The sequence below is a fragment of the Peribacillus sp. NPDC058075 genome, from assembly GCF_042885195.1.
Classification (GTDB): domain Bacteria; phylum Bacillota; class Bacilli; order Bacillales; family DSM-1321; genus Peribacillus.
Genome location: NZ_JBHVSL010000002.1, coordinates 114,671 through 171,420, shown reverse-complemented (window position 1 = coordinate 171,420; position 56,750 = coordinate 114,671). Strand labels below are relative to the sequence as shown.

General features: G+C 42.2%; 64 protein-coding genes and 2 riboswitches (2 of these 66 running past the window's edge). Of the genes, 47 read left to right on the top strand and 17 right to left on the bottom strand.

Translation table 11 applies throughout. From position 1 onward, the window contains the following. The 5 genes from ACFVS1_RS18585 to ACFVS1_RS18565 all read left to right on the top strand — a co-directional run. Positions 1-446, top strand: the end of a protein-coding gene (locus tag ACFVS1_RS18585) for a metal ABC transporter solute-binding protein, Zn/Mn family (protein WP_387549645.1). It extends 478 nt beyond the left edge of the window; the window shows 446 of its 924 coding nt (coding positions 479-924); its start codon lies off the left edge, out of view; it ends in the stop codon at positions 444-446. 12 nt (positions 447-458) lie between these two features. After that, positions 459-1,214: a metal ABC transporter ATP-binding protein gene (locus ACFVS1_RS18580; RefSeq protein ID WP_101223669.1), complete on the top strand. Its 756-nt coding sequence runs from the start codon at positions 459-461 to the stop codon at positions 1,212-1,214. Between the two features lie 10 nt (positions 1,215-1,224). After that, positions 1,225-2,148, top strand: coding sequence for a metal ABC transporter permease (locus ACFVS1_RS18575; RefSeq protein WP_101223668.1), 924 nt, complete (start codon positions 1,225-1,227; stop codon positions 2,146-2,148). Further along, positions 2,145-3,026 (top strand): metal ABC transporter permease, encoded by an 882-nt coding sequence (locus ACFVS1_RS18570; RefSeq protein ID WP_387549642.1) that lies wholly within the window; start codon positions 2,145-2,147, stop codon positions 3,024-3,026. The genes ACFVS1_RS18575 and ACFVS1_RS18570 overlap by 4 nt, the downstream gene beginning before the upstream one ends. 147 nt (positions 3,027-3,173) lie before the next feature. Then, the gene (locus ACFVS1_RS18565; RefSeq protein ID WP_387549640.1) at positions 3,174-4,346 is read left to right on the top strand and encodes an FtsW/RodA/SpoVE family cell cycle protein; all 1,173 of its coding nucleotides are present in this window, start codon (positions 3,174-3,176) and stop codon (positions 4,344-4,346) included. Positions 4,347-4,430: 84 nt separating this feature from the next. Here the strand turns inward: ACFVS1_RS18565 and ACFVS1_RS18560 are convergent, their stop codons facing one another. After that, positions 4,431-4,766 (bottom strand): spore coat protein, encoded by a 336-nt coding sequence (locus ACFVS1_RS18560; protein WP_352923818.1) that lies wholly within the window; start codon positions 4,764-4,766, stop codon positions 4,431-4,433. Positions 4,767-4,778: 12 nt separating this feature from the next. Further along, complete coding sequence (locus ACFVS1_RS18555; RefSeq protein WP_387549638.1) at positions 4,779-5,060, bottom strand: hypothetical protein; 282 nt, start codon at positions 5,058-5,060, stop codon at positions 4,779-4,781. A gap of 145 nt (positions 5,061-5,205) precedes the next feature. Between ACFVS1_RS18555 and ACFVS1_RS18550 the strand changes: the two genes are divergently transcribed. After that, positions 5,206-6,123 (top strand): proline dehydrogenase family protein, encoded by a 918-nt coding sequence (locus ACFVS1_RS18550; protein ID WP_352923816.1) that lies wholly within the window; start codon positions 5,206-5,208, stop codon positions 6,121-6,123. A 49-nt stretch (positions 6,124-6,172) separates the two neighbouring features. Here ACFVS1_RS18550 and ACFVS1_RS18545 read toward each other — a convergent pair whose 3' ends face one another. Next, the gene (locus ACFVS1_RS18545; protein WP_072273724.1) at positions 6,173-6,307 is read right to left on the bottom strand and encodes a YuzL family protein; all 135 of its coding nucleotides are present in this window, start codon (positions 6,305-6,307) and stop codon (positions 6,173-6,175) included. 208 nt (positions 6,308-6,515) lie between these two features. On the opposite strand from ACFVS1_RS18545, the gene ACFVS1_RS18540 reads away from it, so the two are divergent. From ACFVS1_RS18540 to ACFVS1_RS18435, 23 genes are all read left to right on the top strand, one after another. After that, a complete protein-coding gene (locus tag ACFVS1_RS18540) occupies positions 6,516-8,900 on the top strand; it encodes a 3-hydroxyacyl-CoA dehydrogenase/enoyl-CoA hydratase family protein (protein WP_387549636.1) in 2,385 nt (794 codons plus the stop codon). A 69-nt stretch (positions 8,901-8,969) separates the two neighbouring features. Further along, complete coding sequence (locus tag ACFVS1_RS18535) at positions 8,970-10,148, top strand: acetyl-CoA C-acetyltransferase (RefSeq protein WP_352923812.1); 1,179 nt, start codon at positions 8,970-8,972, stop codon at positions 10,146-10,148. Positions 10,149-10,216: 68 nt separating this feature from the next. After that, positions 10,217-12,004 carry an acyl-CoA dehydrogenase family protein gene (locus ACFVS1_RS18530; protein ID WP_387549633.1) on the top strand — a complete coding sequence of 596 codons (1,788 nt, stop codon included), beginning with the start codon at positions 10,217-10,219 and terminating at the stop codon, positions 12,002-12,004. Positions 12,005-12,145: 141 nt separating this feature from the next. Continuing rightward, on the top strand, positions 12,146-12,502 hold the full coding sequence (locus ACFVS1_RS18525) for an arsenate reductase family protein (protein ID WP_241592704.1): 357 nt from the start codon (positions 12,146-12,148) through the stop codon (positions 12,500-12,502). Positions 12,503-12,598: 96 nt separating this feature from the next. Continuing rightward, positions 12,599-12,982, top strand: a complete 384-nt coding sequence (gcvH, locus tag ACFVS1_RS18520) for a glycine cleavage system protein GcvH (RefSeq protein WP_034310122.1) — start codon at positions 12,599-12,601, stop codon at positions 12,980-12,982. A 92-nt stretch (positions 12,983-13,074) separates the two neighbouring features. Further along, on the top strand, positions 13,075-13,440 hold the full coding sequence (locus tag ACFVS1_RS18515) for a toprim domain-containing protein (protein WP_048688210.1): 366 nt from the start codon (positions 13,075-13,077) through the stop codon (positions 13,438-13,440). 3 nt (positions 13,441-13,443) lie between these two features. Next, the gene (locus tag ACFVS1_RS18510) at positions 13,444-13,752 is read left to right on the top strand and encodes a thioredoxin family protein (RefSeq protein WP_387550125.1); all 309 of its coding nucleotides are present in this window, start codon (positions 13,444-13,446) and stop codon (positions 13,750-13,752) included. A 144-nt stretch (positions 13,753-13,896) separates the two neighbouring features. After that, a riboswitch (SAM riboswitch) is annotated at positions 13,897-14,003 on the top strand. A 102-nt stretch (positions 14,004-14,105) separates the two neighbouring features. Continuing rightward, positions 14,106-15,416, top strand: a complete 1,311-nt coding sequence (locus ACFVS1_RS18505; protein ID WP_387549630.1) for an O-acetylhomoserine aminocarboxypropyltransferase/cysteine synthase family protein — start codon at positions 14,106-14,108, stop codon at positions 15,414-15,416. 117 nt (positions 15,417-15,533) lie between these two features. Then, positions 15,534-15,646, top strand: a riboswitch (SAM riboswitch). Between the two features lie 154 nt (positions 15,647-15,800). Further along, a complete protein-coding gene (locus ACFVS1_RS18500; RefSeq protein WP_352923805.1) occupies positions 15,801-16,835 on the top strand; it encodes a methionine ABC transporter ATP-binding protein in 1,035 nt (344 codons plus the stop codon). Next, the gene (locus ACFVS1_RS18495) at positions 16,828-17,496 is read left to right on the top strand and encodes a methionine ABC transporter permease (RefSeq protein WP_387549627.1); all 669 of its coding nucleotides are present in this window, start codon (positions 16,828-16,830) and stop codon (positions 17,494-17,496) included. Before ACFVS1_RS18500 ends, ACFVS1_RS18495 begins: the two co-directional genes overlap by 8 nt. A gap of 15 nt (positions 17,497-17,511) precedes the next feature. Next, positions 17,512-18,348 (top strand): MetQ/NlpA family ABC transporter substrate-binding protein, encoded by an 837-nt coding sequence (locus ACFVS1_RS18490; RefSeq protein WP_352923801.1) that lies wholly within the window; start codon positions 17,512-17,514, stop codon positions 18,346-18,348. Positions 18,349-18,845: 497 nt separating this feature from the next. After that, positions 18,846-18,995, top strand: a complete 150-nt coding sequence (locus tag ACFVS1_RS18485; protein WP_387549624.1) for a hypothetical protein — start codon at positions 18,846-18,848, stop codon at positions 18,993-18,995. A gap of 219 nt (positions 18,996-19,214) precedes the next feature. Then, entirely contained in the window at positions 19,215-19,367 is a 153-nt protein-coding gene (locus ACFVS1_RS26915) for a YuzK family famiily protein (protein ID WP_471802854.1), read from the top strand. A 452-nt stretch (positions 19,368-19,819) separates the two neighbouring features. Next, on the top strand, positions 19,820-20,605 hold the full coding sequence (gene sufC, locus ACFVS1_RS18480) for a Fe-S cluster assembly ATPase SufC (protein ID WP_034310141.1): 786 nt from the start codon (positions 19,820-19,822) through the stop codon (positions 20,603-20,605). Between the two features lie 15 nt (positions 20,606-20,620). Then, complete coding sequence (gene sufD / locus ACFVS1_RS18475) at positions 20,621-21,922, top strand: Fe-S cluster assembly protein SufD (RefSeq protein WP_207438845.1); 1,302 nt, start codon at positions 20,621-20,623, stop codon at positions 21,920-21,922. Beyond that, a complete protein-coding gene (locus tag ACFVS1_RS18470) occupies positions 21,922-23,151 on the top strand; it encodes a cysteine desulfurase (RefSeq protein ID WP_101223652.1) in 1,230 nt (409 codons plus the stop codon). The genes sufD and ACFVS1_RS18470 overlap by 1 nt, the downstream gene beginning before the upstream one ends. Continuing rightward, positions 23,141-23,569 carry a Fe-S cluster assembly sulfur transfer protein SufU gene (sufU, locus tag ACFVS1_RS18465; protein ID WP_352923798.1) on the top strand — a complete coding sequence of 143 codons (429 nt, stop codon included), beginning with the start codon at positions 23,141-23,143 and terminating at the stop codon, positions 23,567-23,569. Before ACFVS1_RS18470 ends, sufU begins: the two co-directional genes overlap by 11 nt. 55 nt (positions 23,570-23,624) lie before the next feature. Beyond that, complete coding sequence (gene sufB, locus ACFVS1_RS18460) at positions 23,625-25,022, top strand: Fe-S cluster assembly protein SufB (protein ID WP_133351228.1); 1,398 nt, start codon at positions 23,625-23,627, stop codon at positions 25,020-25,022. A gap of 185 nt (positions 25,023-25,207) precedes the next feature. Then, on the top strand, positions 25,208-26,056 hold the full coding sequence (locus tag ACFVS1_RS18455; RefSeq protein WP_387549620.1) for a DUF72 domain-containing protein: 849 nt from the start codon (positions 25,208-25,210) through the stop codon (positions 26,054-26,056). An 84-nt stretch (positions 26,057-26,140) separates the two neighbouring features. Beyond that, positions 26,141-26,968, top strand: a complete 828-nt coding sequence (locus ACFVS1_RS18450; protein WP_387549618.1) for a sulfite exporter TauE/SafE family protein — start codon at positions 26,141-26,143, stop codon at positions 26,966-26,968. Positions 26,969-26,984: 16 nt separating this feature from the next. Beyond that, positions 26,985-28,370 carry a bifunctional metallophosphatase/5'-nucleotidase gene (locus ACFVS1_RS18445; protein ID WP_387549616.1) on the top strand — a complete coding sequence of 462 codons (1,386 nt, stop codon included), beginning with the start codon at positions 26,985-26,987 and terminating at the stop codon, positions 28,368-28,370. A 61-nt stretch (positions 28,371-28,431) separates the two neighbouring features. Beyond that, positions 28,432-28,734: a YunC family protein gene (locus tag ACFVS1_RS18440; RefSeq protein WP_352923790.1), complete on the top strand. Its 303-nt coding sequence runs from the start codon at positions 28,432-28,434 to the stop codon at positions 28,732-28,734. Between the two features lie 176 nt (positions 28,735-28,910). Beyond that, positions 28,911-30,008: an HD-GYP domain-containing protein gene (locus ACFVS1_RS18435; protein ID WP_352923788.1), complete on the top strand. Its 1,098-nt coding sequence runs from the start codon at positions 28,911-28,913 to the stop codon at positions 30,006-30,008. A gap of 22 nt (positions 30,009-30,030) precedes the next feature. Here the strand turns inward: ACFVS1_RS18435 and yunB are convergent, their stop codons facing one another. Continuing rightward, positions 30,031-30,780: a sporulation protein YunB gene (gene yunB / locus ACFVS1_RS18430; RefSeq protein WP_101223646.1), complete on the bottom strand. Its 750-nt coding sequence runs from the start codon at positions 30,778-30,780 to the stop codon at positions 30,031-30,033. Between the two features lie 87 nt (positions 30,781-30,867). Next, a complete protein-coding gene (locus ACFVS1_RS18425) occupies positions 30,868-31,857 on the bottom strand; it encodes a M23 family metallopeptidase (protein WP_387549612.1) in 990 nt (329 codons plus the stop codon). A 187-nt stretch (positions 31,858-32,044) separates the two neighbouring features. Between ACFVS1_RS18425 and lipA the strand changes: the two genes are divergently transcribed. Continuing rightward, positions 32,045-32,959 (top strand): lipoyl synthase, encoded by a 915-nt coding sequence (gene lipA / locus ACFVS1_RS18420; protein WP_241592722.1) that lies wholly within the window; start codon positions 32,045-32,047, stop codon positions 32,957-32,959. Between the two features lie 38 nt (positions 32,960-32,997). Here lipA and ACFVS1_RS18415 read toward each other — a convergent pair whose 3' ends face one another. Continuing rightward, positions 32,998-33,660 (bottom strand): YhcN/YlaJ family sporulation lipoprotein, encoded by a 663-nt coding sequence (locus ACFVS1_RS18415; protein WP_387549610.1) that lies wholly within the window; start codon positions 33,658-33,660, stop codon positions 32,998-33,000. 112 nt (positions 33,661-33,772) lie between these two features. Between ACFVS1_RS18415 and ACFVS1_RS18410 the strand changes: the two genes are divergently transcribed. Next, entirely contained in the window at positions 33,773-34,048 is a 276-nt protein-coding gene (locus tag ACFVS1_RS18410; RefSeq protein ID WP_101223644.1) for a YutD family protein, read from the top strand. Positions 34,049-34,078: 30 nt separating this feature from the next. Here ACFVS1_RS18410 and ACFVS1_RS18405 read toward each other — a convergent pair whose 3' ends face one another. Further along, a complete protein-coding gene (locus ACFVS1_RS18405; RefSeq protein WP_387549607.1) occupies positions 34,079-34,366 on the bottom strand; it encodes a cytosolic protein in 288 nt (95 codons plus the stop codon). 71 nt (positions 34,367-34,437) lie between these two features. After that, on the bottom strand, positions 34,438-34,704 hold the full coding sequence (locus ACFVS1_RS18400) for a DUF3055 domain-containing protein (RefSeq protein WP_098371475.1): 267 nt from the start codon (positions 34,702-34,704) through the stop codon (positions 34,438-34,440). 426 nt (positions 34,705-35,130) lie between these two features. On the opposite strand from ACFVS1_RS18400, the gene ACFVS1_RS18395 reads away from it, so the two are divergent. Both ACFVS1_RS18395 and ACFVS1_RS18390 read left to right on the top strand, forming a co-directional pair. Further along, on the top strand, positions 35,131-35,568 hold the full coding sequence (locus ACFVS1_RS18395) for a DUF86 domain-containing protein (RefSeq protein WP_352923784.1): 438 nt from the start codon (positions 35,131-35,133) through the stop codon (positions 35,566-35,568). 23 nt (positions 35,569-35,591) lie between these two features. Further along, positions 35,592-36,359, top strand: a complete 768-nt coding sequence (locus tag ACFVS1_RS18390) for a TIGR01457 family HAD-type hydrolase (RefSeq protein ID WP_101223641.1) — start codon at positions 35,592-35,594, stop codon at positions 36,357-36,359. A 45-nt stretch (positions 36,360-36,404) separates the two neighbouring features. Here the strand turns inward: ACFVS1_RS18390 and ACFVS1_RS18385 are convergent, their stop codons facing one another. Then, the gene (locus ACFVS1_RS18385; RefSeq protein ID WP_063234039.1) at positions 36,405-36,902 is read right to left on the bottom strand and encodes a phosphatidylglycerophosphatase A family protein; all 498 of its coding nucleotides are present in this window, start codon (positions 36,900-36,902) and stop codon (positions 36,405-36,407) included. Between the two features lie 206 nt (positions 36,903-37,108). On the opposite strand from ACFVS1_RS18385, the gene yutH reads away from it, so the two are divergent. From yutH to thrB, 5 genes are all read left to right on the top strand, one after another. Next, positions 37,109-38,110 (top strand): spore coat putative kinase YutH, encoded by a 1,002-nt coding sequence (gene yutH / locus ACFVS1_RS18380; protein WP_352923780.1) that lies wholly within the window; start codon positions 37,109-37,111, stop codon positions 38,108-38,110. A gap of 105 nt (positions 38,111-38,215) precedes the next feature. Continuing rightward, a complete protein-coding gene (locus ACFVS1_RS18375) occupies positions 38,216-39,130 on the top strand; it encodes a L,D-transpeptidase family protein (RefSeq protein ID WP_387549603.1) in 915 nt (304 codons plus the stop codon). Positions 39,131-39,322: 192 nt separating this feature from the next. Next, entirely contained in the window at positions 39,323-40,621 is a 1,299-nt protein-coding gene (locus ACFVS1_RS18370; RefSeq protein ID WP_387549601.1) for a homoserine dehydrogenase, read from the top strand. After that, complete coding sequence (gene thrC, locus ACFVS1_RS18365; protein ID WP_241592738.1) at positions 40,618-41,679, top strand: threonine synthase; 1,062 nt, start codon at positions 40,618-40,620, stop codon at positions 41,677-41,679. The genes ACFVS1_RS18370 and thrC overlap by 4 nt, the downstream gene beginning before the upstream one ends. Next, positions 41,676-42,620, top strand: coding sequence for a homoserine kinase (gene thrB / locus ACFVS1_RS18360; protein ID WP_387549599.1), 945 nt, complete (start codon positions 41,676-41,678; stop codon positions 42,618-42,620). The genes thrC and thrB overlap by 4 nt, the downstream gene beginning before the upstream one ends. Positions 42,621-42,809: 189 nt before the next feature. On the opposite strand, the gene ACFVS1_RS18355 is transcribed toward thrB, so the two are convergent. Next, positions 42,810-43,046, bottom strand: coding sequence for a NifU family protein (locus ACFVS1_RS18355; RefSeq protein ID WP_034310199.1), 237 nt, complete (start codon positions 43,044-43,046; stop codon positions 42,810-42,812). A 147-nt stretch (positions 43,047-43,193) separates the two neighbouring features. Here ACFVS1_RS18355 and ACFVS1_RS18350 point away from each other — a divergent pair, with 147 nt between their 5' ends. Further along, entirely contained in the window at positions 43,194-43,523 is a 330-nt protein-coding gene (locus ACFVS1_RS18350) for a YuzD family protein (RefSeq protein ID WP_241592741.1), read from the top strand. A gap of 94 nt (positions 43,524-43,617) precedes the next feature. Here the strand turns inward: ACFVS1_RS18350 and ACFVS1_RS18345 are convergent, their stop codons facing one another. After that, complete coding sequence (locus tag ACFVS1_RS18345) at positions 43,618-44,685, bottom strand: NAD(P)/FAD-dependent oxidoreductase (RefSeq protein ID WP_387549596.1); 1,068 nt, start codon at positions 44,683-44,685, stop codon at positions 43,618-43,620. A gap of 288 nt (positions 44,686-44,973) precedes the next feature. Here ACFVS1_RS18345 and ACFVS1_RS18340 point away from each other — a divergent pair, with 288 nt between their 5' ends. Next, positions 44,974-45,210, top strand: coding sequence for a YuzB family protein (locus ACFVS1_RS18340; protein WP_352923776.1), 237 nt, complete (start codon positions 44,974-44,976; stop codon positions 45,208-45,210). A gap of 50 nt (positions 45,211-45,260) precedes the next feature. On the opposite strand, the gene ACFVS1_RS18335 is transcribed toward ACFVS1_RS18340, so the two are convergent. Next, on the bottom strand, positions 45,261-46,004 hold the full coding sequence (locus ACFVS1_RS18335; protein WP_387549594.1) for a DUF2225 domain-containing protein: 744 nt from the start codon (positions 46,002-46,004) through the stop codon (positions 45,261-45,263). Between the two features lie 172 nt (positions 46,005-46,176). Between ACFVS1_RS18335 and ACFVS1_RS18330 the strand changes: the two genes are divergently transcribed. Next, positions 46,177-46,539, top strand: coding sequence for a HesB/IscA family protein (locus ACFVS1_RS18330; protein ID WP_352923775.1), 363 nt, complete (start codon positions 46,177-46,179; stop codon positions 46,537-46,539). A gap of 575 nt (positions 46,540-47,114) precedes the next feature. On the opposite strand, the gene ACFVS1_RS18325 is transcribed toward ACFVS1_RS18330, so the two are convergent. Both ACFVS1_RS18325 and ACFVS1_RS18320 read right to left on the bottom strand, forming a co-directional pair. Beyond that, a complete protein-coding gene (locus ACFVS1_RS18325; RefSeq protein ID WP_387549591.1) occupies positions 47,115-47,687 on the bottom strand; it encodes an SDR family oxidoreductase in 573 nt (190 codons plus the stop codon). A 176-nt stretch (positions 47,688-47,863) separates the two neighbouring features. Beyond that, positions 47,864-48,856, bottom strand: coding sequence for an NAD(P)/FAD-dependent oxidoreductase (locus ACFVS1_RS18320; protein ID WP_352923772.1), 993 nt, complete (start codon positions 48,854-48,856; stop codon positions 47,864-47,866). A 475-nt stretch (positions 48,857-49,331) separates the two neighbouring features. Here ACFVS1_RS18320 and ACFVS1_RS18315 point away from each other — a divergent pair, with 475 nt between their 5' ends. From ACFVS1_RS18315 to ACFVS1_RS18300, 4 genes are all read left to right on the top strand, one after another. Next, positions 49,332-50,546, top strand: a complete 1,215-nt coding sequence (locus tag ACFVS1_RS18315) for an NAD(P)/FAD-dependent oxidoreductase (RefSeq protein WP_352923771.1) — start codon at positions 49,332-49,334, stop codon at positions 50,544-50,546. Positions 50,547-50,762: 216 nt separating this feature from the next. Next, positions 50,763-51,242 carry an NUDIX domain-containing protein gene (locus ACFVS1_RS18310; protein WP_352924362.1) on the top strand — a complete coding sequence of 160 codons (480 nt, stop codon included), beginning with the start codon at positions 50,763-50,765 and terminating at the stop codon, positions 51,240-51,242. Positions 51,243-51,350: 108 nt separating this feature from the next. After that, a complete protein-coding gene (locus tag ACFVS1_RS18305; RefSeq protein ID WP_098371461.1) occupies positions 51,351-51,668 on the top strand; it encodes a YuiB family protein in 318 nt (105 codons plus the stop codon). Between the two features lie 368 nt (positions 51,669-52,036). Beyond that, entirely contained in the window at positions 52,037-52,729 is a 693-nt protein-coding gene (locus tag ACFVS1_RS18300) for a 3D domain-containing protein (RefSeq protein ID WP_352928024.1), read from the top strand. Between the two features lie 77 nt (positions 52,730-52,806). On the opposite strand, the gene ACFVS1_RS18295 is transcribed toward ACFVS1_RS18300, so the two are convergent. Further along, a complete protein-coding gene (locus ACFVS1_RS18295) occupies positions 52,807-53,595 on the bottom strand; it encodes a cobalamin-binding protein (protein WP_352928022.1) in 789 nt (262 codons plus the stop codon). A 9-nt stretch (positions 53,596-53,604) separates the two neighbouring features. Further along, positions 53,605-54,087 carry a divergent PAP2 family protein gene (locus tag ACFVS1_RS18290; RefSeq protein WP_034310222.1) on the bottom strand — a complete coding sequence of 161 codons (483 nt, stop codon included), beginning with the start codon at positions 54,085-54,087 and terminating at the stop codon, positions 53,605-53,607. Positions 54,088-54,357: 270 nt separating this feature from the next. On the opposite strand from ACFVS1_RS18290, the gene ACFVS1_RS18285 reads away from it, so the two are divergent. Next, positions 54,358-55,863 carry a leucyl aminopeptidase gene (locus ACFVS1_RS18285; protein ID WP_387549587.1) on the top strand — a complete coding sequence of 502 codons (1,506 nt, stop codon included), beginning with the start codon at positions 54,358-54,360 and terminating at the stop codon, positions 55,861-55,863. 63 nt (positions 55,864-55,926) lie between these two features. Here ACFVS1_RS18285 and ACFVS1_RS18280 read toward each other — a convergent pair whose 3' ends face one another. Continuing rightward, positions 55,927-56,316 carry a YuzC family spore coat inner layer protein gene (locus tag ACFVS1_RS18280; RefSeq protein WP_352928017.1) on the bottom strand — a complete coding sequence of 130 codons (390 nt, stop codon included), beginning with the start codon at positions 56,314-56,316 and terminating at the stop codon, positions 55,927-55,929. 254 nt (positions 56,317-56,570) lie between these two features. On the opposite strand from ACFVS1_RS18280, the gene ACFVS1_RS18275 reads away from it, so the two are divergent. Next, positions 56,571-56,750 carry the start of a GTP cyclohydrolase II gene (locus ACFVS1_RS18275; protein ID WP_387549585.1) on the top strand. It continues 570 nt past the right edge of the window, so the window shows 180 of its 750 coding nt (coding positions 1-180); it begins with the start codon at positions 56,571-56,573; its stop codon lies off the right edge, out of view.

The window sequence follows — 56,750 nt, the reverse complement described above, 5'->3', positions numbered from 1 at the left end:
AAGCAGAGTATCGTGAAAATTATGAGGAGTACGTTCTGCATTTGGAGGAACTTGATAAATATGTTCAAGAGGAAATTAATAAAATACCGGAAGATCAACGGGTTCTCGTAACAGCACATGATGCTTTTGGATACTACGGGCAGTCATATGGCCTGGATGTAAGAGGTCTCCAAGGGATCAATACTTTATCGGAATATGGATCAAAAGATGTGACGGATATGAGGAATTATCTCGTTGAGAACAAAATAAAAGCGATTTTCATTGAGTCAAGCGTACCAAGGAAGGCTATCGAGGCTGTCATTCAAGGAGCGGGGAAGCAGGGTCACAAAGTGGAAATCGGCGGGGAATTGTTCTCGGATGCAATGGGTGAAAAAGGGACGGAAGAAGGAACGTATATCGGAATGGTCCGTCATAATACTGACACCATCGTCCGTGCATTGAAATAGGGGGAAGAAACTATGAATCAAGCAGCTTTGAAGGTCGAAAATTTAACGATTGCTTATCATAAGAAGCCGGTTGTCGAAGATGTCTCGTTTGAGGTGCCGGAAGGAAATTTAATTGGTATCATAGGCCCCAATGGAGCAGGGAAGTCCACTTTGATAAAGGGAATACTCGAATTGATTCCGAAAATATCGGGGCAAATCACAATAAAGGGTTCTACTTATAAATCGATGAGGAAGAGTATCGGGTATGTACCACAGCGGGAGTCAGTGGATTGGGATTTTCCGACCAATGCACTCGATGTCGTGATGATGGGCAGATATGGTCATCTCGGATGGCTGAAGCGGCCAGGTAAGTCTGAAAGGCAGAAGGGGATGGAGTGCCTGGAAAAGGTGGGGATGGCTGAATATGCTAACCGCCAGATCAGCCAGCTATCGGGCGGACAGCAGCAACGGATATTCCTGGCCCGTGCATTGGCACAGGAAGCGGATATTTATTTTATGGATGAACCGTTCGTAGGGGTGGATGCCGCAACGGAGAAAGCAATCATACAATTGCTGATGGAATTGAAGGAAAAAGGCAAAACCGTTCTGGTTGTGCATCATGACCTATCTACCGTGAAGGAATATTTCGACTGGACGATGTTATTGAATAAAAAGGTGATGAAAATAGGTCCGACAGAAGAAGTGTTCATTCCCGAATACTTGCAGGAAACATATGGAGGCCGCCTAGCGATACTATCAGACACAAAGTCCGGCCTTTTATTAAAATGAGGTGTACACGATGAACATACTGGATATTATTACCGATCCAAATACAAGGTGGATATTGCTTGGCACGATGTTCCTCGGATTAAGCAGCGGGGTCATCGGCAGCTTTGCCTACCTCAGAAAGCAGTCTTTGCTTGGTGACACGCTCGCACATGCAGCATTACCAGGTATCTGTGTAGCCTTTATGTTAACTGGAGTGAAATCCACTTCCTACTTTCTAATAGGTGCGGCCCTTGCTGGCTTAGTGGCTGTTTTCTTGATCAGTGTGCTTACGAGATACAGCAAGATAAAGCAGGATGCAGCCTTGGGAATTGTCTTATCCTCCTTCTTTGGCTTCGGAATTGTCATGCTTACGCAGATCCAGCAGAGCGAGTATGGAAACCAGAGTGGATTGGATACGTTTTTATTCGGGCAGACGGCGTCAATGGTCATGTCCGATGTGTATATGATGATGACGGTTTCCTTTATTCTTATTTTCACTTGTACCGTATTTTTCAAAGAATTCAAATTACTGTCCTTTGACCCTGGGTTTGCTAAGGGGATGGGATTGCCGGTTGTTTTTCTGGATTATTTCATCATGATGCTGATCGTGGCAGCTGTAGTGATCGGTATCCAGGCTGTAGGCGTCGTATTGATGGCATCTTTACTGATCACGCCTGCCGTTTCTGCCAGGTATTGGACGGAGCGGCTGCATATCATGGTCATCCTGTCTGGTATATTCGGAATGTTGAGCGGTGTTTCCGGAACGTTGATCAGTACATCGGTCAATGATTTGCCAACAGGACCGTTAATTGTCTTATCCGCGACAGTATGGTTTTTCTTCTCCATGCTTTTTGCTCCTAAACGCGGAGTGCTTTCATCTGTATGGAGAAGGGTGTCGACGAAAAAGAAATATTCTCTCGAACAGGATAGAAGGAAAGGGAGCCACACATCATGAATGATTTTTGGATTATATTAGTCGGGGCATTGGTGGCGGGTTCTTGCAGTGTAGTAGGATGTTTTTTGATAGTCAGGAAAATGACATTGATTGGGGATGCCATCAGTCATTCCGTTTTGCCGGGTATCGTATTGGCATTTTTAATAACCGGGACTCGTGACTCCGTTCCAATGCTGATCGGGGCTGCTGCGCTCGGCTTGCTTACCGTATTCTTGATCCAGCTTTTCCAATCGTCGGGGGTTCAATCCGACGCGGCGATCGGGATTGTATTCACTTCCCTTTTTGCAACGGGGATCGTACTCGTGAGCCTGTATACGCAACAAATAGATTTTGACCTTGAACATGTCCTTTATGGCGAAATAGCCTATACTCCCTGGAACACGATGACAATCGCGGGAATCGAGGCTGGACCAAAAGCTGTTTGGATAGTCGGCAGTTGTTTTTTCCTGAACCTCATACTGATCTTCGTATTCTTCAAACAGTTTAAACTCGTTTCTTTTGATCCATCACTTGCGGCTGCAATGGGGATTCCTGTACTGTTCTTCCATTACTTATTGATGAGCCTCATTTCACTGACAACAGTAGCTTCTTTTGATAGTGTAGGCTCCATTTTAGTAGTTGGAATGCTCATCATACCAGCGGCAACGGCTTATCTGCTGTCAGACCGTTTAAGCAGCATGATATTGGTCAGTATCGGGGTCGGGGTGCTAAGTTCCATCATCGGCTACTATTCAGCCACCTTTTTGGATGCCTCGATATCAGGCTGCATGGTGGGTTCGGCCGCCATATTATTCGGATTGGCCTTTCTCTTTTCCCCAAGCCATGGATTGGTCAGCCTAATGCTGAAACGGAGAAAAACAAAGGAATCACATGCATAACTCTCCCTGCCTACAGGCTTCATGGAAATAACTCCATGATGCCTGTAAACTATTCTTCTATATAGTTGTGATTTTATTTGTTTAAAGTATAATGAATAAGTGTATTTATAGATATATCGCAGGAGCCTTTTTAAGGGAGAGTTAAGTATGGAAGAACAAAATAAATTTTCATCACGAATAGATTTTTCTTTGGTCACAATATTGCTGTTATTATGCGTGGGAAGTTGCTTAGCAATCTATAGTGCCCAAACGACTGGACAGTACGCTGAAAACTTCTTAATTAAACAAATTTTTTGGTATATAGTTGGAATCGGAATCGTCTTAGGTTTCATCACCTTGGATTCGGATCAGTTGAAAAAAATATCTTGGTACGCGTATGGCTTCGGATTGTTTTTGCTTTTTTTGCTGATCATTATGCCGGAAAGCATCGTTCCTGTCCGGAATGGTGCAAAAAGTTGGTACATCATTCCGGGAATCGGTTCGATTCAGCCATCGGAATTCATGAAGGTTTTCCTGATTTTGGCTCTAGCCAATGTCATATCGAACCATCATCTCAAAAACACGCTGAAAACGATTCAAACGGATATTTGGCTGCTTATTAAGATTGGTCTTGTGACCGGTGCGCCCTTATTGTTAATCATGCAACAGCCGGATTTGGGTACCTCGCTTGTCATCATTTCAATCATGCTCGGAATGATTTTCATATCAGGGGTAACATGGAAGATCCTGCTGCCGATCGTTTCGGGAGGAATTGTCGTCGCTTCAACCGTCCTTTACTTTGTACTTTGGAAGCCGGAAATCCTGGAAAAATACCTAGGGGTAAAATCCTATCAATTCGGCCGTATCTATTCTTGGCTCGACCCATATAATTATGCCAGCTCCGAAGGGTATCACTTAACAAAATCCTTACTGGCCATCGGCTCCGGCCAGACAACGGGCAAGGGAATCGGCTCGAGGGAAGTGTATTTGCCCGAGAGTCATTCGGATTTCATTTTCAGCATCATCGGTGAAGAATTCGGCTTCATCGGATCAAGTATCATCATTTCCTTGTTTTTCCTATTGATTTACCATATAACTAAAACGGGAATGGACACGAAAAATAACTTCTATACATATATCTGTGTTGGCGTTATAAGCATGTTGACGTTTCACGTTTTTCAAAATATCGGCATGACTGTAGGCCTTTTACCGATAACGGGGATTCCGCTTCCATTTGTCAGTTATGGAGGAAGCTCGCTAATGGGGAACATGATGGCCATGGGCTTAATATTCAGCATTCGGTATCACTATAAGAAGTATATGTTTTCAACGGATATCTAAATATAAAGCCGGCCCCCGATGGGGCCGGCTTTATTTGTAGCAAAAAAACAAAAGGAGCAGAATCCACTCCCCTGAATGTTTTTCTTATTGAATGTTCGTTCCAGATGGGAATTGATTTTTATAACCGGAAAATTGTTGATACGATTGGCTTAAGCTGGTAGCTTGCGCCTTTTCTAAACTATACCAGCCTTTTTCGAACATAAGGTTATAGAGTTCACGCTGCATCTCCTGATTCTCTTTGGAAATGGAGAAAATGTCTTGGAATAATGCTTGGTTACTCATTTCATGCAGGGCAACGGAAAGGGAGTTGCAAAAATACTTTTCAGTTGAAAGCATATCATTTATAAAGTCCCTGTCATTCATTTGCGGTGTTTTTGCCACGGGAGATTCGGGATTTTGGACTTTGTTTTCATTGGGCATCAAGAACCCTCCTTATTGATATTGTTGTTGACCCTGGTTTTGGTTCGGGTTCAAATGTTTCAAAATGGTATCGTAATGGCGTTGATGCATGAGTCCGCAGCGGTTTAACGCATCAATGATTTGCGGGTCCTTACATTGTGTGGCAAAAAAATGTGCTTTTTTAACCGCATTCAGATTCCATGCAAGCATATCGGTTAAGTATAGGCTATCTTTCACTGAAACCATTTCCGGCGGCTGTTTCATTAAGCCGGACGACTGCTGTTGGCTATTAAACGAATTTTGCTGTTCCATCATTCTGCCTCCTTAAGTGTTCTTTAAACGAGCTTAATTTTCCCTTCATGAAATTTTTTATTCTTGAATCTAAATATCTGAAAAATGAATTAAATGGTAAAATAATCTTGTGCATCTATTTTCCAAAATGATTTGGAGGGGAATGCAGATGGAAAGAATGTTGAAAAATCTATTCCTTTTTTTATCAAAGAATAAAGCTATGACCAAGGCAGCGAAAAAATACGGGCTGCGGTTTGGTGCATCTCGTTTCGTGGCAGGAGAATCCTTGGATATGGCATGTGATGTGATTGCTGTTCTTAACCGGAAAGGGCTTGCTGTCACCATTGATTATTTAGGTGAATTCATTGAAGATGAACAAGAAGCAGGGAAGATGGCAGATGAGTGCATCGAAGCTATCCGGATGATTGGCACAAATGAACTGGATTCACAGTTATCCCTGAAGCTGACCTCGATGGGCTTGGATGTGTCCGAACAAGTCGTAATGAATAACATGCGGAGGATCTTGGAGGAAGCTAAAGCCCATCGTGTTTTCGTGACGCTTGATATGGAAGATTTTCCGCGCTGTCAGCCGACTTTGGATGTATTCAAAAACCTGAAGCCTGAATATAATGAATTGGGGACTGTCATTCAAGCTTATCTGTATCGGACTGAGAGGGATATTGAGGAGCTGGATGCATACCATCCGAATCTAAGACTTGTTAAAGGGGCTTATAAAGAACCAAGGGAAGTGGCTTTTCCAGACAAAAAAGATGTGGATGAGAATTTCAAGAAAATCATTAAGATGCATATGCAAAATGGCCATTACACAGCCGTTGCCACACATGATGATAAAATCATTGATTATACGAGGGACTTGGTTAAGGATCAGGGAATTCCCCGGGATTCCTTTGAGTTTCAAATGTTATATGGCATCCGCACTGAAAAGCAGATCGAACTTGCTAAAGAAGGATATAAGGTAAGGGTGTATGTTCCTTATGGTACGGATTGGTATGGATACTTCATGCGCCGCCTTGCGGAGAGACCGGCCAATATTGCTTTCGTTTTAAAAGGCCTATTCAAGAAATAGGAAGCGAGAGCCGCCCCGGATAAGGGACGGCTGCTCAAATTAAGAAGGATTATCTTTTGAACTGGTTGTTCTGGCTGTTCACTTTATTGATTCCGTGTTGACGTTCAGCGCCAGGGCCGGCATTGCCTTTAACGCTTGCTGCGCTTACGGCTGCTTTAGAAGGGTTATCTTTACGCTTCATTATATAAGTCACCTCCTGCCCGGTTATTTTTTACTGAACGGAGGAGAAATAACCGAAAGAACTCGGAGAAAAAAATATTTTTTTTCCTGTTTAATCATTGCGGAATTTCCAAATATATTCTATATTAGTAATAAGAAAAAATATTCAAAATTTTTTTGAATTAAAAATGAATGAGCATTCATTCAATAAATTGCGTAAGGGGGATATGAACTTGGTTCGACAAATACGAAAGGCTGCTGTTCTAGGGTCAGGAGTTATGGGATCAGGGATTGCTGCACACCTTGCTAACATCGGCATTCCGACTTTATTATTGGATATTGTACCTCGTGAACTCACTGAGGATGAAAAGAAAAAGGGACTGACATTAGATAATAAACAAGTCCGTAACCGCATCAGCCAAACAGCGATTACGAAACTTTTAAAACAGAAACCAGCTCCGCTTTCGGCCAGGGGAAACATTGCGTTGATCGAGGCAGGAAACCTGGAAGATGATATAAGTCGTTTAAAGGATGTCGATTGGATCATCGAAGTAGTCGTTGAGAAGCTTGAGGTTAAGCAAAGTGTGTTCGCCCAGGTTGATCAGCATCGTAAACCAGGAAGCATCGTTTCATCGAATACCTCCGGAATTTCAATTGAAGCGATGGCAGAAGGCCGTTCGGAGGACTTTCAAAGGCATTTCCTGGGAACCCACTTCTTCAATCCGCCGCGTTACCTTAAATTGTTGGAGATCATCCCTACTAAGGCAACTTCACCAGAAGTGCTTGAATATATGAAACGATTCGGCGAAGATGTACTGGGAAAAGGTGTCGTCGAAGCCAAGGATACCCCTAACTTCATCGCAAACCGCATTGGAACTTATGGTTTATTGGTCACTCTGCGGGAAATGCAAAAAGGCGGATACAGTGTCGGTGAGGTCGATTCGGTTACAGGTCCGTTGATTGGAAGAGCAACTAGCGCGACTTTCCGGACACTTGATGTAGTTGGATTGGATACCTTTGCACATGTTGCCGGAAACGTATATGAACAGATGGATGGAGAAGAAAAGGAAGTTTTCAAAATTCCTGATTTCATGAATGAAATGCTTAAGAATGGGTGGCTTGGAAGCAAGTCAGGCCAAGGATTTTTCTTGAAAAAAGGAAAGGAAATCCTTGAACTGAATCCCGAAACCCTTGAATATGATGCACGAAAAAGATTAAAAACGCCTTCCATCGAAATGGCTAAACAGGCCAAGGGCTTGGAAAGTAAAATGAAAGCGCTTGTTTATAGCGAAGATCGTGCCGGCCAATTACTTTGGAATGTTCTGAATCCGTCGCTAGTGTATTCAGCCCAGCTGCTTGGAGACATCGCGGATGACATCGTGGCAATCGATCAAGCGATGAAATGGGGCTTCGGATGGTCCACGGGCCCATTTGAAACCTGGGATGCGATAGGTGTAGAAAGATCGGTAGCCCGAATGGAAGCGGAAGGCATCACCGTTCCGCAATGGGTGAAGAATATGCTCGCTAAAGGCATCACTTCTTTCTATAAAGAAGAAAATGGCATAGTTCACTATTATGATAATGGTGAATATAAGGAACTTGTCGAAAATCCTAAAGTGATCAATCTTAAAGCGATCAAGAAGCAAAAAGGCGTAATCAAGAAAAACAGTGGTGCAAGCTTGATGGATATTGGGGATGGAGTGGCTCTGCTTGAATTCACTTCACCGAATAATGCAATCGGCCTGGATATCATACAAATGATCAATGCGGCGGTCGACGAAGCGGAAGCGAATTTTAAAGGCTTGGTCATCGGAAACCAAGGAAAGAATTTCTGTGTCGGCGCAAATATTGCAATGATGCTGATGGAAGCGCAGGATGACAATATTTTTGAACTCGATATGGTCATCAGCCAATTCCAACAGGCGATGCTTAAAATTAAGTACAGTGCAGTCCCTGTAGTGGTTGCCCCGTTTAATATGACACTTGGCGGGGGTGCTGAAGTGTCCCTTCCGGCAGCGCGCATCCAGGCAACGACTGAAACGTATATGGGCCTAGTGGAACCTGGTGTAGGTTTAATCCCAGGCGGCGGCGGGACTAAAGAACTTTATGTGAAGACGTTGAGGAATATGCCGAAGGGCGTCAACTTCGACTTGCAGAAAGTGGCCAACCAAGTATTTGAAACGGTCGCCATGGCAAAAGTTTCGACCTCCGCCGAGGAAGCGAGAGGGAACAATTTCCTTAATTCAGCGGATGGAATAAGCGTGAATGCGGATCATCAGCTATATGATGCGAAACAGGCGGTACTTTCCATGCATGAACAAGGTTATACCGCTCCGGCCCGCACAAAGATTCCTGTCGTTGGTGAAACGGGATATGCCGCACTTCTATTAGGGGCGGAATCCATGCGCCTTTCAGGTTTCTTATCAGAGCATGACCTTGTCATAGCCAAAGAGCTTGCATACGTCCTGGCAGGAGGAAAACTCCCATTTGGCACGGAAGTAGATGAACAGTATATCTTGAACCTAGAAAAACAGGCATTCCTAAAACTGATTTCGACTCCGAAATCGCAGGCAAGGATGCAGCATATGCTTGTTAAAGGGAAACCACTCCGTAATTGATGAATAGATGAAGATATGGCCAAAACGAGATCAAGATTGATAGCTTAAAAATGAGTAAGGGGGATCCTCATGAAAGAAGCGGTAATAGTAGCTGGAGCAAGGACTCCGGTAGGAAGAGCGAAAAAAGGTTCTCTTGCCAGTGTACGTCCTGATGATTTAGGGGCTCTTGTCGTAAAGGAAACGTTAAAGCGTGCAGGGAATTATGAAGGCACCATCGATGATCTGATTATCGGTTGTGCAATGCCTGAAGCGGAGCAAGGATTGAACATGGCTCGTAACATTGGTGCATTGGCAGGATTGCCTTATACAGTACCGGCCATAACGATTAATCGTTACTGTTCAAGCGGGCTGCAAAGCATCGCTTACGGTGCGGAAAGGATCATGCTCGGCCAAAGTGATACTGTCATTGCAGGCGGAGCGGAGTCCATGAGCCTTTTGCCAATGATGGGCCATGTAACTCGTCCGAACGCGAGACTTGCGGAAACGGCACCGGAATATTATATGGGGATGGGTCACACTGCTGAAGCTGTTGCAAAAAAATACGGCATTTCCCGTGACGATCAAGACGCATTTTCTGTTCGTAGTCATCAAAAGGCGGCAAAAGCCATTGCAGAAGGAAAGTTTTCGGATGAGATCGTACCGGTTGACGTAACCCTTCGTTCAGTGGGACCAGATCTTAAGTTAAAGGAAAAATCATTTGCATTTACACAGGATGAGGGCGTTCGTCCAGGCACCACTGCTGAAGTGCTGAAAAAACTAAGACCTGCATTCTCTGTTACAGGATCCGTAACAGCAGGGAATTCATCACAAACGAGTGATGGTGCAGCCGCGGTCATGGTCATGGATGGGGAAAAGGCCTCTTCATTAGGGTTGAAACCGATGGGTAAGTTCCGTTCCTTTGCTGTCGCAGGAGTACCGCCTGAAATCATGGGTATCGGACCGATTGCAGCCATTCCTAAAGCTTTGAAGCTAGCGGGTCTTGAGTTATCGGATATTGGCTTATTTGAACTGAATGAAGCCTTTGCTTCCCAATCCATTCAAATCATTCGTGAGCTCGGTTTGAATGAAGAGATTGTCAATGTAAATGGCGGAGCCATCGCCTTAGGCCATCCACTAGGATGTTCGGGGGCAAAATTGACATTAAGCCTGCTACATGAAATGAAACGCAGAAACCAACAGTTCGGAGTCGTGACAATGTGTATCGGTGGCGGAATGGGTGCTGCTGGAGTATTTGAATTATTGGCGTAATCCCACCCCTCCCGGAAGCTGTCATGCTTCCGGCGGGTTTACTATCTTAAAACTTAGGAGGAAATAACATGTCCAATCAAACTACAGATAACCTCATTAAAGGCGGAGCCTTTTTAGTGGAAGATATTACGTATGATCAAGTGTTTACACCGGAAGATTATACTGATGAGCATAAAATGATCGCCAAAACTGCTGAGGATTTCGTAGTGAATGAAATTCTGCCGCAGGTTGAACATTTAGAAAACCATGAATTTGACCGTTCCGTTAAATTACTGAAGCATGCAGGTGAAATCGGTTTACTTGGTGCTGACGTTCCTGAGGAATACGGCGGATTGGGTCTTGATAAAATCAGTTCTGCATTGATTACAGAAAAAATGGCACTTTCAGGCGGCTTTGGAATTACGCATGGTGCACATGTAGGGATCGGATCTTTGCCGATCGTATTATTCGGGAATGAAGAACAAAAGAAAAAATACCTCCCTTTACTGGCAACGGGTGAGAAGATTGCTGCGTATGCCTTAACGGAACCAAGCTCAGGTTCAGATGCCTTGGGAGCAAAAACGACAGCGAAATTGAATGCCGAAGGAACACATTATATTTTAAATGGTGAAAAACAATGGATTACAAATGCAGGTTTTGCAGATGTCTTCTGTGTATACGCCAAAATCGACGGCGAACAATTCTCTGCTTTCATTGTTGAGCGTGATTATAAAGGCGTATCAACTGGTGCTGAAGAGAAGAAAATGGGAATCAAAAGCTCATCCACACGTACATTAATCCTTGAAGATGTACATGTACCAGTCGAAAACCTTTTGGGGGTAGCCGGAAAAGGGCATGTCATCGCTTTCAATATCCTGAATATCGGCCGTTATAAATTAGGCGTCGGTGCTGTCGGCGGATCTAAACGTGCCCTTGAAATTACGGCAGCTTACACGAATCAACGTCAACAGTTCAAAACGAAAATTTCCGATTTTAACTTGACGAAAGAAAAACTTGCAACAATGGCATCCAAAATTTATGCAGCAGAAAGCTCTGTATACCGTACCGTTGGCCTTTATGAACAAAGACAAAGCAAATTGACGGATGAGCAAGTGAAAGATGGGAAATCAATGGCGGCTGCAATTGCTGAATATGCAATTGAATGTTCATTGAATAAATTCTTCGCTTCCGAAGTGTTGGATTATGTTACGGACGAAGGCGTACAGCTTCATGGGGGCTATGGTTTCATGCAGGAGTATGAAATTGAAAAAGCATATCGTGATTCCCGGATTAACCGGATCTTTGAAGGTACAAATGAAATCAATCGATTGCTTGTCCCTGGAACTTTCCTGAAGAAAGCACTTAAAGGGGAATTGCCGCTTCTTCAAAAGGCTCAAGGCCTGCAAGAGGAATTAATGATGATGATGCCGGAAGAACCTGGTGATGAACCATTGGCTCAAGAAAAAATGCTTGTTAGAAACGCTAAGAAAATCGGGATTCTGGCAGCTGGCCTTGCTGCACAGAAATACGGCAAAACTCTTGATCAAGAACAAGAAATCCTCTCCAACATTGCTGATATCGCATCCCTTGCCTATGCAGCGGAATCCGTGGTATTGCGTACGGAAAAAGCAATAGCGGCTACAGGTCTGGAGAAGAACAAACAAAAGGTGCTTTACACTGAAATCTTTGTTCAGGAAGCTTTCAATGAAATAGAACAGCACGCAAAGGAAACATTAATCGCAGTGGAAACAGGCGATACTCTTCGAATCATGCTTGCGTCGCTCCGCAAGCTGACAAGACATAACCCGATCAATGTCATTGCGAAAAAACGTGAAGCTTCCGTCAAGGTAATCGAAGCTGAAAAATATGCTCTTTAAGCAATGAATCAAAGAAAATAAAGGGAATGCCTGAAAAGGCATTCCCTTTATTTTCTTTGATGAAATCGCATTGGAAATTCAAAAGACAATTCGTTGTATTGCTTGATGAAAACGGGTATTCTATTGATAGGTGGTGAAATGATGGGCTTAACATTATATTGGTACCCAAAATGCGGTACATGCCGTAACGCGAAGAAGTGGCTGGATAATCATGAACTGCAATATGAAGCAATCCATATAGCGGAAAATCCGCCTTCGCGAACAGAAATAGAACAACTATATAAAATCAGCAATTTGGATTTGAAGAAGTTTTTCAATACTAGCGGTCAAAAATATCGGGAGCTTGGCTTAAAGGATAAGCTGAAAGAAGCTTCTGAAGCAGAGATGCTTGATATATTGTCCACGGATGGCATGCTTCTGAAAAGGCCGATTGTTACGGATGGCACCAAAGTGACGGTAGGTTTCAAAGAGGAGCAATTCGAACAGGTTTGGAACTGAAAATTTCTCGAAATATTTGGTTAATTCCTTACTTAAACAAACAATCTACCTTATAATGGAATAGATAAAATAAGATGTACATATGGAGGGTTAATAATGACAACAACACCAAAAGAACTTCGTTACACTAAAGAACATGAATGGGTCAAAACGGAAGATGGAACAGTGCGCATTGGAATTACAGCTTTCGCACAGTCTGAGCTTGGGGACATCGTATTCGTTGAGCTTCCGGAAATCGGGGATGAATTGAAAGCGAACGAACCATTCGGAAGTGTTGAATCCGTTAAGACCGTTTCTGAGCTTTATGCTCCTATCAGTGGCAAGGTTGTTGAAGTAAACGAAGATTTAAGTGACAACCCTGAATATGTAAATGAGTCTCCTTATGAAAAGGCATGGATGGTCGTGCTTGAGCCATCCAATAGCAGTGATATTGAAAACTTGATGAGCGCTGAAGAGTATGAGAGTTTAATCAACGGTTAAAAGAAAGGAGAGGGGGGACTGAAAAGGCCTGCTCTCTTTTTCATTTTGTACTGTGGCAGTTGCACACATAATTCGTGAGATGGAGTGATGACATGGAGTGGGGCGAATTCGATAAAGTGATCATTGTAGAAGGCAGTTCCGATAGAAGAAAAGTTGCCTCCGTTTTAAATGAAGATGTGGAAATAAGATGTACGAATGGGACCATATCATTAACTAAACTGGATGAATTAGTGGATGAATTGATGGACCGTGATGTTTATCTCCTTTTTGACGCAGATGAATCAGGAGAAAAGCTGCGGAAGCAGTTCCGAAGGGAAATGCCGGAAGCGAACCACCTGTATATTAATAAAATGTACAAAGAAGTGGAAAGCTCGCCCGAACATCATATCGCAACTGTGCTTCTATCTGCTAATATGAATGTGAAAATGAAATTTTTAAGTCAAAGGGTGAACGACTAATTGATGCAGGAATGGAAAGAAGAAGAGTGTAAGCTTGCTGTTGAAAATGGGGAAACTTTTTGCTTATATTTATATACCCCTTTATGCGGCACTTGTCAGGTTGCCTCCAAGATGCTGACGATATCCCTGGAGCTATTCCCGGAATTGAAGGCAGGCAAAATGAATATGAATTATGTCCATGCAATGGCCGAAACATATGAAATCGAAAGTGTTCCTTGTTTATTGCTTTTCAAAGAAGGACAGCTGCACAAAAAAATATATGCTTTTCAATCCGTTCCTTATTTGTACGGATTGCTTAAGGAAATCAACTAAGAAACCAATCAGAACCGTGGTTGGTTTCTTTGTTGCGGACATTTGAATGCGAGAAAAAAATTAAAAAAAGAATATTCTAACAATTCATTGACTGAGTTAATCTAAAATGCTATATTTTGAATAAGTAACGGCAGAATTTAATAGTTCTTATCAAGAGTGGCGGAGGGACTGGCCCGACGAAGCCCGGCAACCGGTATAAATTTTATATACGGTGCTAATTCCAGCAGAGTGTTGGCTCTGGTAGATGAGGTGTGTTCTTGAAACCTCTTCTTGCTGAAGTGGTTTTTTTGTTTATAAAAGACCAGAGACCATCATATAATTCCAACTAAATCCATAGAAAAAGGTGAAATCATATGTCAGAGAAAAAGTTGCGTTTCGAAACATTGAGTGTACATGGCGGTCTGCAAGCTGATGGAACAGGTGCCCGTGCAGTTCCTATTTACCAAAGCAATGCATACTTGTTCAAAGACACCGACCATGCAGCGAATTTATTTGGCCTAAAGGAGAATGGCTATATATATTCACGACTTCATAATCCCACGGTCAGCGTTTTTGAGGAAAGAATGGCCTTATTGGAAGGCGGTATCGGCGGATTGGCAACAGCAAGCGGAATGGCGGCCATCTCACTTTCAATTCTGAATATTGCTGCTGCAGGGGATGAGATTGTTTCAGCCTCCACATTATATGGCGGTACGTATAACCTTTTTGAAAACACTCTTCCGAAATATGGAATCAAAGTGAAGTTCGTTTCTCCTGATGACCCCGAAAATTTCAAAAGGGCGATTACGCCAAGAACTAAAGCCATTTTTGCTGAAACGATCGGAAATCCAAGTTTGAGGGTGCTTGATATAGAAGCGGTAGCGAAAATCGCCCATGATGCAGGAATACCTTTGATCATTGATAATACCTTTGCGACACCGTATCTATGCAGACCAATTGATTTTGGAGCGGATATTGTCATCCATTCTGCTACAAAATGGCTTCTGGGAAATGGAACGACGCTGGGCGGTGTCATCGTGGATGGTGGGAAATTCGATTGGAACTCGCCAAATTACCCTGGCTTCACGGAGCCTGACCCAAGTTACGACGGTCTGGTATACGCCGAGGCAGTTGGACCTGCCGCGTTCATAACGAAAGCCCGAGTCCAGTTACTCCGTGATTTAGGCCCTGCTCTAAGTGCTCAAAGTGCATTCCAGTTTACGCTTGGACTTGAAACGCTTCATGTAAGGATGAAAGAGCATCTGGCAAACACCAAGTCGGTCATTAAATATTTAAAAAACCATCCTGCCGTGACTTGGGTTTCATATCCTGGTGATGAGGATCATCCCGATAAAGCCCTTGCGGGTAAATATTTGCCAAAGGGAGCTGGATCTGTCGTTACATTTGGGATACAAGGTAATCGAGAAGCTGGGGCAAAACTTATCAATGCGGTGAAATTATGGTCCCATGTAGCGAATGTTGGTGATGCGAAGAGCTTGATCATCCACCCAGCCAGTACGACCCATCAACAATTGAATGAGGCGGGTCTTACGAAAGCGGGTGTGAGTGCCGACCAAGTCCGTTTATCGATTGGGATTGAAAATGTAGAGGATTTACTAGAAGATTTGGAGCAGGCAATTGAAAAAGCAACGAATATCGTCTCCTTGACATCCAAAACAGTTTAAGTAAAGTTTCTGTATATGCTTGTACTAGAAATATTATACATTGCGCTCCTTTTTTATCTATGATAAAATTTCTCCATACTAAAGAACTTAATGATGTACAAATATTCTATATATTAGCTCTTATCAAGAGAGGTGGAGGGATGTGCCCGATGAAACCCGGCAACCGACAAGGAGATTTCCTTGGAAAGGTGCCAATTCACACAAAGTTTAATTACTTTGGCAGATGAGAGAAAGGCCTGTTTCTTCACCTGCCTTTCTGCTCATGCAGAAAGGTTTTTTCTGTTTTTAATGGGGGAAACATGTGCATGATATGAGAAACAGACTAATAATGTAGAGAAATCAACTAAGTTCATAGGTTTTATTGGATAAAAGAGGTGAGGATTAATGATTACATTGACAAAAGTCAGTAAACTGTTCCGAACAGGAAAAGGAAACAGTGAGACGATCAAGGCTGTAAATAATGTGAATGTTGAAATAAATAAAGGCGAGATTTTCGGTATCATCGGTTATAGTGGAGCGGGGAAAAGCACTTTAATCAGAATGCTGAATGGATTGGAAACTCCCACAGAGGGATCCGTTGTGGTGGCTGAGAAGGAAATTTCAAAAATTAAAGGGGCTCAGCTCCGTAAGGCCCGTCAAGAAATCAGCATGATTTTCCAACATTTCAATCTATTATGGTCGAGGACCGTTCAGGAGAATATATCTTTCCCATTGGAAATTGCAGGAGTTTCAAAAACTGAACGAACCAAGCGTGTGAACGAATTGATCAAGTTAGTCGGACTGGAAGGCAGGGAAAAGGCCTATCCTTCACAATTAAGCGGAGGGCAAAAGCAAAGGGTGGGAATTGCCAGGGCTCTGGCAAACGACCCTAAAGTGCTGCTGTGTGATGAAGCGACTTCTGCTTTGGATCCGCAGACTACCGACTCCATACTCGAATTGCTTGTTGACATCAATCAGCGCTTGGGATTGACGATCGTCTTGATAACACATGAAATGCATGTGATACGCAAAATCTGCCATCGCGTCGCCGTGATGGAAAGCGGGCAAGTTGTTGAACAGGGACCTGTCCTGGATGTTTTCAAGAACCCTAAAGAACAAATGACGAAGCGTTTCGTGCAACAGGTAACGGAACCGGAAGAAACGAAAGAAACGATGGACCATTTGCTCGAACGCTATCCTGAAGGCAAAGTGATTCAATTGACCTTTGTAGGCGATCATGCAGAAAGCCCGTTGATCACCAAACTTGTACGTAATTTCGAGTTGGATGTCAATATCGTTCAAGGCAAGATATCCCAAACAAGAAGCGGTTCATATGGAACATTGTTTATCCATCTTGATGGCACTGAGGATGAAATGATCCGCGCAATCGAATTCATTAAAGCACAGCAGGTAGGCGTGGAGGTGATTACTCATGCTTGAAGAATTATTGCCGAATGTTGATTGGGAAGACATTATTGAAGCTACGAGGGAAACGCTTTACATGACAAGCATCTCTGTAGTGGCAACCTTTTTTATAGGTATAATATTAGGATTGATCCTGTTCCTGACAGGGAAGGGTAATATGTGGGAAAACCGGGCAGTCAACGGGGTCATGAGCGCTGTCGTCAATATATTCCGTTCCATTCCATTTCTTATTTTGATTGTGCTGCTCATTCCTTTCACTAAAGCGCTTGTCGGTTCCATGATCGGAGAGAACGCTGCACTGCCGGCACTTATTATCGGTGCGGCACCATTTTATGCGCGTATGGTTGAAATCGGCCTTCGTGAAATCGATAAAGGGGTAATTGAAGCAGCTAAATCGATGGGGGCAAAAACGAGCACGATCATTTGGAAGGTCCTTCTTCCAGAGTCGATGCCTGCCCTTATTTCCGGGATTACGGTAACATCGATTGCATTGGTTGGATATACCGCGATGGCCGGGGTCATCGGCGCAGGCGGGCTTGGTAATCTAGCCTATTTGGACGGCTATCAAAGAAATCAAAATGACGTTACGCTTGTAGCGACGATCGTTATTCTAATTATCGTCTTCATAATTCAAATTATTGGAGATGTGATTACATCTAAATTGGACAAAAGATAAAGGGAGATGAATAGGATGAAAAAGTTTTTAGGATTTGCATTAATTTTAGTGTTATCTATCGCTTTGGCAGCTTGTGGAAGTGAAAAGGATAAAAGCGGCAGTGATACGGAGAAAGAATCGAAGAAAATAGTTGTAGGGGCATCCAATGTTCCTCATGCTGAAATCCTTGAAGAAGCTAAGCCGCTTCTTAAAGAAAAAGGAATCGATTTGGAAATTGAAACATTCCAGGACTATATTTTACCGAATAAGGCGTTGAATGATAAGGAATTGGATGCTAACTATTTTCAGCACATTCCTTACTTAGAGTCGCAAATTAAAGAAAATGGATATGATTTCGTCAATGCTGGGGGAATCCATATCGAGCCAATAGCACTATACTCTCAAAAATATAAAAGCATCGATAAACTTCCTAATGGAGCAACGATCATTTTGAGCAGCTCTGTCGCTGATCATGGACGCGCTTTATCCCTTTTGGAAAAGAATGGCCTGATCACTTTGAAAGAAGGCATCGATAAAACGACGGCTACAACTAAAGACATCGTTGAAAATAAGAAAAACCTTAAATTTGATGCTGATTATGAAGCCGCCCTGCTTCCTAAAATTTATGAGAGCGGCGAAGGCGATGCAGTCTTGATCAACTCCAACTATGCAATTGACGCAGGATTGAATCCGCTTGAAGATTCGATTGCAATTGAAGATTCGGAATCACCATATGTGAATGTCATTGCCGTAAACAAAGGTGACGAAAATAAAGAAGCAATAAAAGCGCTTGTAGAAGTATTGCATTCTAAAGAAATTCAAGATTTCATTCTTAAAGAATACAAAGGTGCAGTTGTACCCGCGGATAAATAATTCAAGAATGGCGACCTGATTTAATTCAGGCAGCAGTTTGTAAACAAAAAGGTTTCGGAATAGACTCATTCCGAAACCTTTTTGTTTTTATATTGGATTTGAAGCATTTAAAGCGATTTGTACTCACGATAGCCTTCTATATTTGTTGTTGAGTGCCAAGGGGCAGAGATAATAACCAAAACGCTCATATTACATACAGCCATGGTTGCACAAGAATCTCTCTTTTTGTTCGAGGACGTGTAAAGAGAAAGCTGGTGTTTTGTTAGTTGCATCTGCGTCAACAGCTTCAGGGTTTCCAGCTTCTTAATCACTTGTTCAATCAGAGGCTCTTAATACGAATTTTACCGCTTACTATCGTCCCAACACAAATCCATTACGGTCTGCTGACGAATAAATGAATAAGCGTGCTGGTTTGTCCGTTCAGCTTTTACATAATGCGTCGCTCATAATTTTTTCCGGACTTAGAGAAGTGAGGCACTTCATTTTGGAAACCTTAGGTGAAAGTGATTCTATCTGATTGTTTGGTCTTAGTGGATTGGAACGGAGGGTACGAGATTCCTGCGGGAAAAGCGAGTCAAGGGAGAGACCCTGCAGGCGCAAAAGCGCCGGGGAGGCTTCCGGACCGCCCGCGGAAAGCGAGTGCCTGAAGCAGAAAGTAACGTTCAAATTTTGAAAACCTAAACACCTAAAAACTGTAGACAAACTTATTGATGATCCAGTTTGTTTCAGTCTTTGGCTTAATTTAATTCATTTCATGTTTAATCAGAAAAGGAAAGGGTATAGAGATAATGAAGGTAAAAAAATGATTCACAAATTTGAAAGGATGGTTCACTATCAATACTCTGGATTTAAATGTAACAAGCGAAATGGAAAAGGCGATGCAGTCTTCACATGGGATTGGATACAGTGAATACAGTAGAAATTTAGACCTCCGTATCGAGGTTGAGAAAGAACGGGATAGGGAACATGTAAAGTGCAACAAAATGGTCCAGGACCTGCAACGCAAAATTCACGGCTAAGCATATAAAAGTAGTTCTTTAAAAGATCGGTCTGTAGAGGTAAAATGGAAAGTGGTCCATAAAATAAGGGTTTCCTTATTGGATAAACTTACATAATACCTGACAGTCCGATTTTTTTCTTTTTATAGCGGAACGTTCATACCTTGCAATCGAATTCTTCGAACATATATTAATAAGGACGAAGATTTGCCGAATAATAAGATAATTTTAACAAAAGCTAAAATAAGTATGATTATGCAGTAAACAGGCTATATCTGTTAGTATAGTAAGAATGGGACAAGTTTTTAACATGGAAGAAGTGGAAACCCTATCTATTTAGTTGATTCTAAATTGGATTTGTTATAAAATTGGAATGAGAATAAAGTGAGAATGCTTTTACGTAAATTATAGTGATAGAAAGTAATCTTTACTTTCTGGTAATAAAATTGGAATTAGTTCACGGAGGTATTATTATGTCAGCTTCTACATTAACGGTTAAAGATCTTCACGTATCAATTGAAGGTAAAGAGATTTTAAAAGGGGTAAACCTTGAAGTTAAAGGTGGAGAAATCCATGCGATCATGGGACCAAATGGAACTGGTAAATCCACTTTATCATCAGCAATCATGGGTCACCCTAAATATGAAGTAACGAGCGGAAGCATCACATTCGATGGTGAAGATGTATTGGAAATGGAAGTCGACGAGCGCGCTCGTGTCGGTCTATTCCTAGCTATGCAATATCCAAGTGAAATCAGCGGTGTTACAAATGCTGACTTCTTACGTTCTTCCATTAACGCACGCCGTGAAGAAGGCGATGAAATTTCATTGATGAAGTTCATCCGTCAAATGGATCAAAAAATGGAATTCCTTGAAATGGATGAAGATATGGCGCAACGCTATTTGAATGAAGGTTTCTCCGGCGGAGAGAAAAAACGCAACGAGATTCTTCAATTAATGATGATCCAACCTAAAATTGCAATCTTGGATGAGATTGATTCAGGTCTAGATATCGATGCACTTAAAGTCGTTTCAAAAGGAATCAATGAAATGCGCGGAGAAGACTTTGGATGCTTGATCATCACTCACTACCAACGTCTATTAAATTACATCACTCCTGATTTTGTACATGTAATGATGCAAGGACGCGTCGTAAAATCAGGCGGTCCTGAACTTGCTGCCCGCTTGGAAGCGGAAGGTTATGATTGGATCAAACAAGAATTGGGCATTGAAGACGAAACTGTTGGCGAAGAAGCGTAAGTAGGAGGATTTGCAATGACTACAGAAACGAAATTACCGTTTGAACAAGAGGATATAAGCTCCTATTCAACTAAAAATAATGATCCAGCTTGGCTATCCGAGCTTCGGATTCAAGCGTTTTCTGAATTAGAAAAGCTCCCGATGCCAAAGCCGGATAAAACGAAGATTGATAAATGGAATTTCACTTCTTTCCAGACCCATACGGTTGAAAGTGAAGCTTTTGCCTCTTTAGAGGAGCTTCCGGAAGAAATTAAATCCATCATTGAAGAAAATGAAAACTTATATATTCAACGCAATAATACGCCGGCACATATCAATCTGTCAGCAAATGTGAAAGAGCAAGGCGTCATCTTTACAGATATTTTAACAGCGGCTCGTGACCATGCTGAGCTTGTGCAAAAATATTTCATGAAGGATGGCGTTAAAATAGATGAACATCGTTTAACGGCACTTCATGCTGCATTAGTTAATGGGGGGGCATTCCTTTATGTTCCGAAAAATGTAGAAATCAAAGAGCCGATTCAATCGGTATTCCTGTTGGATAATCCTGATACTACACTTTTCAACCATGTCTTGATCGTAGCGGAAGATAATAGCTCTGTCACATACGTAGAGAATTACTTCTCAAGCGTTGAGTCTAACGAAGGGATTGCCAACATCGTAACGGAAGTATTTGCAAATGCGAATGCCAAAGTCGAATACGGAGCGGTCGATACTCTTTCAAAAGGCTTCACGACATACGTTAACCGCCGTGGAGTGGCAGGACGTGACGCTCGAATTGAGTGGGCGCTTGGCCTGATGAACGACGGAAATACGATTTCAGATAATACAACATATCTAATGGGCGATGGCTCACACGGTGATACTAAATCCGTTGTAGTCGGACGCGGGGAACAAAAGCAGAACTTCACGACAGCCATCATTCATTTTGGCAAACGCTCAGAGGGCTATATCCTTAAGCATGGTGTCATGAAAGACGCCGCATCCTCCATTTTTAATGGAATTGGGAAAATAGAGTATGGTGCTACAAAAGCCAATGCCGAACAAGAGTCTCGCGTTTTGATGTTAAGTGAAAAAGCACGCGGAGATGCCAATCCGATCCTCTTGATTGATGAAGATGATGTAACGGCTGGTCATGCTGCTTCCGTCGGCCGTGTCGACCCGCTTCAACTGTATTATTTAATGAGCCGTGGTATTACAAAGAAAGAAGCAGAAAGACTTGTCATTCACGGATTCTTGGCCCCTGTTGTTAACCAGCTTCCAATTGAGGGAGTTAAAAAACAATTAGTAGCGGTCATTGAAAGGAAAGTACAGTAATGAACCCATACGAAATTCGTAAGCTTTTTCCAATATTAGATCAAGAAGTCAATGGTCAGCCATTAGTTTATTTAGATAGTGCTGCAACCTCTCAAAAACCGGCTGCAGTGATTGAAGCGATTGAGCAATATTACCGCGGATACAACTCGAATGTTCACCGCGGAGTGCATACACTAGGAACAAAAGCTACGGATGCGTATGAAGGTGCTCGTGAAAAGGTACGTAAATTCATTAATGCTTCTTCTACAGAAGAAATCATTTTTACCAGAGGCACAACGACTGCTTTGAATACTGTAGCAAGAAGTTACGGTGGTGCAAATATTAAAGAGGGTGACGAAATCGTCATCTCTTACATGGAGCATCACAGTAATATCATTCCGTGGCAGCAGCTTGCCAAAGAAAAAGGCGCTGTATTGAAGTATATTCCGCTTCAAGAGGATGGCACGATTTCCCTTGACGATGTGAGGGCTACAATTACTGAAGCAACGAAAATCGTGTCGATCATGCAGGTTTCGAATGTACTTGGCGTTATCAATCCTGTGAAGGAAATCGCAAAAATTGCCCATGATCATAATGCTGTTATGGTAGTCGACGGGGCACAAAGCACACCGCATCTAAAAGTGGATGTCCGTGATTTGGATTGTGATTTCTTTGCCTTCTCAGGTCATAAAATGGTCGGTCCAACAGGTATCGGCGTATTATATGGCAAGAAAGACCTTCTTGAAAAAATGGAACCGATAGAATTCGGCGGAGAGATGATTGATTTTGTAGGTTTGTATGAGTCTACATGGAAAGAACTCCCGTGGAAATTCGAAGGCGGTACCCCAATCATTGCAGGCGCCATCGGCATGGGGGCTGCAATCGATTTCTTGGAAGAAATCGGTCTGGATAATATTGAACGGCATGAACATAAGCTTGCTGCATATGCAATGGAGAAAATGTCAGCAGTTGAAGGGCTGACCATATACGGTCCTAAAGATGCAGAAAAGCGTGCGGGTGTAATTACCTTTAATATTAATGACGTACATCCACATGATGTCGCTACCGTTCTTGATGCAGATGGAATTGCTGTCCGTGCCGGTCATCATTGCGCACAGCCATTAATGAAATGGCTTGACGTATCAGCGACAGCAAGAGCAAGTTTCTATCTATATAACACGGAAGAAGATATTGATAAGCTTGTGTCCGGGCTTGTTAAAACGAAGGAGTATTTCAGTAATGTCTTTTGATAACCTAGATACACTTTACCGTCAAGTCATAATGGATCACTATAAGAAACCGCGTAATAAGGGCATGCTAGAAGATGGAAGCATGACAATCGATATGAATAACCCAACTTGCGGCGATCGGATTCGTTTAACGATGAAAATCGAAGAGGGCAAGGTCAGCGATGTTAAATTCGATGGTGATGGTTGTTCGATATCCATGAGTTCAGCTTCCATGATGACTCAAGCCATTAAGGGCAAAGATGTTGACACTGCTCTAGCGATGTCCGAGACTTTTTCCTTAATGATTCAGGGAAAAGAATACGACGATGAGATAGACCTTGGGGATATCGAAGCCCTTCAAGGCGTTTCCAAATTCCCTGCACGAATCAAGTGTGCTACTCTCGCTTGGAAAGCCATGGAAAAGGGTTTGAAGGAATAATTAAATTAAAATGAGCTGTTGTCATTCAGCCATTTGAAATGGAGGAATACGAGCTATGGCAAAGAAAATGCCTGATATCGGCGATTATAAATATGGCTTTGCGGATAAAGATGTTTCCATCTTCCGTTCAAAGCGTGGTCTGACAAAAGAAATCGTGGAAGAAATTTCTCGAATGAAGGATGAACCGCAATGGATGCTTGATTTCCGTTTGAAATCATTGGAGCATTTTTACAACATGCCAATGCCTCAATGGGGCGGCGACATGCAGAGCCTTAACTTTGATGAAATCACATACTATGTTAAGCCATCAGAGAAATCAGAGAAGTCTTGGGATGAGGTTCCTGATGAAATCAAACAGACATTTGATAAATTGGGAATTCCTGAAGCTGAACAAAAATACCTTGCTGGCGTATCTGCTCAATATGAATCTGAAGTGGTTTACCATAGCATGAAAGAAGAATTGGAAGACTTGGGTATCGTGTTTAAAGATACCGACTCAGCACTTCGTGAAAATGAAGATATCTTCCGTGAGCACTTTGGAAAAACGATTCCGCCAACTGACAATAAATTCTCGGCATTGAACTCGGCAGTTTGGTCAGGTGGATCTTTCATCTATGTACCAAAAGGCATTAAAGTGGATACTCCGCTTCAAGCATATTTCCGGATCAACTCTGAAAACATGGGTCAATTCGAACGTACGCTAATCATTGTTGATGAAGGCGCATCCGTACACTATGTAGAAGGTTGTACAGCTCCTGTTTATACAACTAACTCCCTTCATAGTGCGGTTGTCGAAATCGTCATCAAGAAAGATGCTTATTGCCGTTACACGACGATCCAAAACTGGGCAAACAACGTGTTTAACCTGGTTACGAAACGTGCGGTTTGTGATGCTAACGCAACAATGGAATGGATTGATGGTAACATCGGTTCCAAATTGACAATGAAATATCCAGCTGTCATCTTAAAAGGTGAAGGTGCCCGCGGTATGACATTATCGATTGCCATTGCCGGTAAAGGCCAACACCAAGATGCTGGAGCAAAAATGATTCACCTAGCGCCAAATACATCTTCAACGATTGTATCAAAATCAATTTCTAAACAGGGCGGTAAAGTAACATACCGTGGTATCGTTCATTTCGGACGTAAAGCGGATGGAGCTCGTTCCAACATTGAATGTGATACATTAATCATGGATAATCAGTCTACATCCGATACAATCCCTTACAATGAAATCTTGAATGATAACATTTCCCTTGAACACGAAGCGAAGGTTTCCAAAGTATCAGAAGAACAATTGTTCTACTTGATGAGCCGCGGAATTTCTGAGCAAGAAGCAACGGAAATGATCGTAATGGGCTTCATCGAACCATTTACAAAAGAACTTCCAATGGAATATGCGGTTGAAATGAACCGTTTGATCAAGTTTGAAATGGAAGGCTCCATCGGATAATGACCGTCCGTCCTGCCTGTAAGGCGATTTAGAATACCAAAACAAAAGCCTGCCGGGTCTGTCTGGCAGGCTTTTTGTTTTGGTATTCACCACCTTTATACGAAAGATTAGATATGGCTCAATAAGGGTAAAAATAACAATAGAAGTCAGGAAATGGGGCCTGTCTCGAGGGAGTGATGGTACAGATGATTTATGTTGGTGTGACCGGTTGGGGAGATCATGATAGTTTGTATCATGGCGGTGTATCCCAACGTGATAAACTTAAAGAGTACGGGGCTCATTTTCCCATTGTGGAGGTGGATGCCTCCTTTTATGCAGTCCAGCCAAAGAGGAACAGTGAAAAGTGGGTATCCGAGACGCCGGCATCATTCCAGTTTGTCGTTAAAGCTTATCAAGGGATGACAGGACATCAGCGTGGGGAAATCCCATTTGAAAGTAAGAAGGAAATGTACAAGGCATTCTGCGACTCTCTGGAAGCTTATCAGAAGTCCGGAAAGCTCGCGATGGTCTTATTTCAGTTTCCGCCATGGTTTGATTGTAAACGTGAAAATGTGAATTACCTGCGATGGTGCAAAGCTGAAATGGGCGATATTCCAGCGGCCATAGAATTTCGGAATCAAAGCTGGTACAGGTCTAACGTAGTCCAGCAAACTTTGGATTTTATCGAAAAGGAAGGCTGGATCCATACTGTATGCGATGAGCCGCAGGCTGGTGAGGGATCCATTCCAGTCGTTCTGCAGGCCACCGATAAAGATAAAACCCTGATACGCTTTCATGGCCGTAACCTGCATGGTTGGCAAAGGCCTTCTTCGGGTGATAATTGGCGAGAGGTCAGGTACTTATATCGATATAATCAGCAGGAATTGACTGAATGGGTGGAGAAAATCAGGATATTGGAAAAGGAATCCAAGGATATATTTGTGCTGTTCAATAATAATTCAGGCGGAGACGCCGCTGATAATGCCAAACAAATGATTGAGTTGCTTGGCATAGAATATGAAGGGCTGGCTCCTAAGCAGCTTGGTTTGTTTTAAGAGGATATATATAATTAAATAAAGTGATAGTGTGACCACTAGTAGAGGTCATATCCTCACAAACAGGTAAAGGCGGATTTCTACATGGTATGGCTAGTATTAGTGGGTATTGGATTATTTGCGGGAGCAATCGGAGCTCTTGTCGGTCTTGGCGGCGGCATCATCATTGTGCCTTCTCTTTTATATTTAGGTACATCTACAAATATTATTGATGAGCTGACTCCTCAGGTCGCTGTAGGTGTTTCAACCGTAATCATGATTTTTACCGGCTTATCTTCCACTTTATCTTATTTAAAACATAAAGTGGTGGATTATAAGGCCGGCTTAATCTTTTTTATTGGCAGTGCTCCTGGTGGAATAATAGGGGCTTATGTGAATAAAAACCTTAACGCCGAAGCTTTTTCATTATACTTTGGTATTTTCATGGTTTTCATGGCCATTGTGTTATTAGTGAAAAATCGTTTGAAGCCAATGCTTTTCAAGCCTGGAAAAGGGAAAATAGTGAAAACGTATGAAACTGAAAATGGACATTCATTTTCTTATGGTTATCATCCCGTATTAGCTGTATTGATTTCCTTTGTCGTGGGATTTTGCTCCGGATTATTTGGCATTGGCGGTGGGGCCTTAATGGTTCCCGTCATGATGCTTCTTTTCTTCTTCCCTCCGCATATGGCTGTAGCGACTTCGATGTTCATGGTATTTTTATCATCCATCACTAATTCAATTACCCATATTTCCCTTGGAAATGTAAATTGGCCATATGCATTTGCCCTGATTCCGGGTGCATGGTTCGGTGCTAAATTGGGCGTATTCATCAATACGCGCCTTAAGAGTGCGTCGCTGGAAAACATGTTAAAAATAGTGCTGATAATCTTTGGTTTACGTCTTATATACCAAGGTATTTCAGGATAAACGAGGAGGAGAAATGATGTCAGAAGTCATTCATATATATCACACCAATGATCTCCATAGTCATTTTGAGAATTGGCCTCGTATTGATAAGTTTCTTAAAGAAAGAAGACAACTTCATCAAGAAACGGGAGAAGAAGCAATCATACTGGATATAGGCGATCATGTGGATCGCTGGCATCCATATACAGAAGGTACGTTGGGTAAAGGCAATATTGAGCTGCTGAATGAAGCGGGCTACCAATATGTGACCATCGGCAATAATGAAGGGATCACTTTACCTCATGATGCATTAGACTCCTTATATGATCATGCAAGGTTCAAGGTCTTGGCAGCCAATATTTATTACGGTGATAATGAAAGGCCGGAATGGGCGCTGCCATATTGGATACATACGACGGTAAAGGGCACCAAAATAGCCATGATAGGTTTGACAGCTTATTTTCAAAAGTTTTATTCTGCGTTGGGCTGGGAAATAACAGAACCATTCGTGGAGTTAAAGGAACAGCTTGAAAAGGTCAAAACAGAGGCGGATATAATCATCATCCTTTCCCACCTGGGCATCCATGATGATGAGAGGATGGCAGAGGATTTTCCGGAGATTGACATCATACTTGGCGCGCATACCCACCACATCCTCCACCAGGGTAAATTGATCAATGATACCCTCCTTTGCGGTGCAGGGAAATATGGTTTTTATGTTGGACAGGTGGAAATGACCGTCAATCAGGAAAAGAAAGTTAGCCATAAGCGTGCCATTCTTTATGATACCAATGACTTTTTGGAATTGGAGAATGAACGGTCATGGATTGAAGAGATATACCAGGCCGGAGGGGAAACGCTAAAACAGGTTGCAGTGGATTTACCCGAAGCACTGGATAATGATTGGTTCAAAGGAAGTCCTTTGACGGAAATCCTAGGGGAGGCCCTAAGGGAGTGGAGTCAGGCGGATTGTTCCTTTTTGAATGCAGGCCTCCTGCTTGAAGGGCTGCCAAAGGGACCTGTCACAATAGGGGATATTCACAGAATCTGTCCTCATCCCATCAATCCTTGCGTCGTTGAAGTTAATGGGAATGAATTAAAAGAAATCTTAATGCAATCAAGAAATGAGGAGTGGCCTCATATTCAGGTGAAAGGTTTCGGTTTCCGCGGAAATATCATGGGAGCCATGCATTATGATCAAATTGAATTTAACGAAATGGAGAATGGAATCGTAAAAGGGATCCTTATAAAAGGGGAGAAACTGCAGGCAGATAAGTCCTATAAACTGGCAATACCTGATATGTTCACGTTTGGGCACTTCTTTCCGAGTATCCAGCGCTCCAATCGCAAGGAATACTTGCTGCCGGAATTCTTACGGGATATCCTTTTATGGAAGCTGAAAAAAATATACACAAACGCCTAACGCTAAATCACGGTTTCGCCCTTTTTTTCATAAAGTATGGGGAAGAAAGGGGCGAAACCAATTGATTAACATGATACCAATAATTCTTGATAATCATACATTCCTAGCCATTTCTGTCCGACTTCCAAAAACGAATTTACTTGCTGTCGCGTCTGAAAAAGGGTATATAATGTGCGGTGCGTTAGATGTTGGACTGCTGAATGATAAATTGAAAGATCGTAAAATCCTTGCAGGGAGGGCTACAGGAGTTAAATCGATTGAAGAGTTATTGGAAGCGCCGCTTGAATCGGTTACCTGGGAGGCTGTGGAAAGGGGCATTCATCCAGGAATGATTGGTAAAGAGGCATTAATCAAAATGATTTGAAAAGGCGGGCTTTCTTTTTATTCAGAAGGGGGCCTTATTTTTTTTTATGAAAATGCTGATATTTTTCAATAAATATATTCAAACAGATTCATTTATCAAAATATTTTCCGATAATCTTTATAAAGGAAATAAACGGTTTGATTTACAAATATTTAATGGGGAGATGGGGTACAAGTATGAGGCTAGCTATTACAAAGTCCCTAAGCCCTGGAGCAAGGCTCGGTAAAAACATCTATAATGAGCGGGGCCATGTCCTATTGTGCGAGGGTCTTACATTAACGCAGAAAATGATCAATCGACTGGTGTCCCTTAATATACCCTTTGTTTACATTCAAGATTCCAGGACGGATGACATCATTCCAATGCCCCCAGTGTCCGGGAAACTTAGAAGAGAAGCCATTAATACGATTGAAACCACTTTCCTGGACATGAAAAACAAAATGAACTTTGATGGATCATTCACGATAGAGCAGGCTAACGTCAAGTTCACTCAAATAGTCCGGAACATCATGGACGAGCTGAAAAGGAATAAAGAGTTAATGACATTATTGGCCGACGTTTATACATACGATGACTATATCTTTACGCATTCTTTCAATGTGACCTTATATACCCTGGCGATCGGGATGGAATTGAATATCAATAATAAGAACCTCGAGATTCTTGGGCTTGGGGCGATTTTACATGATGTCGGTAAAATGCTCGTGCCTTTGGAAATCCTACGTAAACCCGGCAGATTGACGGAAAAGGAGTTTGAACAAATCCAAAAACATGCCGATTACGGATTTCATTTAATCAAAAATGTTCATACCGTTTCACTTTTAGTTGCGAATTGTGCCTATCAGCATCATGAAAGGTTAGATGGATCTGGATATCCCCGTGGGATAAAGGGGGATGAAATCCATTATTTCGGCAAGATCATTGCCGTTGCCGATGTGTTTGATGCAGTCACTTCCAATCGGGTTTACCGTAAGGCCATGCTGCCGCATCAAGGTTTGGAAGTCCTTTATGCCGGAGTCGGGAAAAAGTTCGACAATACGATCATCGAGGCTTTCCGCAGGGCGGTTGCCATTTATCCTAATGGTCTATCAGTAGAATTGAATGATGGAAGGAAAGGAGTGGTATCCGCTCAAAATGAAGGGATTGGAGACCGCCCCATGATAAGGATACTAGAAGAAGACGGGGAGCAGATAAAAGAGCCCTATGAAGTGGACTTGAATAAAAACCTGCATTTGCTTATCATGAAATGTCTAAATATACAAGAACCAGCCTAACCTCAAGGATAAGCTGGTTTTGTCATTCCTTGTTTTCCTTCATGATCGCAGGTGCCACCGAACCGTTTCCGTTACTAAAATAACTTGGAACATCCCCTTCGATCAGCAGGCTTCCGACTGTCACTTCCTGACTCACCTTGGTCTCCTTTGTGAAAGATGGGATGACGATTTGAATATTGACATCAAAATCCACAATCAATTCATAATAAACATTATTGATGCCTGCGTTTGTCAGTTTTGTCCTCAAATCCGATTCAACATTCCCGATAACTGACATTTTCACTGGGATTTCAGGTCCGTAATTGGAAAGGAGGTTATTCCCGGTTACAACACCAAATGGTATATAATAAACCACACTTTTATATTGTTCATCATTTATTTTGGCTGAACCTGTTTTAAATGGGTTTCCCTGTTTGATGCCAAGTTTCTTTTGAATGTCCTTCGTTATGTTAGCCCGCAATTCACTGTATATGACCGGATTGAAGCTATAGGAGGAACTGGAGTCCTTACCGCCCTTGTTGTTGGTGATGATTTTGTTCATATCAACCTTGGCTATATTCTCATCAACCGATTCATGAATCGTTTCCGTTGCAATCCGTTTGATTTCATATTCGGCTACACTCATGATCACGGGTTCGATTGATTTGTCCACGTACCAAAGAGTCATGATGCTTGATATGATAAACAGGATAAATGAATAGAGAAATACTTTTCGGGTGGGAAGAGGCCCCTTTTTTCGAAATTTCTTCGGTCGAAATCTTTTTCGGAACACGCTTTAGCCCCCTTTACTAATACCTATGCATCAAGTTCAGGGGTTTATGTTGAAATCAAAAAAAAGCAGCGTAAAAATTCACGCCGCTCACTTTCGTTTTTTAGCCAAATCTTTCCTTTCCCACAATCTTAAATAAGGGTAAGGATCAAAGCTCCATTCTGTGATTCCATTGTCTTTGTACATCCCGTAATGAAGATGAGGAGGGAATTTTCCCGAAGTTCCCGGAGGACCGTAACCTGTACTGCCGACACCTCCGATGACTTGTCCGGGCTCGACGATTTGTCCTACTTTCAACCCTTTGGCAAAGCCGCTTAAATGGGCAAAGTAATGATAAGTATTATTTAAATCCCGTATCCCAATCCTCCAACCGCCGAATTTATTCCAGCCTTTCATCTCGATGATTCCATAGCTGGTGGAACGAACGGGAAGGCTATAATCTGCAAAAATATCAGTGCCCTCATGGATTCTCCTTCCACCCCATCCACGAGCGCTTCCCCATGTATTCAAGTACGTATAATGAGTCCGTACTGGAACGGGGAAGGCCTTTTCCTGTAAATCCAGCCGGCCATATTTCTTATAAATCTCGGCATTGCCGATAATGATGCTGACTGCTTTATCTCGTTTATAATAATCCCACAAGCCGATCCGGATATTATCTTCATCTGCACCATAAGATTGGAGATGCTTCGAAAAAGCATATAATCGATCGGTATCATTATTGATATCAGCTTTGCCATCACCATTGCCATCCTGGCCCAATCCATCAAAAAATGTGATCGTGAGCGGGTTCACATCATTTAAGTCAGGATTGAGGGCCCCATTCCACTTTGAAGGCTCGATGTGGATGCCTATTAAACCCTTTGCCGGCTCCAAGTCCCTTCGTGCAGCCCTGAGGCTGTGCTCATATTGATCAGCTCCAGCAAGGTAATACCACGGGATTTGGAGAGTAGCCTCCATATTTTTATATAGCTCCATTCTCCCTTTATAAGGATCTGGGGTATTGGCAGCATCAGCCACTTGGCCTGGTGCATTCAAAATTAACAAACAAGTTATAGTAAGAAGGAATAAACTTTTCAACGGGGCAGGCTCCTTTCATGACATTTTCCGTAATTAAAATACATCAGTCCATCCATCTTTTATAGTTTTGCTGATTTAGCTATAAACATGAAAAATAAATAATGGGAAACCAACTATAACTTGTATAAATGCTTTATTATTGTTAAAGTAGGGTGTGTTAATTTCTATAGAATGGAGTGGCATTTTCATGTCTTCTACAAATAAAGAAATTCTTCGTAAACCAGATTGGTTAAAAATAAAGCTTAATACTAACGAAAATTACCTCGGTTTAAAAAATATGATGCGCGAGAAAAATCTTCATACAGTCTGTGAAGAGGCAAAATGTCCGAATATTCACGAATGCTGGGCAGTGAGAAGAACGGCTACTTTCATGATCTTAGGTGAAATCTGTACAAGGGCATGCCGTTTTTGTGCGGTTACAACGGGCCGTCCGAATGAATTGGACTGGGCTGAACCTGAGCGTGTTGCCGATTCCGTAGTTTTGATGAATTTAAAGCATGTCGTCATTACAGCTGTTGCCCGTGATGATTTAAAGGATGGAGGCGCTGAAGTTTTCGCTGAAACGGTTCGTGCCATCCGTCGCAAAAATCCATTTACTTCTATTGAAGTATTACCGTCTGATATGGGCGGGGAGTTTGAAAATATCAAGACTTTGATGGATGCTAAACCAGATATCCTGAACCATAATATAGAGACTGTCAGAAGTTTATCCGACCGTGTACGGGCTCAGGCCAAGTACGAACGTTCTTTGGAGCTTTTAAGAAGAGCCAAGGAACTGTATCCGGAAATCCCGACAAAATCCAGTTTAATGGTAGGTCTGGGTGAAACGCGGGAGGAAATCCTCGAAACGATGGATGACCTAAGGGCTAATAATGTTGATATCATGACGATTGGTCAGTATTTACAGCCGACTAAAAAGCATTTAAAGGTGCTGAAATACTACACGCCTGAGGAATTTGCCGAACTGAAAGAACGTGCATTGGAAAAAGGCTTCAGCCATTGCGAATCCGGTCCGCTTGTCCGTTCATCCTACCATGCGGATGAACAGGTTAATGCTGCGGCTAAGCATAAGCAAAGCAAAGGTGAAGAATTATTGAAATAGAGTGAAATAAAGGACCGAAAAATTCGGTCCTTTTTTATTCAACGGCTATCCATTTTTTGATGGATGTTATCATGATGATCTCTTTTATCGTTAACCATTTCTCCATTTTCATTTTCTGTGTCACTCATTTTGTATCCTTGAGGCGATTTCAGCATTCTTTTGATCGTTTGTTCGATCGTATAGTCAATTCCTTTGCTGCCGGATTTCAATGTTGAGAAGTTCTCGACATCTTGGGCAAGGGTTTGATAATCATCACTGACGTAGACATGATAGTAGCGAGGAACGACGGACATGGCAGTACGTTTAACTTGGTCTGCGGTTTCCGTTCTATCCTTGGCATTGGTATCATATACGACAAGCACTTCCTCATCAGTAACGAGGGTAGCGGCATCATTGACATTTGGAATCTGAACACTCAGTTTAGAAATGACATCGGACAGTTGTTCACGGTCAATGGAAGCAGCTTTGTTGGAAATGTTACGGCCATCAATGGTTGCACTATTGGTGCGGGTAAAACCGAAATCATTACTTTTATTGTCATTATTACGATAATCCTCATCATAATATTGAGTTGGATTATTTACGTTTGTTGGGTTACCGGCATGGTTTTTTGCACCCATCCCCTGATCTTTTTCTTTATCAGCACATCCGGTTAGTGCAATAATCGAGCTTAAACCTATCGTTATTATCGTTTTTTTCATCAATAACACCCCCATAACTTTAGGATGAACATATTTCTCTATTTTTCGCTTAGTAATTGATGGCGAATCAGTTATAATTTAAGAAGAAATGTATTTATGAGAGGTGAAAACAATGATTACCATCAATAACATGACCTACGAAATAATTGAGGATGAAAGGGAAGGCTATAACGAAGAAGCGTTTAAGGCCAGATACAGTGAGATTTTAACGAAGTATGATTATATAGTAGGGGATTGGGGTTACGGACAATTAAGGCTGCGTGGATTTTTTGATGATTCCAATCAGAAAGCGACCTTCGATACGAAAATAAGCACGCTTAGTGAATATTTATATGAATACTGCAATTTTGGCTGTCCTTATTTCGTCGTGAAGAAAGTAAAGAAATAAAAAGGCCAGAATTCACTCTGGCCTTCCATGTTAAGAGTTGCCATAGCCTTTATAAGGAGGCTGTTCATCTTTTTCTGGATCATCATGTGTCGGATGTGCACCAGGATATTGTCGAGGTAAGCCTTCGTGCAACGATTTATTTTCATAATTGAAGGCGCTTTGATATCGTTGCCCTTCCTGCCACGGTGTGTTTTTGTTCTGAACTGGTGCATCTTTTGCAATGGGTGATCCTAAAGGTCCTTCGGGAAATTCTTCAGGAATTAAATAATCCCTCTGTTTTTCGACATTGGAAAAATCGTGGTATTCTTCTTTGTCCAAGATAATCCCCCCTCATGAAATCGATCTTACATTCAGTAGGTTTTCCCGTTTAAGATAAAAAACTTCAGCACTCAGACGATTTCCATTAAAAAGTGGCGCAGTTCCTCGGCCTCCGCTTCTGACAACTGAAAGGCATGCTCAAGATAGCCTTCCTCTTCTAAATCATCGGGCCCAATAATCGCGAAACGGTTACTCTGCATATTCAAAACAAGCTTCTTTCCATAAAACCGATCGGTAGTCGTAATGGCCAGATCGAATCTCGATTCCTCTCCCATGAAGCTTATGAACCGGGTTTTTGAATCAACGACATCATTGTATAAATAAAAACGATCTTCCATAGTCTCATTCCCTTCTTATCTTCACATTTGTAGTTCCATCATAACAAAGTGACTTCAATAGGGGAACAGACATTTTTCTGGGCTGCCGGCTGGAGAACTTGATCCCTCCCCTGATGCTTCGAGAACATCCAGCAATCATTGTGTTCATCGATTAAATGAAAATGGTTAAGAATATAAATGGGATCATGAATTGGTTCTCTTGGAGTGGACGTCGAAAAATGCCCACCTGTAGAAAAGACAATGTGTAAGTCAGCGCTCCTGTTCGTAATTGGATGGTGCAATGGTTGTGGTTGAAGGAATTGAGAGTAAGGGAGAAGCTATGGTATTATCAATGAATAAGGTTGGTTTGGCATAGGGTTTTACCTATGCCGATCATTCAACCAATAATTCCCTATATCATCTTAGATCAGAAAGGATCTGGAAATAATGTACTTTGTAGACCGCAAAAAAATTGAACAAATATTAGGTTTTCTTGAAAAGCAGCTTGGACTGTTTGAAGGGCATGATAATTGGGATGGAGACCTTTCGGAACTTATCGCAGAAAGGCTCATACAAACTTCCATCGATTCCGTGTTGGATGTAGGAAATGCGGTAATTGATGGTTTCATTATGCGTGATCCAGGAAGTTATGAAGATATTATCGATATCCTTCAAGATGAAAAAGTGATTTCAGAAGAAAAAGCCATACAATTCAAAAAGGTTTTGCCATTAAGGAAAATGCTGGTTCAAGACTTCATTGAAGTGAATCACAAAGAACTCCATACCGTATTTTCGGAAAATATCGAGGCATTCAAACAATTCCCTGATTTGGTGAGGAACTATTTAACAAATGAATTGGGACCTGTATCAGCTTTTAAAAACTAGCAGCGTTAGGAAGGCGAATTCAAATGAAATCGTATAAAGGATATTTAATTGACTTAGATGGCACCATGTATCGCGGAACTGAACAAATTGCCGAAGCGGCAGGGTTTATTAATGACCTAAGGAAAAGGGATATCCCTTATTTATTCGTCACCAATAATTCATCCAGGACTCCGGCACAAGTAGCGGATAAGTTAAGAAGCATCGGCATCTCAACAGAGGATGAACAGGTTTTTACGACAAGCATGGCCACTGCCAATTACATAGCCGAACAAAAGAAGGATGCATCGGTTTATGTGGTGGGTGAAGAAGGCATCATCGAGGCTCTTAAGGAAAAAGGAATGAAGCTTGTCGAAGAGCATCCAGATTTTCTGGTAATGGGCATCGACCGCGGCATCAATTATGAAAAGTTGTCAAAAGCCTGTCTTGCTGTTAGAAATGGTGCTGTTTTCATTTCGACCAATGGTGATATTGCCATTCCTACTGAGCAAGGCCTTTTGCCTGGGAATGGTTCCTTGACCTCGGTTGTTTCCGTTTCGACTCAGGTACAGCCGATTTTCATTGGAAAACCTGAATCCGTCATAGTGGAGCAAGCACTAAGGGTATTAGGGGTACCTAAAGAAGAGACAATCATGGTTGGCGACAACTATGATACGGATATCCTTGCCGGCATTAATGCAGGGATCGATACACTGCTTGTACATACTGGCGTGACGACAAAAGAACGCCTAAAGCAATATAAGGAGCAGCCTACACATGTGGTGGACACTCTCGACTTATGGCGCTTCGAATGAAAAAAACAGGCCTGCGATTGCAGACCTGTTTTTTTTCATGTCTTTTTATTCTGCATTTTCGGTTCTATGGGCAAGCCGGCTTGAAGCGGCAGCTGCAATCGCCCCAACGATATCATCTAAAAAGGTGTTCACCTTACCAGTGCTTTTATCGTTTAGATATTTTAAAATCCCCGGCTTTTGTTTATCGATGAAACCATAATTGGTAAAGCCGATTGATCCATATACATTCACAATTGAAAAAGCTAATATTTCATCGACCCCATATAGGCCTTCATCTATTTCAATTATGCTCAGCAGAGGCTCCTCAAGCAGTTTTTTCTCAGCTAGAATATCCAACTGAATACCGGTAAGGATGGCATTTTGGACCTCGCGTTTTGAAAGGACCCGTTCGACATTGTGAAGGCAATCGGACATTTGGAGATTTTCATGGTAGCCAGATTGTAAGTACATGACAAGCTCAGCGATATCCTCCAATTTCACGCCTCGTTCAATTAGCCATCTTCGAGCCGTTTTTTCAGACATTGATTGTTCAATATTAGCCATGTCATCACCCATTTCTCTATTTTTTAAAGGGATAGTTCTAATGCAGGTAGGTTGATTTGATTAAAATGAAAACCCATGAAGGATGTTTTGATCCGAATTTCTAATAAGGTTTCGATAATCATTCAGAAAACGGGTTATTCCACATATATATAAGTATATGATGTCCAATATTTCTATTATATCCATTTGATGAAGGGGGCCATTCCATGATAGAAGAAATCATTTTTAATAATTACGGCATACAGGTGGAGCTTGAAGAAGCCAATAGCAGGTTTCCAAGCTTCCGTTCAGGAAATATGGTTTACAGCATCGTTCCCATTGAAAATATGGAGCAGGAGGAATTAGTGGAACGGTATAAAATGTCTCAACATCTGATTTCACAAGGAGATCGTCACGTATCTGCCTTTGTCCTTGCCAATCATGGAAGTTATGTTTCGGAAGCGGATGAACAATTATTCATCCTTCTTGCCAATCAGGCATTGGAAGGTCCGAAAAATTTCAATCCAGGAAGACGCCTGGCAAGATTTCATCAGCGTGGGAGAAATATTAATGAAACGATTCGAACATGTTCAAGGATCGGAAAATGGAAAGAACTCTGGGAACAAAGGATCGATCAGTTAGAAAAGATTTGGCGGGATAAGCTCAACGCCCATCCTGATAACCAGTTTGAAAAATTATTTATAGAAACCTTTCCCTATTATATGGTCCTAGGTGAAAATGCGATTCAATATTTAGTCGACACGGAAATTGATGATACCCCGCAAATTGTCGATAGTGGAACGGTTTGTTATGAACGTTTTTTACATGATACCTGGAAAAGCAATAAGTGGATGAAAAATCCGTTCGATTGGGTTTTCGACCACGGAACTAGGGATGTCGCAGAATGGGTGAGGGAACACTATTTTCAAAATGTGCATACCCATCAACGGGGCATTGGCCAATTCTTTCACGAATATCAATCCATTGAACCATTCTCCAGCTTTTCAGCCAGGTTGTTATATTCGAGGATGCTATTTCCCATTCATTATTTTGAAACGGTGGAAGAGTATTTTTCAAAAACGACAGAATCAAGGTCGCATGAGTTGGAGGATAAAATATCTTCAATCACGAAATCCTCCCAACAATATGAGTCCTTCCTCAAACATTTTTATGAATTGGCGGAGGTCCCGGCCAAGCAATATGATTTGCCTAAAATTGACTGGATTTAGATAAAAACGGGAAAGAAATATGATTCATCCTTACTTACTATGTTATGATGATAACAAGATTTTTTAGAATAATTAGATATTTAATTGCTACGGAAGGATGAGACCATGAAAAGATTGATGTTGGCCGCCCTTTTAGCACTTTTAATCATCCAAACGACAAATCTTGCAAAAGCTGAAACGAAAACAAGTTGCGAAGCAAATCAATTCAAGATTGTCATGAAATCTGCCGCGGATGTGAAGGAAAAGGCGTCGGCTGCAAGCAAAACATTAATAACTTATAAAAAAAACAAAGAATTATCGGCAAGTGGAAGAACTGGAAACTGGTATAAGGTCTGTCACTCGAAAAAGACAGCCTATATCAATATGGCAAGTGTAAAAGAGGTTTACAGTACCAGTGACAAAGCCCTTTTAAAGAAATTCGATAGTAGAAAAGGCGTTAGCCAAGTAGTATCGGTGACAGGAAAAGCGATGAGCGATACAAAGGTCACTATCCAAACGTATGAAAAGAAACAAGGGGAATGGCGCCGGGCATTGAAGAAGATGGAGGGTGTCATTGGGAAGAACGGCTTCACGATGAGCAAAAAAGAGGGTGATGGAAAATCCCCGGTTGGAATTTATTCATTCGGTACGGCCTTTGGAAGTGAGACGAAGCCAGCCGGAATGAAAATGAGTTATAAGATGACGAACAAATATGACTACTGGATTGATGATCAGACATCCATCGATTATAACAAGTGGAAAACCTATAAAGGAAATCCTGCAGGTAAATGGAAGTCTTTCGAAAGGATGAATCATGAACTCTATAAGTATGGCGCGGTCATTAATTATAATACGAATCCCGTCATAAAAGGAAAAGGCAGTGCAATCTTTCTTCATGTATGGAGAGGGGATACAAAGCCGACTGCGGGATGTACAGCCACAGCCGAAAAGAATGTCCTCAGTTTACTGAAATGGATGGATCCCGTGCAAAAGCCACATATTGTAATGGGTACAAATGATTCATTGAAGAGCGTTAAATAATAATCAGCAAAATGGTTTTCCTATAAAAAAAATTAGCTTTACCCGTTCCTACTCTTTCAAGGGATGGACGAAAAAAGTTCGTGCATCCATCTTTTCTAACTATTGATAATTATATGAATTAAACTTATAATGTCTACTATACAAATACAAATGTTTTCTTCAGGCAAACAGTTTTTAAGGGGGAACCAAAATATGAAAGCCATCTCAATCGGTTTATTGGGGTTAGGTACAGTCGGATCAGGAGTCGTACAAATCATTGAAAGTCACCAGGACAAGCTCATGCATCAAGTGGGCTGTTCCATATCCGTTAAGAAGATACTAGTCAAAGACAAGACGAAAGAGCGGCTTATCGAGGTCGATAAAGGAATGTTAACTGACAATCCTGAGGATATCCTTTCGAATCCCGAGATTGATGTTGTAATAGAAGTGATGGGTGGAATCGAAGAAACACGCAGTTATCTGATAGAAGCCATAAAAAATAAAAAGCATATCGTTACGGCCAATAAAGACTTAATGGCTTTATATGGACCGGAACTGCTGGAATTGGCCACCGAGAATCAATGTGATTTGTTCTATGAAGCAAGTGTTGCAGGGGGAATTCCAATTTTACGCGGTCTTGTCGATGGATTATCTTCTGACCGCATCACGAAAATGATGGGAATCGTCAATGGAACGACAAACTTCATTTTAACGAAAATGAGCAAGGAAGGCAGAGCTTATGATGACGTATTGAAGGAAGCTCAGGAGCTAGGATTTGCTGAAGCCGATCCGACAGCAGATGTAGGCGGATTGGATGCGGCCCGTAAAATGGCGATCCTATCAACACTCGGGTTCTCAATGAACATTGGCTTGAATGATGTTGAGGTACAGGGCATTACCGAGATATCCGAAGAGGATTTGAGGTATAGTAAGAAGCTTGGTTATACAATGAAATTGATCGGCGTCGCTTCCAGGGCAGGGGATAGGGTCGAAGTAAGTGTCCAGCCTGCACTGCTTCCGGAAGCACATCCGTTAGCATCGGTAAATAATGAGTATAATGCTGTATACGTTTATGGGGAAGCAGTAGGGGAAACGATGTTTTACGGACCAGGGGCCGGCAGTCTTCCTACTGCAACTGCAGTCGTTTCGGATATGGTGACGGTCATCAAGAATATGAGGCTGGGCGTTAATGGCCGCAGTGCCGTTTCACCTCAGTACCCGAAACAATTAAAGGATGCCACTGAGATTTTCGCTAAGTTCTTTATTCGATTACATGTTCAGGATGAAGTTGGCGTTTTAGCCAGAATCACGAATTTATTTGCCGAGCATGGAGTAGGATTCGATAAAATCCTTCAATTGCCTCTGGATGAAAAGGAATCTTCCGAAATCGTATTGGTTACGCACACTGCCACAAAGGCTGCATTTGAGCAAATAATACAGAAATTACATGATTACAATATGGTAAGAGAAGTGAAAAGCACTTACAGAGTTGAAGGAGAGGACATCAAATGAGCTGGCAAGGACTTATAAGCACGTATAAAGAATTTTTACCCGTTAATGAAAACACACCTGCACTAACCCTTTTGGAGGGTAATACACCTTTAATCAGACTGAATCGATTATCCGAAGAGTGGGGAATCGACTTACATGTAAAATATGAAGGGGCGAATCCAACTGGGTCGTTTAAAGATCGCGGAATGGTCATGGCCGTCGCCAAAGCGATAGAAGAGGGCAGCGACACGATCATCTGTGCTTCCACTGGGAATACATCGGCAGCTGCAGCCGCTTATGCGGCCCGTGCCAACCTGCGCTGTATCGTTGTCATCCCGGAGGGGAAAATAGCCATGGGCAAGCTTGCCCAAGCCGTCATGTACGGAGCGGAAATCATCTCGATCGAAGGGAACTTCGACCAGGCATTAAAAATCGTCCGTTCCCTTAGTGAGAGCTCTCCGATAACTCTTGTGAATTCGGTCAACCCATACCGGATTGAAGGGCAGAAGACAGCGGCTTTCGAAATTTGTGATGCCCTCGGCTCAGCACCGGATATTTTGGCGCTTCCAGTCGGGAATGCAGGTAATATAACGGCTTACTGGAAAGGTTTTAAAGAATATAACGAATCGAAACAAACGGGTCTTCCTGAAATGAGAGGGTTCGAAGCTGAAGGATCGGCTGCAATTGTCCGTGATAGCATTATTGAAAATCCAGAAACGATTGCAACAGCCATCCGGATTGGAAATCCTGCAAGTTGGAGCTTTGCTGTGGAAGCAGCAAATGAATCAAAAGGCAAAATTGATGAGGTGACAGACGAAGAAATTCTGGAAGCCTATCATTTCCTCGCTAAAAAAGAAGGGGTATTTGCAGAGCCGGCATCATGCGCTTCCATTGCAGGCATCTATAAACAATTAAAAAGCGGTGAAATCAAAAAAGGAAGTAAGATTGTTGCCGTTTTGACTGGAAATGGATTGAAAGATCCGAATGTGGCAGTCAATACAAGCACGATTCAGCCGACATTGCTGCCAATGGATGAAGAGGTCATTTTAGAACATCTGCAAGGTGTGAAACAGGCATGAGTACGGAATCAGAGATGTTCTTGATCCGTGTACCAGCAAGTACGGCCAACTTAGGACCAGGATTCGATTCCATCGGCTTGGCGCTAGGACTTTACTTGGAAATACACGGATCTTCATCAGAGCATTGGGAAGTCGTTCCACTTTCAGAGGAAATGTCTGTTTTTCCAACGGATGATCGTAATTATATCGTCCAAATTGCCAAGGAAACGGCGGCATCCTATGGAAAGGAACTTTCCCCATGCCGGCTTTTCGTTTCCAGTGAAATTCCACTGGCGCGGGGTCTGGGAAGCAGTGCCTCTGCCATTGTGGCGGGGATTGAATTGGCGAACATCGTTGGTGAACTTCATTTATCTGAAGAGGAGAAGAATAGGCATGCTTCCCTCTTTGAAGGGCATCCGGATAATGCAGGGGCATCAGTGTATGGTGGATTGGTTGTGGGCCTGCATACGGACGAAAGAACGGATGTCGTGTCGTTTCCAATCGAGGGAGTTAAGGTGATTGCTGTCATTCCTGATTTTGAATTGCTAACGGAGGATTCAAGAAATGTCCTTCCGGATTCGCTTTCCTATAAAGAGGCGATAAGCGGAAGTGCAGCCGCAAATGTTTTACTGGCAGGAGTTCTATCTAAAGATTGGAAGCTTGTTGGTGAAATGATGAAAAGTGATCGTTTCCATCAACCATATAGAGCAGAGTTGGTCCCTCACTTACCGCTTATTGAAGAAGTTGTCCTCAATGAAGGCGGATTTGGTGCAGCCCTAAGCGGAGCAGGTCCGACCGTTTTATGCTTATCATCCGCTGAAAATAGTGAAAGTTTGGTCACAGTATTGAAGGAGAAATTTCCGGAATTTCTTGTGAGGGAATTGGAAATCGATAATGAAGGCAGTTATACGGCAGCCCTTTCAGAACAGGAAAAAAAGGAATTGAAATTTTTGAAATCGTGAGCCATGCTTCATTCATTGTCCATATAAAAAAGCTGACTCGCGTCAAGCCGTATCAATTGATAGGGCAAAAGCCGAGTCAGCTTTATTTTTATTGCAGTCCAGAAAAGATTCCGGCCTGAATGAAAAAGGTTGAACGTGTATAGATGAAGTGAGCCTTCATCCATACGCTACATGTTATTTAAAGGGCCATTAGAAAACTTGTTCAACTTCCACTACACCAGGAACTTCTTCAAGAAGGGCACGCTCAATCCCAGCTTTTAGCGTAATGGTCGAACTAGGACAGCTTCCGCAGGCTCCTAGTAATCGTAATTTTACAATTCCATCTTCTACGTCAACTAGTTCACAGTCACCGCCATCACGAAGAAGAAACGGACGAAGCTTATCTAGGACTTCTTGAACTTGAACTTCCATTGTTTGTTCAGACATTGCAATCGACTCCTTTCCTAATCATATTATAAAGCGAAGGTTGTAAAAAATCCAACTGTAACTTTGCGGAAATATAATCTATATTATTCTGGTATGATGGAAACAGGTGAAGTTTTTAAATATTATTCAAAATGAAGGAGGAAGAGTATGGTAAAGAAAGAAATTGAGATAGAAGTGTATGGTGCGGAGCAAATTTGCGCAAGTTGTGTGAATCTCCCTTCTTCGAAAGATACCTGCGAGTGGCTTGAAGCCGCTTTAACGAGGAAGTTTCCTGAGCAGAAATTCAAAATATCCTATATAGATATGTTTAATCCTCCAGAAGCGCAAAAGCAAAAGAGCTTTGCCGAGAAGATGATCGAGGAAGATTTATTTTATCCACTGGTCCTCATCGAAGGAGAAATCATCGCAGAAGGAAATGTGCGTCTCAAAAAAGTGGTGGAAACGATGGAAAAATACGGATATACGATACAAATGTGATATATAATGGAAGAAATAAGAAAAACTGACCCATGAATGAGTTGCATGCAGCTCATTGGGCCAGTTTATAAAATGTAGCTTAGATGGGTTGGAATCAACCGTTATGGTATTTATACATCCAGAGAATGCCTGATTTCATCAGACGCGCCACTCTACCGGTGATTGGGCGATTTGCAACAAGACCGAAACCTTGTTTCTTCCCAAGAGAACCTAATGTCCCTTTTAATTTCATTGTCGGGAAGCTTTCAGGAAGTGGTTCATTTGCCCATTTCTTTACAAGAACCTGCACGATTTGCTCTGCTTGGGACTCCGCTAATTGAGCACTAGGTGCATGAGGCAGGCTCGCGCAGTCGCCGACCACAAAGATGCTGTCATCATTAGGAAGGAAATGCTGAGGAGTCAGAACGGCTCTTCCTTGACGGTCTTTTTCAATATCCATATCGCGGATGATCTTACTTGGCTGGATTCCAGCTGTCCACACGATGACGTCGCTTTGAACGGCTTCGTCTCCATTATAAAGAAGGTTTGGCTCAACTTTCGTTATATTTGAATGATGGACGATTTCGATAGTATGCTTATCGAACCATGATTCGACAAAGGTGCTTAATCTTTCTGGGAAAGCAGATAGAATATGCGGTCCACGGTCGAATAGCTTAACGTTTAAATCTGAACGGCTTTCAATCAATTCACTTGCAAGCTCAACACCGCTCAGTCCGCCACCAACGATAGAAACGGTTGCACCGGCACCTAAATTATTCAAGGCTGAATAAGTGCGGCGTGATTTATCGATTGTTTGAATACTGTAGGTATGTGTGTCTGCACCAGGAATATTGTGGTATTTATCTTCGCAGCCAAGGCCAATGACTAAATCATCATAAACGACAGGATCTTTATTTTCTATAATGACTTGTTTATTTTCCATATCGATGGAAAGTACTTCTCCGTATACGTTCTTCAAGCGAGGATGTTCAGGAAATGCAACACGGATGTGCTGATCTGGAATGGTACCTGCTGCTAAAGCATAATATTCCGTTTTTAAGCAGTGATAAGGATTTCGGTCGATAAGCGTGATGCTCACATTTTCAGGAAGCTGATTAGGCAGCAATCTTTGCAACATGCGCATACCACCATACCCGCCACCAAGTATGACTAGATTCTTCATATGATTTTTCCCCTTTATTTGATCTCTTGAAAAATTTGACTAGCAAGTAACTATAGGATTCCCCCAAATGGTCCCCTTTAAAGTTTAATAAAATATATATACCCCAATTAGTAGCAAGAATAAAAAATTAGATAATTTTCTTTTATTTACGTACCCCGACAAAAGTATAACGAATATAAAAGGAAATCACAACCGATATCTTGAAATCGGCTGATTTTTTATGCGTAAATATTGACTGTAAAAGGGAAAAGTAATAAGATAGTTTGTTAGTAACTGTGAGGTGAAACAATGTACCCGATTATTGAATTTTGTGTAAGCAATCTGGCCAGCGGCGCTCAGGAAGCTCTGGAAAGATTGGAGCAGGATCCGAACTTGGATATCATAGAATATGGTTGTCTGGGTTATTGCGGCAGATGCTCCAGTAACTTATATGCTCTTGTAAACGGTGAAGTGGTTTATGGTGACACAACGGATGAATTGGTTGATAAAATATATAAGTACATTGATGAATATGAAATGTTTTAATCATCAACGGCGAACAAAAGGCTGTTCCTTCGCGGACAGCCTTTTTAATATCAGTGCTGCAGCAACGAGTTGGTTGTTCGTTGCTGCTTGAGTTCCTGAAAGCGGTCCCTAGCCATCTGGATGATGGAGGCTTCCCGGGCATTGTTTTGACATTCGAACACTAATGAAAAATACTTGATGGCTGCCATTTCATTTCCTATCCTCCTTGAGATGTCGCCAGCGAGATAGAGGATTCTGGCTTCGGATACCTGGGTGCCGCTGAAGTCTCCTGTTGAATAGGATGCTTCATATTCCTTTAGGGCGAACCTCAAAAATCTTTCTTCTTGCTCCTTGTTTTTGTTGAACCTATATAACCATGCTATCCGCAAACAGATTCCGGCAAGGATTATATGTTTTTCCTTTTTTAAAGCTCCGCAATAACTCGCCAGCTTGTATGTATTGATCGCGTCTTTAATAGACCTTTCCTTGCTAAAATGGTGGGGAACCCAGTGGGAGCTTACTTTTTCCATAATGATTTCCAGTGTAGTGGGGGGGAAGTATCGGGAGAAATCCTCCGAATACGAAAAGCCGCAGTGAGGGCATACAAAGATATTATAGTAAAGTGCGTTAACGGCTGAATCAACATAAATGGGGCAAAAGTCCGTGTCATATTTAGCAACTTTTACAAAGCGCGAACGTACCTTTTTAGTGGTTGATATTTGCTTGCATAAAAGGCATTCCATGCTTTTATCATATAGAGGATGTATGCCTACGATGGAGATTACCCCCTTACTGTAATTTAGAGTTAGGTCCAACAGAACGGTCCATTATACCTATAACTTTTATTATAAACTAATTTTTGTTGGTAAAATAGGTCGGGGAATATGAATTTTTTCAAGCTGGAAAATTGAGCGTGGGAATTTCTTTGGTATATACTATAAAGAGTAATAGTTCTATCTCACATATCAGAAGAAGGAGGGATTTATTGTGAGTGAAGTTGTTCAAATAACGGAAGCTGCCGCTTTTCAGATAAAAGAAATGATGAAGCATAATGGTGAAGAGGGTTCCTTTTTAAGAGTGGCCGTTAAAGGCGGAGGCTGCAGTGGATTATCCTACGGAATGGGTTTTGAGCAAGAGCCCGGAGAAAAAGATAGCCAGCTGGAACAGTTTGAAATTAAGATCCTTGTTGATGGCGAGGATGCAGATATATTGAATGGAACGGTAATTGATTATAAACAAACGATGATGGGCGGAGGCTTTACGATCGAAAACCCAAATGCTATCGCTTCATGTGGTTGCGGGTCTTCCTTCAAAACGGCAAAAAACGCCGGAACGCCGGAGAACTGCTAAGAACTCTTATCATTGAGAAAAGGGGGGCACTTGTTAAAGTGCCCCCCTTAGTTTATGGGCAAAAGAGATTTGGAATGGTCTCATCCCGAACCATGATTTTAGAACAGGGCTTGGTACGTGGAAGGTCGAATAAAGTGCGTGAAAGGTCGAATACATTCGAGGAAGGTCGAATAAAGTGCCGAGAAGGTCGAATGCATTCGAGGAAGGTCGAATAAAGTGTGTGAAATGTCGAAAAAATTCGAGGAAAGTCGAATAAAGTGCCGAGAAGGTCGAATGCATTCGAGGAAGGTCGAATAAAGTGCCGAGAAGGTCGAAAAAATTCGCGGAAGGTCGAATAAAGTGTGTGAAAGGTCGAATACATTCGCGGAAGGTCGAATAAAGTGCGTGAAAGGTCGAATACATTCGAGGAAGGTCGATAAAGTGCCGAGAAGGTCGAAAATCTTCGAGGAAGTTTGAATAAAATGCTCCAGCTGAAAACAGCTGGAGCATTTATTAAAGAAAAAACCAGGCAAACCAATTTGACTACAGTCTAGGGGGCACTAAAAAAAGTGCCCTTTTTCATGCTTATTGCTGCATTAAATATTGTGCAGGGCCTCCATGATTGGGAGGGTGCCGCTGGAAATCTCGAATGTTTTATTGAATGTTTTTTCTTCTGTGATTGATTTGGCAAGAACGGCGGCGACGTCGGCTCTTGGAATGGAATTGTCTGTATGTTCCACTTTCTCATTTGCAAATATTTTTCCGGTGGCTTGTTCATTTGTCAAAGCAACAGGCCGGACAATCGTGTATGTGAGCCCGCTTGCTTTTAAATGTTCATCGGCATCGTGCTTTGCTTCGAGATAATGGTGCATTTCTTCTTGGGCTTGTTCTGGATTATCGGAACCGACAGAGCTTAGCATGACAAAACGTTCGATGCTCTTCTTCTTTGCGGCATCAACCAGTTTAATGGCTCCATTCTTATCCACAGCTGTCGTTTTATCCGACCCTGTTGTCGGTCCAGATTCGGCTGCAAAAATGATTGCCTCCATGTTATCCACTGCTTTATCCACATTTCCCTCTAAATCGGCAAGGATGGGGTGCTCGCCGAATGCTTTTATCGTTTGGGCCTGTTCTTCTTTCCGCAATGATTTGCTTTCCTGTCGTACCATTGGCTCCTGCAATTAAAATATTCATATATGCATTCTCCTTTCATGGCTTCTCTACTCTTTACCCTTGGTATGACAAGGGTAAGCGCTGTGGATAAGTAATGGAAAAAGTTATCCACAATCACTGAATTGGGGACAACAAAAAAACCCGGCCATGAAAGTCGGGTTTTTGCGTAATTTTAAAACATCGAGGAACTATGCATCGGCTGAACTTTTGCTTTTGGGTCAATATACTGTTTGGCATGATTGACGGCAGTGGGTGCCTCACCAAAACCGCTTGCAATTAATTTTACTTTGCCATCATATGTTGCAATATCACCTGCTGCATAAATTCCCGGGATATTCGTTTCCATTCTGGAATTCACCAAAATACTGTTTTTCTGGATATCCAGTCCCCATTCCTTGATGGGACCAAGAGAAGAAACGAAGCCGTAGTTGACGATGACAGCATCCACCTCCATCGTCTCTGTATCTTCACCGTTCGTATCCTTGATGACAATTGTATGGATCCGTCCGTCTGTACCAATCAACTCTGAAGGTATGTAAGGAGTCTTTATTTCAACTTTTGAATTTTTTAGTGTTTCTACACTATGTTCGTGGGCACGGAATTTATCTCTTCTGTGAATGATGCTCACTTTCTCGGCGATCGGCTCCAGCATCAGGGCCCAGTCCACTGCTGAATCCCCACCTCCGAAGACCACAACTTTTTTGCCGGCAAAATGATTGAGGTCGTCAATGAAATAGTGAAGGTTGGCGCTTTCGTATTTTTTAGCATCGTCAATTTCGATGCGGCGGGGTTGGAAAGCCCCATTTCCAGCTGTGATGATAATCGTTTTGGAGTAATGGATTTCTTTATCAGTCGTTAACTTGAAAACTCCATCAGCTTGCTTTTCCACTTCTTGAACGGCTTGCTCCAGGACAACATCCTGCTCGAACTTTGCCATTTGTTCTTTCAGGTTATTCACTAGCTCCTGAGCACGCACTTTGGGAAAACCAGCGATATCATAGATGTATTTCTCAGGATAAAGGGCCGACAATTGTCCGCCTAATTGTGGCAGGCTCTCGATGATTTTTACGGATGCCTGTCTCATTCCTCCATAAAATGCAGTGAATAATCCAACTGGGCCTCCGCCAATGATGGTAATATCATAAACTTTTTCATTAACTTCCAACGTTATCCCTCCGATATACTAGGTTTGCTGAAATTTATTCTCTTATTTTAACATAGATGGTCTTTGAAAAAACGGAGAAAGTTAGAAAAGTAAGAAAGTTTTGACTATATAAGGGCGGTTTCGTGATGTATGTTCTTTATCCTCTTTCAAATGTGGGTAAAATTACCCTTTACCAATGTTAAGCATATCGTAAAAGTATGGATAGAAACTGGTTGAAAAATAACGTTTTTCGGCTTGTTTTTAACCCGAAAAAGTTCGGTTTGTTACTTGAAAAAGGTATGGAAAAAGACTAATATTTACTTAGACATCATTTGGTAAAATTTTTATGAATTTTTCATGACAATTACGACGTATTACGTGAAATTCGTCACAAATGTATAAGAGTGCTTTTTATAATGGAAATTAATAAGATAGACAATATATTTTAGTTATGGAAAGCATAACAAGAAAATATCGTAAAGGTGGAAGAATACTTTTGAAAAAGCCAACTATCGTTGTTTTAGGAGCAGGTTATGGTGGATTGATGACTGTTACTCGCTTACAGAAGGCATTAGGTCAAAATGAAGCAGAAATCGTATTAGTTAACAAAAATGATTACCACTATGAAACAACATGGCTGCATGAGGCATCGGCTGGAACGCTTCATCATGATCGTGTGCGATATCCAATCAAAAGTGTCATTAACAACAAAGTTAAATTCATCCAGGATTCTGTTTTGGAAGTGAAAACAGAGAACAAAAAAGTCATCCTTGAAAACGGTGAAATTTCTTATGATTACTTAGTGATTGGACTTGGACCTGAATCAGAAACGTTCGGAATCCAAGGGCTAAAAGAATATGCTTTCTCTATTTCTAACGTGAATACGGCACGTAAGATCCGTGACCATATCCAATTGCAATTTGCTACGTACAGTTCTGAGGTCGAAAAGAATGAAGACCGCTTGACGATCGTTGTTGGAGGGGCAGGGTTTACGGGAATTGAATTCCTAGGCGAATTGGCTAACCGTGTCCCTGAGCTTTGTAAAGAATACGACATCGACTTCCAAAAGGTTCGTATGTATTGTGTGGAGGCAGCACCAGCCGTCCTCCCTGGCTTCGATCCGGAATTGGTGGATTATGCAGTATCTTACCTTGAGAAAAAAGGTGTCGAATTCAAAATAGGTACACCGATCAAGGGGGCGACTCCTGAAGGCATCATCGTGGCAAAAGGCGAAGATGAAGTGGAAGAAATCAAAGCGGGAACAGTAGTGTGGGCAGCTGGCGTACGTGGAAACTCCGTGATAGAGGCTTCCGGTTTTGAAGCTATGCGCGGACGTATTAAAGTGAACCTTGACATGCGGGCACCGGGTCATGACGATATCTTTATCGTAGGGGACTGCGCTTTGATCATCAACGAGGAAATTAACCGTCCATATCCACCTACCGCACAAATCGCGATGCAGCAAGGTGAGGTCATTGCGAAAAACCTGACTAAATTGGTTCGTAACGAAAGCGACCTTGAAACTTTCACTTTCGAAAACAAAGGAACGGTATGTTCACTTGGTGAAGACAACGCGATTGGTGTTGTATTCGGCAAGAAAGTTACAGGTAAGACTGCATCATTCTTGAAGAAAATGGTTGATAACAGAGCGTTGTTAATGATTGGCGGCGCTTCCCTTGTTGCTAAAAAAGGTAAATTCAACGTCCTTTAATTTTTTCTAATATACAAATAAAGGCCATTTGGGGGACTTTCCCTGAATGGCTTTTTCATTGACATCCCATCAATGGGTGAGTGCGTCATCTATTGGAGTATGCACGGTTCTTATATGGAACATAATGGGGTAAGGATGACGAAGCTTAATCGTATGTTCTTCTTCTGTTTGAAGTTTACAATAATAATGAATGAATATAGGGGGAAGTGGGTCTTGGTGGAACGATGCAAAAATGTTTGGCTTGCAGTGTCCGGCCTTGTGATATCTGATAAAGGTGAATGGCTGGTCGTGAATAAAAGGTATGGCGGATTGAAAGGGCAATGGTCGCTTCCGGCAGGTTTTGTCAAAAGTGATGAAACCGTCGATGAAGCTGTCGTAAGGGAAGTGTTGGAGGAGACGGGTATTCATACAGAAATTGAAGGGATTGTAGGAGTGAGAAGCGGAGTCATCAAAGGGAATATAAGTGATAATATGTTGGTATTTTTACTTAAACCGGTCAGTTTTGAAGTAACCGCTCAGTTGGATGAATTATATGAAGCTAAATTTTATGACCCTGATTCACTCATGCAGGAGGGAAAGCAATCATTACTATTGGAACAGCTTTTAGCTTTTAAAAAGGAAAGAATGCAGACGATGCTTGATGGATTGAACCCGGGAGATCAATTTGGGTATACATCATATAAATTATTCATGTGATTTGGGTAATAATCTTTTCTTCGGAATTATTTGGTATAAGTCGTTGACGCAGCAATTATTTTTTCAGTAAACTAAAGGTGTCGCTTTTTAAGGAGGGTCAAGAATAACATGCCATTGCCGGTTTTAATTATCTCAATACTCTTATTTTTCATATTGTTTTTCGGAATTGGCTTTTTGCTGAATATGCTCTTTCGTTCTTCGTGGATCATGGTCATCTTATTTCCAATCGTCTTCATCATCATTGTCAATGAAACAAAGCTAATAGAATATTTTAGAAATCCCGGAATCTCTTTTTCCAATCTTGGAACGAGCCTCACATCCCTTCATACGGCAGACATCATTATTTTATCAAGCGGGCTGCTTGGCGCGGTTTTAGCGGGTGTTGTCATCAGGATTCTAAGGAAAAAAGGATATCAAATGTTTTGATAATGGAAAGGGCCGTCATTTATGGACGGTTCTTTTTTTGTAGGCTGTTTTAGCATCCTTTGTTGCTATTTACTGCTATTTACCAAGTAGTGCGGTGTGGTTGATTTCCCCTCCAGATGCTCGCTTTCCGCGGGGCGGGCGGTGAGCCTCCTCGGCGTAAACGCCTGTGGGGTCTCACCTGTCCCGCTGCTCCCGCAGGAGTCTCGCACTTCCGCTCCAATCAACCTTAAATCGTTTTGTTTTAAAAACAACAATCTTTACGAAAAGAGCCTTTTTTGTAAGGAAAATTGGATCTTTTCCTGCTTTATGAATACTTTCACTCTGGAATGGGAACAAATATCCTTGTGAGAGGAGTGGAACTAATACATATGAAGCTTGTTAAGGCGTTATTTTTGAGGGTTGCTATTATCATATTATTTATCTTGGCTATCGAATCGACCTTAAATCATGTTTTTGGGGCCGTGCCTGTGGATCATCCTTTTGAAGAGGTGATGAGACAACATCGAACGCTTGGTCTCGAATATAAAGCCATCCATAGTGGAGGTCAAGTGGCGACGCTAATGGCAACCGCATCCACGAGCGATGGGCCCACGACGATAGCGGAGGCAATCGAGCTCTCGAAATACCCGAAGCATGAAGTCTTGGCTACAGGATATACAGCAGGGTATGAATCAACCGGAAAGTATCCGGAAAGCCCATCCTATGGGATCACTTATTCAGGGGTGAAGGTGAAACGGGATTTGTTTTCCACCATTGCCGCCGATCTTACCGTATTCCCTCTCGGAACCATCCTTTGGATTCCGGGCTATGGATATGGGGTCGTAGCGGACAAGGGTGGTGCGATCAAAGGAAACCACCTGGATCTATACTACGAAACGGTACAGGATGTATACGAGAATTGGGGGAAGAAGACCCTTGAAGTATATGTTGTTCAAAAAGGGAACGGCGAGTTATCCGAAGAACAGTTAAGTAAGTTGAATGAAACCAAGATCAGGCAGGTATTCAAGCCTAAAATCGCTCAGAAAACATTGGACGAGAATGTAGCTTCCTTTGCTTTTTAATGATGGACAAAGGTGAAAGCGAAAGGCTGCCTCAGTTGAGGCAGCCTTTTTGATTGTCTGTTTTCCTCGGAACGTCCTTAGTTCATGCTTTTGTAGGCTTCAGGATGCAGAGTCTTTGCCAATTTGGAAAGCCCATCCAGTAAGCGCGGGGAGGGCCGGCAGAATAAAGGTTCTTCCATGATGTGAATATGATTATCCCGGACTGCCTTCATATCGGTCCACCCTTTCCGTTTCTTGACCAGATCCGGGTTTACTTTTCGTAAAGGGACACCGACCCAAGCTAAGCAAATATGGTCAGGATCTTTTTTTTGGATCTCTTCGGAAGTGACCTGAATGCTTGCCATGTCGACATCTTCGAAAAGGTTATAACCTCCCGCAAGCGTGCTGATTTCGGATAACCAATTAACTCCCCCGGGGCTGAATAAGGGGTTAGGCCACCATTCCCAATACAGGGACGGCTTTGTTTCGATTTTGTCGGCGACGTTTTTATATTGAAGGATGGCATCACGGAATTTGGCAGCCTGTTCCTCTGCTTTTTCCTTAAGATTCATGGCCTCTCCCAAGGTCAGTAAATCTTTTGCGATATCTTCAAGTGATTGCGGGTTGAAGATGATATGGGGGATGTTCCGTTCTTTTAGCCCCTCAATATTTTTTTCCATGCCAGGTACACTTAGTGAAGCCAGCACCAAATCGGGTTTTAGTGATTCTACACGATCGATATCAATCGATAAATCGGGACCTACCTTAGGAAGGTGCTGTAAGGTTTCAGGCCAATCAGAGTAGTCATCGATGGCGATCAGCTTATCTTCAATCCCTAGATATGTGCAGAGTTCAGTATTGCTGGGGCAAAGAGAGATTATTTTCAAATTGAACACCTACCCTTGAAAGATGAAAAAGTGAAGTGCCAGCGCAATGAATACTCCGGTCAAGGCTCCGAAAAATACCTCGATTGGTTTATGTCCCAACAGTTCCTTTAATTGTTGCTGTTTCTGTTTATCTGCTTTTTTCTGCCAGTTCTTTGCTTGCTCGACAAATGTATTGAAGTCGGTAACGAGCTGGTTCAAGACGGCTGCCTGTTCTCCTGCCTGCCGTCTCACTCCTGTCGCGTCGAACATCGTGATGATTGCAAAGATCGCGGCAACGGCAAATACAGGGGAATCCATTCCGGTTTCGATCCCAACCGCTACGGTTAGGGCTGACACGGCCGCAGAGTGGGAGCTTGGCATACCGCCCGTTGAGTTAATGAGTGACCAGTTCACTTTACGAAATGCTATGAAGTGGATGGGCACTTTAATGAATTGAGCAAAGAAAATGGCAATCAATGCTGCGATTAAAGGGAAGTTGAGTAATAATTCCAAGAGTATCAGCCTTCTTTCTAGTTATAAGTAAAGATGAAATCCATATATGTGTAAATACATCCTGCTCGGAATAAGGCCCTTATTATTAGTTCCATTCAGTCCTGTCGATTCCCTGCTGGTATAAGTATAAATATGATCTTTCTTATACTATTACTCTAAAGTCACTCATTCTAAACAATATCCCTTGTTATTATTATTTTCGCGGGCCTTATTCGAAAATTTTTGAAGATTTCGCTATAATGGATGTAATCGAATGGAGGAGGTAGCAGAATGTTCACAGTAAAAGATTCCTTGAATATAGATTTGATTGACGAATGCCTGATTATGGGCGTATTTGACAAACCCGTAAAATTCTCAGGCATTGGAAAAGAAGCGGATGAACGATTGGACGGCCAGCTTACAGAGTTAGTGAAGGAGGGAGAAATCTCTACCAGGAAAAAATCAGTGGTCAAAATACATACATTAGGTAAATTAGGCATAAAGAGATTGATTTTCGTAGGGTTGGGCAAGGAAAAGGAGCTATCTTTTGAAACGCTCCGCGAAGCATTGGGAAAAGCTCGTAAGACGATAAAAGAATCCAAGATTACGACACTTTCGATCGCCCTGGATACATTCACGACTGAAAATCTGGATGCATTGGACGCAGCACATGCTTGTTCCGAGGCTTTTGAACTTGCTTCCTATAAATTTGACGGATACAAGCAAAAATCGAACCAGGTTGAAAAAAGCCTTGAATCGATTACGGTTTACAGTGAATTTGATCAAGAAGAGGTCGGTGCTGCGCTTCATGTAGGGAGAATCTTCGGAAGGGCGACGAACTCAGCGAGAACATTGGTTAACACGCCAGGCAATTTGTTGACCTCCACGGATTTGGCGGATTATTCATCTGCCTTGGGTGAACGTTATGGCTTTGAAGTGGAGATCCTCGAAAAGGAAGATATGCTTAAGTTGGGAATGGGTGCACTCCTTGCCGTCAATCAAGGTTCGGTCGAGCCTCCGAAAATGATCGTCCTGAAATATCAAGGTAGGGATGAATGGAAAGATGTTATCGGGTTGGTAGGTAAAGGCATTACCTTTGATACGGGTGGATACTCATTGAAAACGAAGGCTGGAATCGTTGGAATGAAGACGGATATGGGCGGTGCGGCAGCTGTTTTAGGTGCAATGGAAATAATCGGCGAATTAGGACCGGACCAAAATGTCGTGGCTGTCATTCCTTCCACTGATAACATGATCAGCGGTGATGCATTCAAGCCGGATGATGTGATCACTGCCATGAGCGGAAAGACGATAGAGGTATTGAATACGGATGCGGAAGGCCGGCTGGTTTTGGCGGATGCCATGACTTACGCTAAACATCATGGTGCTGAGTATCTTATTGATGTTGCCACATTAACGGGTGGTGTCATAACGGCGCTGGGCATGGATATGACGGGTGCAATGACAAATGACACGGAATTCTATGAACAAGTGGTCAAAGCCTCAGAGGAGGCCGGTGAGCCCATTTGGAGATTGCCGATTACGGAAAAGGATAAAGAGCGGGTACGCAATAGTAAAATAGCGGATTTGAATAATTCACCTGGAGGGGCGGGACATGCGATCATGGGCGGCGCTTTCATCGGTGAATTTGCCGAGAACACTCCGTGGGTCCATCTGGATATTGCCGGAACATCCACAACCTCGAGCAGCTCTGAATTGTGCACGGCGGGGGCTACCGGTGTCATGGCACGTACGCTTGCACTTTTGGTCGAAACCTTTGAATCGAAAACAAGATGAACCCAAATATCCGAAGCCGAAAATAGGCTTCGGTTTTTTTACCAAAAAGGTATTGGACGGACGTTATACATCCCTCCATTTCAAGCTTACGATGATATGGCTATTTTCTTCCCCTGCCTTAGGATAGAAATCAAAACGGATTCCATCGGGGTTATACGTGATATCAGGTTCGTTCTTAATTCCTATCTTTTTGATCATATCGATTACGACATTTTTTTGCGATGCTTGGGCAGCAGTCATCAACCGGTTCGAAAAAGGCTTGGATGTGGCTAAAGTATCCATGACTTTTTTTACATCAAGCATCAAAGATTGCGAGGTCTTTGCCGATTTCACTAGCAGATCTGGATTGGTTGCCAAGTAGGGACGCAATGTTCCTTCCCGATTGATATCCATTGCCCTGGCGTGAGGCGGAAACAGGATAGGGTCATATAAAAAATAAGGGAAATCCTCCAAAGGGTTTCCTTCCTTTCCTTAAGTCTGTCTATAGACACGTTTTCGTTATACGTTAAAATATGTATAAAGGCCAGCCGATATGATAGCGGTTAGGGAATGACCATTCTTCTGCAAAAAACTTCTTGAAAATTATGATCAAAGACACACTATTATTTGTAAACTGCTTCATTGACAGGTATAGTGTATAGTAATATACTTACTTACCTAAAGTAAGGAGAAGGCACACTATAAATTATAAAATAGGTGATGTTAACATGAAAATAACCGAGGAAACAAAAAACCTTTTAATAGATAAAATGAATATCATAAAAACACCGGGAAAAGCTGATATATGCCTTGTAGGGCCTGTGAACCTGCCTGTTGAGCAAGGAGATTTCTCAACAGTTTTCCAATGGTATACATGGCTGCAGCTTGACGGCACGGATAATGACAAG

Excerpts from the sequence above, each read along its gene's own strand:
- ACFVS1_RS18580 (WP_101223669.1), top strand. The coding sequence starts at position 459 with ATGAATCAAGCAGCTTTGAAGGTCGAAAATTTAACGATTGCTTATCAT.
- ACFVS1_RS18575 (WP_101223668.1), top strand. The coding sequence starts at position 1,225 with ATGAACATACTGGATATTATTACCGATCCAAATACAAGGTGGATATTG.
- ACFVS1_RS18570 (WP_387549642.1), top strand. The coding sequence starts at position 2,145 with ATGAATGATTTTTGGATTATATTAGTCGGGGCATTGGTGGCGGGTTCT.
- ACFVS1_RS18565 (WP_387549640.1), top strand. The coding sequence starts at position 3,174 with ATGGAAGAACAAAATAAATTTTCATCACGAATAGATTTTTCTTTGGTC.
- ACFVS1_RS18560 (WP_352923818.1), bottom strand. The coding sequence starts at position 4,766 with ATGCCCAATGAAAACAAAGTCCAAAATCCCGAATCTCCCGTGGCAAAA.
- ACFVS1_RS18555 (WP_387549638.1), bottom strand. The coding sequence starts at position 5,060 with ATGATGGAACAGCAAAATTCGTTTAATAGCCAACAGCAGTCGTCCGGC.
- ACFVS1_RS18550 (WP_352923816.1), top strand. The coding sequence starts at position 5,206 with ATGGAAAGAATGTTGAAAAATCTATTCCTTTTTTTATCAAAGAATAAA.
- ACFVS1_RS18535 (WP_352923812.1), top strand. The coding sequence starts at position 8,970 with ATGAAAGAAGCGGTAATAGTAGCTGGAGCAAGGACTCCGGTAGGAAGA.
- ACFVS1_RS18530 (WP_387549633.1), top strand. The coding sequence starts at position 10,217 with ATGTCCAATCAAACTACAGATAACCTCATTAAAGGCGGAGCCTTTTTA.
- ACFVS1_RS18525 (WP_241592704.1), top strand. The coding sequence starts at position 12,146 with ATGGGCTTAACATTATATTGGTACCCAAAATGCGGTACATGCCGTAAC.
- gcvH (WP_034310122.1), top strand. The coding sequence starts at position 12,599 with ATGACAACAACACCAAAAGAACTTCGTTACACTAAAGAACATGAATGG.
- ACFVS1_RS18515 (WP_048688210.1), top strand. The coding sequence starts at position 13,075 with ATGGAGTGGGGCGAATTCGATAAAGTGATCATTGTAGAAGGCAGTTCC.
- ACFVS1_RS18510 (WP_387550125.1), top strand. The coding sequence starts at position 13,444 with ATGCAGGAATGGAAAGAAGAAGAGTGTAAGCTTGCTGTTGAAAATGGG.
- ACFVS1_RS18505 (WP_387549630.1), top strand. The coding sequence starts at position 14,106 with ATGTCAGAGAAAAAGTTGCGTTTCGAAACATTGAGTGTACATGGCGGT.
- ACFVS1_RS18500 (WP_352923805.1), top strand. The coding sequence starts at position 15,801 with ATGATTACATTGACAAAAGTCAGTAAACTGTTCCGAACAGGAAAAGGA.
- ACFVS1_RS18495 (WP_387549627.1), top strand. The coding sequence starts at position 16,828 with ATGCTTGAAGAATTATTGCCGAATGTTGATTGGGAAGACATTATTGAA.
- ACFVS1_RS18490 (WP_352923801.1), top strand. The coding sequence starts at position 17,512 with ATGAAAAAGTTTTTAGGATTTGCATTAATTTTAGTGTTATCTATCGCT.
- ACFVS1_RS26915 (WP_471802854.1), top strand. The coding sequence starts at position 19,215 with ATGGAAAAGGCGATGCAGTCTTCACATGGGATTGGATACAGTGAATAC.
- sufC (WP_034310141.1), top strand. The coding sequence starts at position 19,820 with ATGTCAGCTTCTACATTAACGGTTAAAGATCTTCACGTATCAATTGAA.
- sufD (WP_207438845.1), top strand. The coding sequence starts at position 20,621 with ATGACTACAGAAACGAAATTACCGTTTGAACAAGAGGATATAAGCTCC.
- ACFVS1_RS18470 (WP_101223652.1), top strand. The coding sequence starts at position 21,922 with ATGAACCCATACGAAATTCGTAAGCTTTTTCCAATATTAGATCAAGAA.
- sufU (WP_352923798.1), top strand. The coding sequence starts at position 23,141 with ATGTCTTTTGATAACCTAGATACACTTTACCGTCAAGTCATAATGGAT.
- sufB (WP_133351228.1), top strand. The coding sequence starts at position 23,625 with ATGGCAAAGAAAATGCCTGATATCGGCGATTATAAATATGGCTTTGCG.
- ACFVS1_RS18455 (WP_387549620.1), top strand. The coding sequence starts at position 25,208 with ATGATTTATGTTGGTGTGACCGGTTGGGGAGATCATGATAGTTTGTAT.
- ACFVS1_RS18450 (WP_387549618.1), top strand. The coding sequence starts at position 26,141 with ATGGTATGGCTAGTATTAGTGGGTATTGGATTATTTGCGGGAGCAATC.
- ACFVS1_RS18445 (WP_387549616.1), top strand. The coding sequence starts at position 26,985 with ATGTCAGAAGTCATTCATATATATCACACCAATGATCTCCATAGTCAT.
- ACFVS1_RS18435 (WP_352923788.1), top strand. The coding sequence starts at position 28,911 with ATGAGGCTAGCTATTACAAAGTCCCTAAGCCCTGGAGCAAGGCTCGGT.
- lipA (WP_241592722.1), top strand. The coding sequence starts at position 32,045 with ATGTCTTCTACAAATAAAGAAATTCTTCGTAAACCAGATTGGTTAAAA.
- ACFVS1_RS18415 (WP_387549610.1), bottom strand. The coding sequence starts at position 33,660 with ATGAAAAAAACGATAATAACGATAGGTTTAAGCTCGATTATTGCACTA.
- ACFVS1_RS18410 (WP_101223644.1), top strand. The coding sequence starts at position 33,773 with ATGATTACCATCAATAACATGACCTACGAAATAATTGAGGATGAAAGG.
- ACFVS1_RS18400 (WP_098371475.1), bottom strand. The coding sequence starts at position 34,704 with ATGGAAGATCGTTTTTATTTATACAATGATGTCGTTGATTCAAAAACC.
- ACFVS1_RS18395 (WP_352923784.1), top strand. The coding sequence starts at position 35,131 with ATGTACTTTGTAGACCGCAAAAAAATTGAACAAATATTAGGTTTTCTT.
- ACFVS1_RS18390 (WP_101223641.1), top strand. The coding sequence starts at position 35,592 with ATGAAATCGTATAAAGGATATTTAATTGACTTAGATGGCACCATGTAT.
- ACFVS1_RS18385 (WP_063234039.1), bottom strand. The coding sequence starts at position 36,902 with ATGGCTAATATTGAACAATCAATGTCTGAAAAAACGGCTCGAAGATGG.
- yutH (WP_352923780.1), top strand. The coding sequence starts at position 37,109 with ATGATAGAAGAAATCATTTTTAATAATTACGGCATACAGGTGGAGCTT.
- ACFVS1_RS18375 (WP_387549603.1), top strand. The coding sequence starts at position 38,216 with ATGAAAAGATTGATGTTGGCCGCCCTTTTAGCACTTTTAATCATCCAA.
- ACFVS1_RS18370 (WP_387549601.1), top strand. The coding sequence starts at position 39,323 with ATGAAAGCCATCTCAATCGGTTTATTGGGGTTAGGTACAGTCGGATCA.
- thrC (WP_241592738.1), top strand. The coding sequence starts at position 40,618 with ATGAGCTGGCAAGGACTTATAAGCACGTATAAAGAATTTTTACCCGTT.
- thrB (WP_387549599.1), top strand. The coding sequence starts at position 41,676 with ATGAGTACGGAATCAGAGATGTTCTTGATCCGTGTACCAGCAAGTACG.
- ACFVS1_RS18355 (WP_034310199.1), bottom strand. The coding sequence starts at position 43,046 with ATGTCTGAACAAACAATGGAAGTTCAAGTTCAAGAAGTCCTAGATAAG.
- ACFVS1_RS18350 (WP_241592741.1), top strand. The coding sequence starts at position 43,194 with ATGGTAAAGAAAGAAATTGAGATAGAAGTGTATGGTGCGGAGCAAATT.
- ACFVS1_RS18345 (WP_387549596.1), bottom strand. The coding sequence starts at position 44,685 with ATGAAGAATCTAGTCATACTTGGTGGCGGGTATGGTGGTATGCGCATG.
- ACFVS1_RS18340 (WP_352923776.1), top strand. The coding sequence starts at position 44,974 with ATGTACCCGATTATTGAATTTTGTGTAAGCAATCTGGCCAGCGGCGCT.
- ACFVS1_RS18325 (WP_387549591.1), bottom strand. The coding sequence starts at position 47,687 with ATGGTACGACAGGAAAGCAAATCATTGCGGAAAGAAGAACAGGCCCAA.
- ACFVS1_RS18305 (WP_098371461.1), top strand. The coding sequence starts at position 51,351 with ATGCCATTGCCGGTTTTAATTATCTCAATACTCTTATTTTTCATATTG.
- ACFVS1_RS18300 (WP_352928024.1), top strand. The coding sequence starts at position 52,037 with ATGAAGCTTGTTAAGGCGTTATTTTTGAGGGTTGCTATTATCATATTA.
- ACFVS1_RS18285 (WP_387549587.1), top strand. The coding sequence starts at position 54,358 with ATGTTCACAGTAAAAGATTCCTTGAATATAGATTTGATTGACGAATGC.